Genomic DNA, 56,277 nt, shown 5'->3' with positions numbered 1-56,277 from the left:
CGCTATGGTGCTCTGCCGGGGGCATCCCTGTCGGGCTATTGGGCGAAGACGGCGAGGTGTACATGGTCCTCAAGATCAACGGCGATGACCAGAACGCGTCGGGCGACACCAACCTGAATCTCGCGTCACACGAGATTACCGCTGACGGGATGCTCTACAAGCGAGACGGACTGAACTATCTGGTCGTTGAGAACGTGGTCACCGATCACGGCATCACCAACCAGAACCACGAAGACTACGGCGTCGTGCCGGGCTTCGCTATTCCTGATCCCAAGAAATGAGGGCCGCGTGATGAAACGGTTTTTTGCTCTGGCACTCCTTGCCGCCACCCCCGCCGCCGCCGCTGACTTCTCCGAAGGGTCCAACGCGAAAAGCTGGAACCTTTATGCTGAAGCGCCCGCCTTCTTCGAAGCCAAAGTGGTCGACATCACCTGTGAGATCACCGGCGACTGCGCAGAAAACTGCGGCAATGGCACCCGCCAGATTGGCCTGTTGCGCGCAGCTGATGGGGTTCTGGTTTTCCCCAACAAGAATTCCCAAAGCGGATTTCAGGGCGCTTCGGTAGATTTGCTACCCTTCTGCGGCAAGCAGGTTGAAGTGGACGGCCTGTTGATTGAAGACACCGACATTCCGGGAGCGACGAACATCTTTCAAGTTCAAACCATCCGCGAGGCTGGCACCGAGGAATGGACCAAAGCCAACATGTGGACCAAAGCCTGGGATGCAAAACACCCCGAGGCCAAGGGCAAGGGGCCTTGGTTCCGACGTGATCCACGGGTGAATGCGCATCTGGCAGAGACCGGCCATTTCGGCTTGGGGCTGGAGAAAGACGCGGAGTTGATCAAGGAACTATTCGAGTGAAGAGACTTGCGATCACCCTGCTCGCGCTGTCGGCTCCCGCCTTGGCGGATCAGTCCCCCCTGCCGTTCAACCTAGGGGGCGCGTTCGAGCTGACGGATCAAACGGGCGCTTTGCGCACGCAGATCGATCCGGCAGGACATCCGCAACTGCTTTTCTTCGGCTATGCCAATTGCCGCGAGATATGCTCCGCCGCGTTGCCGATGATGGCGCAGGTGGCGGACGCGGTGGCTGAACAAGGCATCACAGTGACGCCGGTCATGATCACTGTTGATCCGGCGCGCGACACTGTCGACACGCTTGGCCCTGCGCTGATCCAACACCATACCGGATTTGTCGGCCTGACCGGCACGCCGGAGCAATTGCAAGTCGCCTATGACGCGTTCCAGATCGAAACCGAAGAAGTGTTTTTCGACCCGGAGTTCGGCCCCGTCTACGCCCATGGGAGCTTTCTTTATTTGCTCGACGCGCAGGGCAAATTGCTGACCTTGGTGCCGCCCGTCGTCACGCCCGAAGCGGCGGCGGGGATCGTGGTGAAATATACGCAAGGGCAAAGCTGATGGCTGGTCTTTCGCGGCGCGCGCTGCTGACGGGCGGCGCAGTTGTTTTGGCGGGTGGCGCGATTTATGCTGCCGGCGGGCGCAACCTGTTCTATTCGGCGATTACTGAAGCCTCGGCTGCCACTCATATCGACCCGCCCACCGCACACCGGCAAGCCGCTGCGGGGGAGATTTTGTTGATCGACATCCGCCGGCCTGAAGAGTGGGAACTCACGGGGTCTGGCGAAGGGGCCAGCAGGCTTGACATGCGGCGCAAGGATTTCGTGGACGCCTTGTTGCAGATCACAGGCGGGTCCACAGATATGCCTGTCGCCTTGATCTGTGCCCGTGGCGTGCGGTCGGCGCGGCTTAGCAACCAGCTGGCAAATGCGGGCTTTACCAACATCATCGACGTGCCTGAAGGCATGATGGGCTCACGCGCTGGTCCCGGGTGGCTGAAGCGCGGCCTTCCGGTGGTCCGGTGAGAAGTCTTGCCGCTGCGTTGGCGTTTCTCGCGTCACCTGCGGTCGCAGAGTGTGGCGCGGCGGACATGCCATGCGAGCTGGTTTCAGGAAGCTATCACATCGAGACGCCCGAAGGCGCGGCTGGTCCCGTCCCTGCCATTGTGTTTCTGCACGGCGCAGGGGGCAAGGGCACCGGCATCCTGCGGATGGGCGGCCCTATTCTTGAACGCGGTTACGCCGTGATCGGCCCGAATGGTTTGGACCGCCCCAATTCGCGTTTTGGCACAGGCTGGTCCTTTCATCCGCAGCGCGAAAAGCGGCGAGATGAGCTGGCATTCATGCGCGCCGTGATCGACGACGCTGTGGCCAACCACGGCATCGACCGCGACCGCATCCTGTTGGCAGGTTTTTCCATCGGCGGCTCCATGACCTCTTATCTGGCTTGCGACGCGCCGGACCTAGCGCGAGCCTATGCACCTGTGGCGGGCAGCTTCTGGCGGCCACATCCGGCAATGGATGCCTGCCAAGGCCCTGTAGATTTGCTGCATACCCACGGCTGGCGCGACACAACCGTGCCGCTAGAAGGTCGTCCCTTGCGCAGTGGCGTGATCTACCAAGGGGACGTGTTTCAGGCCATGCAAATCTGGCGCACAACCAATGGCTGCAAGAATATGCGTGCTGACGCGTTCGACACATCGGGCGAATTCTGGCGGCGGTCATGGGACAGCTGTGATGCGGGATCGCTTGAGTTTGTGATGCATCCTGGCGCACATGGCATCCCCAAAGGATGGTCGACCATCGCGCTGGACTGGTTCGAGACGCTGGACTGACCGCTCGGCGCCTCGAAGAAGCAATGACTATTCGGCGGGCAGACTGTCAGAAGCTTCCAGCACGGCCCGCAAGCGGGTGCGTTCGCGCTTGGCGCTTTGAATGATCTTCGGCGCGTTGAACACCTCAGCCGTACCCAGCTGACGCGACGTCCATTTGAACCGCGTCAGTTTGGCCCCGCTGAGCATCGACAGCGGCACCGCCAGCGCAAGTGACACCGCAATCGGCAGCAGCCACAATGTGATGATCCCTTCAACCATACCTGCAACCAAAAGCGTGCCGGTTATTGTTTCGACGGCATGGAATTTGAGGACAGTTACCAAGCCATAACGCCCGCCTTGACGGGCTTGCGGGGTCCAGCTTTCGGTGTAGCCGACCCATGTGCGGCCGACGGCTATGGTCTGTTGTACCATGAGGATCGGCGCATAAAGAACCGACACCACGATCTCTGTCAGGAAGGACAGCAGGAATTGCCCTGCCCCGCCCAAATCCTTCAAAGACGGGCCGGATCGCAAAAGCGCAGCGGCGCCCAAAAACTTCGGAGCCAGCAACATCCCATACATGAACACCAGTATGGCAAGGTTGCTGACATGGCCCATGTCAGGCCAAGCCACTTGCGGGTTCTCCCCGGTGAAGTAGCGGATGACGTTGGCCTCTTCCCCCTTACCGATCAACGCCCATACGGTCAGCAGCGCAAACCACGCTGGCGACAACAGGTAGCCCATTGCGCCGTGAAACAGGTGAAAGCGTGTGACGGGGTGGAAGCCTTTGGAGCCCAGAATGTTAAGGTGTTGCAGGTTGCCCTGACACCAGCGCCGGTCGCGCAGCACGTAGTCGATCAGGGTCGCTGGGACTTCTTCGTAGCTGCCTTTGACCTGCGGGACGAAACGCACACCCCAGCCCGCGCGGCGCAGAAGTCCTGCCTCGACGAAATCATGGCTCAATATCAGCGCGCCTTTGGAGCGGAACGTATCTAGCCGAGGCAGCCCCGCGCAGGAGGCGAACGCCGCCGTGCGGATGATCGCATTGTGACCCCAGTAATTGCCTTCATGATCCGCCCAACGGGCCAAACCCTCGGCCAAGGCCGCGCCATAGATGGTGTTCGAGAACTGCTGCACACGGCCAAACAGGGTCTCTGCTCCGAAGAGCTGCGGGAAGCTTTGAATCAAGCCTGCGGACGGGTCGCGGGCCATTTCGTCGGTCAGGTCCATAATGGCCTGTCCGGACATCAGACTGTCCGCGTCGAGCACCAGCATCGCGTCGTAGCCGCCGCCCCAACGCGCGACCCAATCGGCCAGATTACCTACCTTGCGGTCCACGTTCTCGGACCGTCGGCGGTAGTGCAACGCCACATGGGCAGGCAGGTTGACGCGCAGACTGGCGAAGGCGCGGAGTTCCTGCTCTGCGATTTCGTCGTCGCGTGTATCGGACAGGATAAACAGCGTGTAACTATGCACCGATGCCGCGTTTTCCAACTCTTCCAGCATAGCGCAGGCATTTCCGAACACATCCCACGGCACCTCGTTATACACCGGCACCAGCAGCGCTACGTTTTGAGCAGGTGCCGGAACGCCGTCGCCAGGTGTGCGCGGGCGCATCATGTTGACCAGCCCGACCGTGACGGTGGAGACCGACAGGGAAATCCAGAAAAAGGTGCACGCGATCAGGGCGATGAGCATCGCCTCGAATACTGACAGGCCGCCCATTGCGAACCAGTCGGTGAAGGCCGCGATCAGGCCACCTGTGGTGATAAGCGCGGGCAAGAAGGTCGCCAAACGCCAGATTAGCGTCGCGGGTTTGTGCTTTAATTCAGGTGCCGCACCGTCGTGATATTTCGCGGACAGGTCTTGGACCGGAAACGCCAACGGCTGCTCCGGTGGCATCATCGGTGCGCGGGTTATGGGGCCCTGTGCGGTCACGCTGTCCACCTGTATAACCAAACCTCGGTCAGTGATTTTCCGTCTTTCACCAGCTGCACCCTGAGTTCTGCCGAGGCGACATCGCCCGGTTCGAACTTGAACGCGAGGCGCACGCCGCCAGTTCCCGCATTGCGCTGCAAAATGCCTTCACTGACGCTGCCACGGTTGGAACTGATGAAGCGAGTGATGTCTTCTAGGTCGACTTCATCGGTTCCGAACGCTTCGTGATCTGCGAAATCCACGGCCATGATGATGTAGGTCTTATCCTTGTCGTAGCCTTTTCCGATGCGGGTGTTCAGCACGCGGGACACAGGGCGCGTTTCCTCCGGCTCCCCGCCCCATGCCATTTCATAGGCGAAGCTATACGCCCCCCCTGCTGCAAGCGGATCGCGTGGGCGCCAATAGGCGACGATGTTGTCGTAAATTTCCTTGTCGGACGGGATTTCCACCAAGGTCACTGCGCCCTGCCCCCATTCGCCCTGCGGGGATATCCATAAAGACGGCCGGTTGTGATACAGCGCTTCGAGATCGGCGTAATCCTCGGAGTCGCGCGCACGCTGCATCAGCCCGAAGCCGCGTGGATTGGTGTCGACGAAGCTGGAAACCTGCAAGCTGGACGGGTTCGCCAGCGGTCGCCAAAGCATCTCGCCCGCGCCGTTCCAGACCAGCAGCCCTTCGCTGTCATGCACCGCCTCGCGAAAATCATCAAAACGCGACCGGTTGGTCTGGTCGAACAGAAACATGGAGGTGAGTGGCGCGAGGCCCACGTGTTCCAACTCTGTGCGTGGGTAAAGATGCGCCTCTACCTGCACATGCGCGGGCTGGCTCGGCGTGATGCGGAACGTGTAGGCCCCCGTCGTGGACGGGCTGTCGAGCAGCGCGTGGACTGTGATTGTGGTGGCGTCGTTTGTCGGAGCCTCGACCCAGAAGCGGGTAAACTCGGGGAACTCCTCACCCTGCACATCGCCGGTGTTCAGCGCGAGCCCGCGCGCGGACAGGCCGTAAGTCTGGCCAGTGCCGATGGCACGGAAATAGCTCGCGCCTTGGAACACCATAAATTCTTCGAACCGGCCGGGTTTGGTCAGCTCATGGCGCAAGCGCAGGCCGGAATACCCCAAAGCTGGGTTGCCCGCATCTTCTACCAACTCGGCGGGGAACTGGTCATAGCGTTTGAACAGCGACAGATCGAAGCCCAACATCCGGGCGCTGTCGCCTTCGACGATGTTGATTTCGATCGGGCGCGGGAAGTAAAGACCGGGGTGGAAGAAATCCATCTGAAAGGCGCGGTCTGTATCTGACCAAAGAGCCTTTTTGGTGTCGAAGACCAGCGCCTTGTATTGGTCATAGGTCAGGTTCTTCCAAGCCTCAGGCACTTCCGGCATCGGGGCATACTCTTCGCCTGCAAGGCGTTGTGCCTCGGCCTTCAACCAGTCGAGCGAGAATGGCACGGCCTCCCCCTTGAACATTGGCAAGGCGCTGGCGGGCCCTGCCATCGAAGCGGCCCCTAGCATGGTCAGGAAAGAGCGTCGGGAGAGGCTCATGCGGCGGACCCTTTCGCGAGTTTCCACGGCGCCCCTTTGATCCATGCGACGAAGTAAGCGACAATAATCAGGGCGCACACGCCAACCAAATTGACCAAAACCACGGTCGCGGTTTCTCGTCCGACTTGGTCCATGACAAAGCCCGAGATGCGCGCGAACACCATGGAAAATACAAATACTGCAAGGCTTTGCTGGCCGATCTTCATGACGATTTTGACCAGTTTCCCCCAAGCATCAGACGCAGCGGAACTGCCCGTCGCAATCAAGCGGTGCCCGCCCACGCCTGCCGCAACCCAAGCCAAATAAGCTAAGGCGAGAAAGTGCACATAGCGCAGGATGGCGAAGGAGGACTTGTCGATCAAAGGTTTGTTGGCCACGCGCCAGTCGATCACAGGGTTACCGTCGAAAGCCCCGAACCATTCCTGGTTTACCGCCCGCACACCGATATTGGACAACGGGATATTTGCGACCACGACACCTGCTGCAAGGGCGATCAGCCATGTTTTTACCGGTGGCGCAGGGATCCAGCCGCGCATAAAGGCGAACCCGGTAAAGAAGATTAACTGCCAGCCGAACGGATTGAAGAACCAGTGGCGGTCCGACCAAGGCTCTGCCGGAAGGCTCAACCACAAATGCTCCGCCCCGAGCCATTCCAGCAGCCCTTGCTGGGCGAACAGCCAGACGGTGGCGACCACAGCAGCCGTAAGCCAGAGATTGACGCGGCTGAGCGCCATGACGACGGGCATCATCACAAGGATCGCCATATACATCGGCAAGATGTCGAAATAATTCGGCACATAAGTCAACGTGAACAGGCCTACCAGATTGTCGGCAGTGGTCGTCACAATGCCGGTGGTGCTGCCGGTGCGGCCCTCGAAGATCGGCGGCAGATTGAGCGAATTGATATAGTTGGTCTCGAAAATGCCGAAGCTGTCCCACCATGCGACCAACATGGCGATGGTGAAAAACATACAGATATGCGCCCAGTAGACTTGCCAGACCCGATAGGCGACTCGCGCAGTGCCGAGCAACCACCCTGCCCGATCAAACGTCCGACCGAAGGCAATGGCAGAGGCCATACCCGAGCAGAAAACGAAAATTTCGGTCGCGTCGGAAAAGCCCCAACGGGCCGGAATCCAGCTGGTGAAAAAGTTCCCCGGCGTGTGAGCGAACAAAATGATGATCATCGCGATGCCACGATAGAAATCGAGTCGCGGATCACGGGTGGTGACACCCGACGTGCCAGAGGCCGTGGGGCTTGCTGCAAAGGCATTTGCAGCGGTCGACAAGGGGGAGGTAGAGGCCATGGTCATCTTCTTTGAACCAGTTCTTTTTTCGCGCTTATTCAGCAGGGACACTTCCCGCACAAGAGCTAGCGTCACGGCCTTGCGAAATGAGCGAAAAACGCGCAGCGGCGTAGCCGTCTTCCCGACCTGCCCGCCTGCCCATCCGTTCCCGGAGAATAGCTTCGGCTTCGTCGAGGAACCCTGCGCGGATACCTGCATCAATGGTCAAACGCTCGAAGACGTCGCGTTGGGCATGCGATCCACCGGCCCGTTGCATGGTCTGACGTGCCCGGGCCAGATTTAGAAAGGCGGTTCTGAAGTCAGCCTCGCCAAAGGCTTCGAGCCCTGCCGCAGCGCTTAGGCCGGGTTTGGCCATTAGGCGATCCATCTCCAGCCGGTTCGATTTGGCATCTCGGTGCATCCGGCCCATCAGTTTCGTGATCGCCTGCTTGCGCGACCCGCCAATCAGGGCAAGCAGGTAATGCAGGTCAGCGAAGATCAGGCAGCCGTCTTCGGTCCGGTTGGCAGAGAGATCGGCCAGCTCTTCCCAACGGTCGCCGACGTCTACGCCATTCAGCTCCAACCGCGACAGAAGTGACGTAGCATTGGAGATATCACGGTAGTCGTCGGTCTTATCCGCACGAATCTGAGTGTCATATAGCGCCATCACCACCTCCGTTTGCCCGAGGTCGAGGTGCATCAGCGCCTTGTGCCACCAAACATGGTAGCGAAAATTGTTGCAATGCGACCAAGCCGCCTCGCGCCCTTCAAGCCATTTCAGCCCACCTTCAGCGTCGCACGTCATATCAAAGACATGGGCGATGGCGTGCAGCCCCCATGCATCATCAGCACTGACTGACAGCCCCATCCTGCCGACTGTTGCGGCGCGCGCATACTCGCCGGTTTCTTCCAAAGTGAACGCGTGGCACCCCATCAGGTAACCGCGTCCGGCGTGGTCAGGCCCGTAAGCACCCATGACGGCCTCAACCGATTTGCGCATACCAACGCCGTCGCCAAGCACGAAGCGGATGGCATGGCTGAGCTTCATGGCAAGTGTGTCAGCGGGATGCACCGCAAGTACGTCTTCGAGATGCTGGATCGACTGGCTTGGAGCGCCCTCATAAAAGGCTTTCAACGCCTTGACGAAAGACGTTTCGCGCGCTGCAATCGGGGAGACGAGCGCGGCGGCTTCGGCCAGTCCAAGGGCCTCGCGGGCCGTCTCGTTTAATTCTCGGCGGCCCAGCAGCAGGTAGAACATTCCCTTGACCGCGTGCCCTAGTGCAAAGTTCGGATCCAGCGTCAGAGTAGCGCCCAAATGGGTCGGAGTGGACGCCCCATGCGCCATGAAGGCCAGCAAGGTTTTGTTCCACGCCTCAAGCGCGTCGCGGGAATTGATCGTGGTGTCTTGCCCGAATACGTCTTGATACATGCTGTGGTCTCACGGTTGATTCTGGTGCGGAGCAAAGCCCGCATCCTCTGTGATAGCGATTAGTCGGCACCGGTAAACGGCTGGGCCCATTGAATAACGCATACGTGAGGCCGCGTGGGGGATAGGTGATCGAAAACAAGGCATGTGCGCGGCAATGCGCCGATTTACCAAGGGGTTAACGCCAGCGTCATTGCGGAATTGCGGGGGCCAAGCTGTGTTTTGACCCTGCGACCGCCGCCCCAAAACCGCTACCCCACGGCCTCAGATGCTCCATTCTTGATGGGTAGAAGCGCCGTGCAGGAGAACGCAGGATGCAACATCTTATCCAAATTCTGATCCATGCGATCGCGGGCTACACCGCCGCTTACATGGTGTTGCGCCCTAAGACGCTGATTGACGCGCTCTCGACCGGTCCCGGTATGGACGCGGCCGGATGGGCCTTTCACCGCGAACACTACAAGCTCACCTATCCGGTTCTGGCGATGCTGCTGGTCGTGTTGGCACTCGCCATCGCGCAAATCCCTAGCGCACCGGCCTAAGACGTCCCCAAATCAAAATCTCGTCCGCACGAGGCTGCCTGCTATGGTTGCGGAGCGGCCTTTGCCACCTGCTCCAGCCACTCCAACACCGCATCCGTGTCCTCGCCGAAATGCGGCGGCGGGCGGCGATAGGTGACAGGGGTCTTCGAGAACTTCAGCGGGTTGCCGATCAACGACACCGCCCCGTCGCGCACATCGTCGCGTGGCATGTCGATTTTCATCTCACGTGCGGCCACCTGATCCGAGGCGAACACCTGCCCCAACGTGTTCACGGGACCAACCGGCACTTTGCGTGCCTCCAGCCCGTCAATAATGTCCGCCATCGTCCGTTCGACCAGCACGCCTTCGATGATTTTCAGCAGTGTGGTGCGGTTCTCGATCCGTGCCGGATTGGTTGCATAGGCCGGATCTTCGGCCAGATCGGGGCGGCCGAGGTAGTCACAGAACCGTGCGTACTGACTGTCATTGCCCACGGCGACAAGCACATGCCCGTCGGATGCCTCGAATGTTTGATAGGGCACGATTGTCGCGTGCTCATTGCCTTGGCGCTGGCGTTCCTTACCCGTGGTCAGGTGGGCGACACCCTCGTTGATCAGCCACGCGATCTGGCTGTCCACAAGGGCGATATCCACATGCTGCCCCTCGCCCGTCACATCGCGGTGGCGCAAGGCCGCCAGAATCCCGACGGTCGCATACAAACCGCACACCACATCCGCGATGCCGACGCCGACCTTCATCGGTCGCCCTTCCGGCTCTCCGGTCAGGGACATGATGCCGCCAAAACCTTGCGCCATGAGGTCATATCCCGGCTTGCTCCGGTTCGGGCCGGTCTGGCCGTAGCCGGAAATCGAGCAGTAGACCAACTTCGGATGCGCCTCCAACAGGCTGGCATGATCCAGCCCGTATTTCTTCAGCCCGTCGGGTTTGAAGTTCTCGATCACCACATCCGCCTCAGCCGCAAGCGCATGAATGGTTGCCTGCCCCTCTGGCGTAGCGATGTCGACGCCCACAGACAGTTTGTTGCGATTGGCGCACATGAAGTAGGCCGACAGATCCGTGCGCTGCCCGTCCAGACCATCCACGAAAGGAGGGCCCCATTTGCGGGTATCGTCGCCCTCAGATCCGGGGTTTTCGATCTTCCAGACTTCCGCCCCCAGATCGCCCAAAAGCTGCGTACAAGTCGGCCCTGCCAGAATCCGGCTGAGGTCCAGCACTCTAATTCCACTCAAAGCGCCAGCCATCTGCTCATCCTTCATTCTTACGTTTTCCGAATGCCAAAGGACTTAAATCCTTCCGTCATAAGCCTTTCGGTCTATCACGGCGGCGATCACTGTGAAGGTGTCCGCGTCTTGCGCCGCCGTCAAGGCGTCACGCAGCTCCGCTCGGGACGTAACGGTATGCCCCTGCCCGCCAAAGGCCTTCCCGATGGCCGCAAAGTCATGATCGGCAAAATCGACACCTGCGTTTTTCATTTGGCGTTGCCGTTGCTTCAATTCGATTAACGCGAGGGAGCGGTCAACGAAAACAACGAAAATCGTGTTCAACCCATGCTCTTTCGCGGTGGACCATTCGCCTGCGACCATCAAGGCCCCTGCATCGCCGGAAAAGCTGACAACGCAACGCTCTGGCGCCGCATATTTTGCGCCCATCGCCAACGGCACCGCGCACCCCATGGTGCACAGCGCTGAGGATTGGAGCAATGTCCGCGGGCTGTGGCAAGTCCACATCTGGGACAACAAAATTCGGTGCGCCCCGCTATCCACCGTGGCGATGGTGTCTTTGGGGAGCATGTCGCGGCATTCAGCAATAACTGCGCCGGGCCCCCAGTCGTCATTTGTCGGGAAGGCCTGAGACAACGCAGTTTTGGTCGCCGCGATCTGACCATCCGGCCAGCTGTCACGCGTGACGCCCTGCCCCGACAGCGCCTGCAGCGCCGCCCCGGTGTCGCACAAAAAGCTCAGCCCCGCCTGATGCATGTAGTGATGGTTCGGCTCTGCCGTGATGTCGATCACCCGCACCTGATCTGGATCCCACACCTCGCGCCAGCCGGGACGCATTTCGATGGGGTCATAGCCCACGCAAATCACCAGATCAGCGGCCCGCACAAGCGGCAGCAAATGACTATCCGCCAAAGGTGACAGGCCCGCGCCGCCAAGAGCCAGGGGATGCGACTCAGGAATGACGCCTTTGGCTTTGTAGCTGGTAATCACTGGTGCGCCGTAGGCTTCGGCGAAGTTCAAAAGCTCCGCATGGCTGTTGTCATAAAGCACATCAAGTCCGGCTATGATCACCGGTCGCTCAGCACCGTCGAGCCATGTTTGCGCCAAAGCCAAATCGCACCCAGACGGCGCGGTTCTGCCCGCAGGTGCCCGCCTGCGCAGCTTCGGCGACGCCTTCGCATCGGCAACTGAAATCGGCACGTCGATATGAACCGGCCCGTTCCGCCCTTCGGTGGCAATACCGACTGCTTTATCCGCGACAATGTCCGCGCCGTCGGCTGTCAGGGAAAACGTCGCTTTGGTGATCTCGTCAAACACGTGGCGATGGTCAAGCACCTGATGCGTGTAAGTCAGCGCCTCGTCCGGATCAACGCAGCCTGTGAGCACGATCATCGGCACACGGTCTTGATGGGCGTTGGCCACCACGTTGACCCCGTTCATAGCACCCGGCCCCACTGTGGCCACCAGAATGGCGGGCGCGCCATTTACGTGGTGTACCCCTTCGGCCATGAAACCGCCCGCGTTCTCATGCTTGCACAGAACGAACTCGATCCCCGCCTGTTCCAGCGCGTCGATCAATGTCAGAACCTCTCCGCCCGGCATCCCGAAGGCGTGGCGACACCCCGCCTCGTAGAGCCGTTCGGCAAGCAAATCCGCGGCGCGTTTTGGGCTGGTCATAGCAAACTCCTTCAGAGGCTTGATCGCTGATATCAACCCGCGGCAGCCTCAGCAATGGCCCTGAAAATGGCATCCAGCTCCGAGGCTGCAAGGCCAAGATCGGGGCCTGCCTCTGCCATGTAAGGTGCAAAGACCAGGGACGGGGTCTTGTAGCTCAGTGTCGCACCATCATCGGTCTCGGTGACATAGAGACGGATCGGCGCTTCAATCATCGCGGCTGTGGACAGCGCCAGAATCCGCACCGCATACACGTTGTTGAATACTCCAATGACCCTGTTTCCTGGAAGGATGATCCCGCGCGCCTTGGCAGCGCCCGTTGGTCCCGCTTGGGTGACAACGCCCATTTTGTTGGCGCTCACCGCCGCCTTCACGTCGTCGACGAGCTGGTCGAAAGGCTTGCGGGTTTCTATAACGACCCAGCCCTCGCGCGCGGTCACATCCGCAAGCGACAAGCTGGCCCAAAGGCTCAGAACCACACTCAGAATAATGCGCACGCTTTGTCTCCATTTGGTCAGAAATACTCATTTACACCTGCCAGAGAGACGCGCTTGGCGCCAATCACGTCTGCGCCAACAGACGCAAAAGCGACGACAGGCCCCCAAGCGTCAGCAAGGGGGCCTGTCCAAATAAAGTCGTGCGCAGGCATGGCCTGCGCGCCGTCAGATCACATGCGGGAGGCGACGTTTTCCCAGTTCACCAGATTGTCCATAAAGTTGGACAGGTATTTCGGACGCGCATTGCGGAAGTCGATATAGTAAGAATGCTCCCAGACGTCGCAGCCCAAAAGAGCTGTCTGGCCGAAGCAGAGCGGGTTCACGCCGTTTTCGGTTTTAGTCACTTTCAGCCCGCCATCGGCGTCTTTCACCAACCAGCACCAGCCCGAACCGAACTGGCCCGCGCCCGCCGCGGCGAACTCTTCTTTGAATTTGTCGACGGACCCGAAGCTGTCTTTCAGCGCGGCTTCCAGCTCGGACGGCATGGCGGATTTACCTGGACCCATCATTTCCCAGAACTGGTTGTGGTTCCAAAGCTGGGAGATGTTGTTGAAGATGCCGTTCTGGGCGACCGCATTCTTGTCGTACGTGCCGACGATGATTTCCTCGAGCGATTTACCGTCCCATTTGGTGCCCTCAATCGCCTTGTTGCCATTGGTCACATAGGCGTTGTGGTGCAGGTCGTGGTGGTATTCCAGCGTCTCCTTGGACATGCCGGCATCAGCCAGCGCATCGTGGGCATAGGGAAGATCGGGAAGTGTAAAAGCCATTGTCTGGGCCCCCTTTTGGACGTGAAAATTTCTATGCGCCATAACTGAGCGCCCGAAGGCGCGGGGTCAAGGCTCGTTTACCCAACACACAGAGAACCCGACGGTTCCATCGACGCAAAACGAATGCCCCGCACGGATCTAAGATAAGACAGATATGACCCTAACCGCGTCGGCAGGTCCCGAAACCTTGCATGTTGACCCCGCCATTGGCGCTTGAGACGCGCGTCACGAAACTGCCACGCATGGAAAACTTGCCGGTCTTTGTATCAAGTCGCGCACGATAGTTCACCGTCGGTTCGTAAAACTTGGTCTCGGTCGGCGGGAGCATGGATCGCGGGACCGGTGACAACTTCCATGAGAAGATTTGCACCTTCCCGATCTTGCGCCCCAAGGTTCCGTCGACTGACTGACGTCCCGCCTTTTTGATCACATTGTCAGAGACAACGACCCGCCCCCCGCTGGATATGGTTACCCGCAAGCGCGTCGGCGTGACACCGGTATAAAGGCCCACCCCCTTTTTGGGAGAAATCTTGCAGTTATATGTTGCTGCGATGGCTGGTGCGGAAACCGACATCAGAGCTGCGGCGGCCGCAGCAAAAAGAAAACGCTTCATTATCAAAACCCCTAACTGACAAAACAATTCTGGAATGAAAGCGGACTCCTCTTTGGCTGGCAAGCTCGTTTACAAATAATTCACTTCTGAGCCTGTTTTCGCTGACATGCTCAAAACGTCGAAAACATATTGCGCCTCTGAACGGAAACAGACCAACTCGAACGTAGTTTCATCACGCGCCCAGAAGGCGACCGGCGCCTGTGCCAGACGCGTGCGGCGGAACATGCCCGGTCGAAACACGTCACGGGACAGATCAACGGGGCAGAGTTTGGCAAGAACCTCACGCGCTCCCGCACCCTCGATGATGAATACCGCGCGTGCATCGGATACATTGACGACCAATGCATGCTCTTCCTTGAGCGCCTCGGCGATGCGCGCGGTGGCGTCGACGACCTCCGCATACGGCGTCATCACCAACAATTCGTCGGGTGACATCCACGCGATGCCCATTTCACCGACACAGTTGCACTCCCGCGTCCCCGGGAAATCGACGCCTGCGACATCGGTCGAGGCGTCCTTAACACGACGCGACGACTGGTCTCCGCGCAAGGTGATCATCCCGCGCAACCCGGCCTCGGTGACCTTGGCGAAGCCTTCTGAAACGACGCCTTGCAACGCGCTGACAGGATTAGACATTTTGCTTCTCCCCTTCGGGGTCATAGAATACTGGGCTGACGATCCTCGCTTGGATGACCGCGCCGTCAAGATTTGGGAAGTCGATGACTTCCCCCATGCGATCTGGCCCGTTCAGCACCAGTCCCATTGCAATCCCCTTGCTCAGAGTTGGCGAATAATACGTCGAGGTGACGCGCCCTTGAGTGTTACGCTGGCCGTTGGCGTTGTGGCCTTCCGCGACCGCATAGGCCCCATCCGGCAGAACCGTTCCATCCACCGTTTCCAGCCCAACGAGCTTCCAACGGGTTGGGTCGGTCATGTGCGCGCGTTCTTGTGCGCGTTTGCCCAGATAGTCGTCTTTCTTCTTCGACAGCGCCCAGTTCAAGCCAAGATCTTGCGGAATGATCGTGCCATCGGTCTCGTCGCCGATCATGATGAAGCCCTTCTCGGCCCGCATGATGTGAAGCGCTTCCGTGCCGTAGGCGGTTGCGTTGAATTCGCCTCCGGCCTCCATCAACGCGTCCCAGAAGGCGCGGGTCTGGCTTGCGGGCACGGCAATCTCGTAGGACAGCTCGCCCGAGAACGAGATGCGGAAGACGCGCGCGTCGAAACTACCGATCTTGCCCTCTTTCCAGTCCATGAAGCCTAGCGCTTCTTTGGAGACATCCATGCCGCCCAACTTCTCCAACACATCGCGCGAATGCGGGCCGACCACTGCGATCTGGCCGTATTGCTCGGTCGCGTTCACGGTGTAGACCCTCCAGTCCCACCATTCGGTTTGCAGCCATTCTTCCATATGCCCATGGATGCGGGACGCGCCGCCGGTGGTGGTGTGGCACAGCCACGTGTCATCATCGATCCGAGCGACAACGCCGTCATCAATCAAGAACCCGTTTTCCGAGCACATCAGGCCATAGCGGCATTTTCCCGGCTTCAGATTTGACATCATGTTGGTGTACATCATGTCGAGGAATTTGCCGGCATCCGGTCCCTTGACGATAATCTTACCAAGGGTCGAAGCGTCGAGCAGGCCAAGGCTGTCACGGGTTGCATTGACCTCTCGGCGGACTGACTGCGCGACTGTCTCGCCGGGACGCTGGAAGCAATAAGGCCTGCGCCAGTGACCAACGGGCTCGAAGTAAGCACCGTTCGCTCCATGCCAGTCATGCAACGGAGTGCGGTTAAGTGGCTGGAATATCTCGCCACGCGCTTCGCCGCCGATCGCCCCCATCGAAATGGGCGTATAGGGAGGTCGGAACGTGGTCGTGCCGACCGAGGGAATCGGGCTGTTGAGACTGTCAGCAAGAATTGCCAAGCCGTTGATGTTGCTAAGTTTACCCTGATCTGTGGCCATGCCCAAAGTGGTGTATCGCTTGGTATGTTCGACGCTCTCAAACCCTTCTTGGGCGGCAAGCTGCACGTCGGACACCTTCACGTCGTTCTGGAAATCGAGCCACATTTTGGAGCGCAGCTTATAGCCCGCCCCTTGTGGCATTTTCCAAACAGGTAGCATCGGGGCCTCTTCCAGCGCGCTCGCTTTCGGGGGGTGCGCGCGGCTGGGTTTATGACCCGTCCGCAAGGCGGCGTTCTTCCCCGCCTTATCGGCGTCAGCCAGGACCGAAGCCGTATCCATCACACCGTTGGCGATGCCAGCGGTGATTACGAACGCTTCGCCCTGCGCGCCTTTGGGGGCGGCGTCGGGGTCGGGCCGGAAATGAGCCTGTGCCTCGTCCCAGACCAGCTTGCCACCGCAATGCGACCATAGATGCACCACTGGCGACCAACCACCAGACATTGCGACAGCTTCGCACTCAATGGGCTCCAACGCGTTACCTTCGCCGGCATGGGCGCAAATCTCGACGCCTGTGACCCGTTTGGTGCCTTTGACCTTGGCGATCGCTTTGCCGTTCTCGATACGGATCCCCAAAGCGCGGGCCTCGTCGGCAAGCGCGCCGCCGCCATGCGGGCGAGCGTCTATAATTGCGGGGACTTCCAGCCCTGCCGCCTTCAGAGTGATCGCAGTCCGGTAAGCGTCGTCATTGTTGGTGACGACCACCGTGCGGTCGCCCGGGCTGACGGCCCAATTGGTCGCGTAATCACGCACCGCAGACGCGAGCATGACTCCCGGCACATCGTTGCCTGCAAAGGCAAGCGGGCGCTCAATCGCCCCTGTCGCGGTGATGATCTGCGCCGCACGAATACGCCACAGCCGGTGGCGTGGCACGTCTTGGCTGGGTGCATGATCGGTCAAACGCTCATAGGCCAACGCATAGCCGTGGTCGTAGATGCCAGCGCCCATCGTGCGAATGCGGAGTGCGACGTTGTCCATCTTTTCAAGGAGTTGGACAGTGTCGTTGATCCAAACTTCAGCGGGTTTTCCGTCGATTTCGACCCCATCCACAGGTGCACGGCCGCCCCAATGGGCGGTTTGCTCGACCAGTAAAACCTTGGCACCCGCCTCGCCCGCGGCCTTCGCCGCTTGCAAGCCAGCGATACCGCCACCGACGATCAGCACGTCGACGAAGGCGTAAAAATGCTCGTAGCGATCTGCATCGCGGTCTTTGGGGGCCTTGCCCAATCCTGCGGCGCGACGGATGAACGGCTCGAACACATGCTTCCAAGCTGGCGCAGGGGCCATGAAAGTCTTGTAGTAGAAGCCCGCAGGCATCATCCGCGCGGCGTAGTTGTTGATCACGCCCACATCGAATTCCAGCGACGGCCAGTGGTTCTGGCTTTCGGCGGTCAGCCCGTCGTACAGCTCGGTGGTGGTCACACGGGCGTTGGGTTCGAAACAGCCACCCTTACCGAGGTTTACGAGGCCATTCGGCTCCTCGGTGCCTGACGCCACAACGCCGCGCGGGCGGTGGTATTTGAAGGACCGCCCCATCAGCATTTGGTCATTGGCCAGCAAGGCCGAGGCGAGCGTGTCGCCTTCAAACCCGCGCATGGATCTGCCGTTGAACTGGAACGTGACCTGTTTGGACTTGTTCAGCAGGCGGCCACCGGTGGACAATCTGGTGCTCATATTACTTGGCCTTTGTCTGGGTGTAGCTGCGGCGGATCATGACAGGCCCCTCCACTGATCGAAGGACCAGTCGGGGTTCTTGGCGGTGATCACATCTACGATGTCTTTGGGCGGCTCTGTGGTTTGGGCGGAATAGGTGCCGAACACCTCTAGCGTCGTCGTGCTGCGGGCCGCGTGGAACCACTTTCCGCACCCATTGGCATGGCGCCACCGTTCCAGATGTACGCCGCGCGGGTTGGCGCGGGTGAACAGATAATGCTCGAACGAATCGTCGTCAGAGCCGACGGTTTCGCGTTTGATATGGGCCTGCCCACCGGCATGAAGCTCAGTCTCTTCGGCTTTAACGCCGCAATAAGGGCATTCAAGGATCAGCATGGGGCGCTCCTTCGGGCAGACGCAGAAAAGGCGGACACTGCGAAGCGCCCGCCCAGTTCGGGGAGGAAAATTGATTGGTTGGTGTTACGAGCCGTCGGCAGCGGGCGCCGTGATGACAGGCGCGTCAAGCGCCTCTGGCGTTGCCATTGTGTCGCCTTCGGTGACAGAGCCGGAGCCCAGCATGGCAAGCACGATAATGAAGAGGCCGATGAGAACTCCGGCGACCACAAAGCCAGTCTTGCCGAGACTTTCATTTGGGGTGGTGTAGTCAGACATGGAAGTACCTCCTTTGGTGAGGTCTCCATGATGGCGTTGTGCGCGCCGTGCTCAAGGTGGAGTATCGTAGCGGCGACCTTTGGGCAGTGGGTAGCCGGAATGTGCGTGCGGCGTTGGCAAAGCTTCGCCTGTTGGTCCTGCGCAGAAGCGCAACCGGCCCGACCACGCGAGATCGTGACCGGACCGTTTGAAATCAGCTCTTGGGGTCGCGGATCAGTTGCCAGCTTCGCCGGAAACCGCACCTTCCACAGCATCGGCTGCGCCTTCAATCGCGGAGCCTGCGCCCTCGATCGTGATGTTGACGTCGTCTTGGCCCGATGGGGACGCGCCGGAAAAGACAACATAAGCAATGACGGCGACCACAACGACGAGTGCGCCGACGACGAAGCCCATTCCTGCGCCGCCGCTGGTTGTTGTAGTCGTGGTCGTGGAGTGCGAGCGTTCGGTGTTGTCAGCGTGTGCCATGTCGGGGCTCCTTTGGTTGTGTTGTTTGACATAACAACCCAAAGACCCCGCATCTGGTTCCCGAATGTTTGCGTATTTCCGCAATCCCTCATGCTAGTGCGCCACCCCTGCCGCGACGCTCTCGTCAATGAACCGGCCCTCTTTGAAGCGGTCCAGCCCGAACTCGGCGGTCAGCGGCGAGTGGCCTTTGGCCACCAGTTCCGCCATGGCCCAGCCCGAACCGGGAATGGCCTTGAACCCGCCCGTGCCCCAGCCGCAATTGATGAAGCAGTTGCCAAGCGGGGTTTTCGACAAGATCGGGGAGCGGTCGCCGGTGACGTCCACGATGCCACCCCATTGGCGCAGCATTTTCAAGCGCGACAGCATCGGGAAGGTTTCGATCAAAGCGCGCACGGTCTCCTCGATATGCTGGAAGGAGCCGCGTTGGGTGTAGTTGTTATAGCCGTCGGTGCCGCCGCCGATGACCATCTCACCCTTGTCGGATTGGGACATGTAGCCGTGGACCGTGTTGGCCATGACGACGATGTCCATGCAGGGTTTGATCGGCTCAGAGACCAAGGCTTGAAGGGCGACGGATTCGATCGGCAGACGGAAACCCGCCAGACCCGCCACATGACCGGAATTGCCCGCGACGACGATGCACAGCTTGTCGCAGTCAATCTCGCCCTTGGTGGTGGAGACGCCTTTGACCTCGCCACCCTCGCGCCGCACGGCGGTGACTTCGCATTGCTGGATGATGTCCATGCCCATGTCGGAGCAGGCCCGCGCATAACCCCAAGCCACCGCATCATGGCGCGCCGTGCCGCCGCGTGCCTGCCACAACCCGCCCAGCACCGGATAGCGTGGGCCTTCAATGTTCATGATCGGGCAGATTTCCTTGACCTGTTGCGGGCCGATGAATTCCGTCTTTACGCCTTGCAAAGCGTTCGCATAGGCCGTGCGTTGGTAGCCGCGCACCTCGTGGTGGGTCTGGGCCAGCATCAGCACGCCACGCGGGGAAAACATGACGTTGTAGTTAAGGTCCTGAGACATGGTCTCATAGAGGGAGCGGGCCTTCTCGTAGATCGCCGCCGACGGGTCCTGCAGGTAGTTCGACCGAATGATAGTGGTGTTGCGCCCCGTGTTGCCGCCGCCAAGCCAGCCTTTTTCGATCACCGCCACGTCTTTGATGCCGTGATTTTTGCCAAGGTAATACGCCGTGGCCAGACCGTGGCCGCCCGCCCCGATCACGATAACCTTGTATTTCTTCTTGGGTGTGGGCGAGCGCCAAGCGCGCTCCCACCCGGAATGGAAGCGGGCCGCCTCGCGGGCGATGGCAAAGGCTGAGTAGCGTTTCATACAGATGGTTCCCTAGGGCGGCAGTCTCGCGCCCGTTTTGCGACAGGACGGGGGGGCGCGTCCCATCGGTTTCGGCATATCACGCACTGGTTGCGACACGCCAGCGGATGGCAACGGAAAAAGCGAAGCGGGTGTAGACTTTTTAACGGCCCTGCCCCATTTGTGATCAAACCAGAGGCAAAGGTGATATGGGCGAGATCTTTGATGATATGACGGCGTTCGCGGGCGCCCTCCCCCCCATGCGGCCTATTGTGGGGCTTGATCTGGGCACGGTGACTTTGGGCGTTGCGGTGTCTGACAGCTTTCTGTCCGTGGCCACGCCCTTGGAAACCATCAAACGCAAGAAGTTCGGGCTGGATGCAGCCGCCCTGCTGGAGATTATGACCAAGCGTGAAGTCGCGGGCATTGTGCTGGGCCTGCCATTGAACATGGACGGCTCTGAAGGGCCACGGGTTCAATCGACCCGTGCATTTGCCCGCAATCTGTCCCGCCTCACGGATGTGCCGATCACGTTTTGGGACGAACGACTATCTACTGTCGCCGCCGAGCGTGCCCTTTTAGAGGCGGATACGTCGCGAAAACGTCGCGCGGAGGTCATAGATCATGTCGCTGCGGGGTTTATCCTGCAAGGGGCGCTGGATCGGCTCCGGCATATAAGGGCAAACACATGAGTGACGAAATTTGGCAACGCAAAGAGGTGGAAAGCCCCTGCATCAAGGTGTGCGTTGTCCACCCTGCCGAACGCATATGCACGGGTTGCCTGCGCACGATTGACGAAATCGGCGCGTGGTCCCGCATGTCCAACGATGCCCGTACCGCGTTGCTAGACGAGCTTCCTGCGCGCGCAGCCCGCCTGAAGGTGCGACGTGGTGGGCGCAAGGCCCGTATAGGCTAGCGCATCGCGCCATGTGGCCCTATGGACGGTGCCATGACTGACACATCGCTCGAAATCTTCGCCGTTGCCCCACCGGGTTTGGAAGTCGCCTTGCTGCCGGAGTTCCGCGCGCTTGGCTACAAGGACGCGCGATACGGCCCCGGTGGCGTGACACTGCATGGGGGCTGGTCGGATGTCTGGCGGCTTAACTTGGAACTGCGCGGGGCCACCAAAGTGCTTGCGAGGATCGGCTCGTTCCGCGCCATGAGCCTTGCCGGTCTTGACCACCGCGCCGAAGAATTTCCGTGGACCGACACCCTTTATTCCGGCACCACGGTGCGGGTCGAAGCAACCTGTAAGCGGTCCAAGATCTACCACGCGGGCGCTGCGATCGAGCGGATCGAGCGCGCCCTGCGTAAAGCGGGGATGGAGCCGTCTGCCGAAGGCGACGTAACGCTAAAGGTGCGTATCGAGCAGAATATCGTCACTCTGAGCGTCGACACGTCGGGAGAGAGCCTTCACAAGCGTGAGCACAAGGAAGCTATCGGCAAGGCACCCCTCCGTGAAAACTTGGCGGCGCTGTTCCTGCGGCAAGCAGGCTACACCGGCACGGAGCCGGTGCTGGACCCGATGTGCGGCTCTGGCACCTTTGTCATCGAGGCCGCCGAAATTGCCGAAGGGCTTCAAGCAGGCCGCTCGCGCAGCTTTGCGTTTGAGCATTTGGCGAGTTTCGACGAGATGGACTACAAGGCCCTGCGCCGCGCGGTCAGCGTGATGAAGGGCCCTGCGCGGTTCTATGGCTCGGACCGCGACGCGGGCACGATCAAGGGCGCAAAGGCCAATGCAGACCGTGCGGGCATCTCGGCTTTGTGCGACTTTCAATGTATGCCAGTGTCAGAATTGCAGCGTCCCGAGGGCCATGCTGGTCTGGTCATCGTGAACCCGCCCTATGGGGGTCGTATTGGCGACAAAAAGCAGCTCTTCGCGCTATACGGGACGCTCGGAAAAACCCTCAAAGAGCGGTTTGCAGGGTGGCGGGTGGCGCTGGTCACATCCGAGCCGGGGCTGGCCAAAGCGACCGGACTGCCACTCACCCAAGGACCCGCTGTCCCCCACGGTGGCTTGAAAGTGTGGCTGTTCCAAACGCCACCATTGAAATAACGCGCCAAATAAAAAATTGAGTGCGCCAACAGGCGCGCCTTTAGGTCAGGCCAACCACGCTGCGATGTCGTCGAGTTCCGGGCGGAAATAGGCGATGATGCGCCCCTCTGGCGGGGCTGTTTCACCGTCTTCCCATGGCGCGACCCCGTGCAGAGTCAGGCGATCAATCACATAAGCCTCGCCCGGTAATGCCTTGATCTTTATTCGTTTACACAGCTTGAAACATTGTTTTCTTGCGGCTTGATAAGTATCGGTTAAGTCCTCGGCAGCCCAGTGTTCAGGTGGAACCCCGTCAAGGCGCTCGCGGAACGCGGCTCGCATAATCAGATGACTGCCCTCCCAAACAACCATCGGGCTGGCGGTCGCATCTGTGAGAGGCAAGCCCAAGACGAAGCCGTGCGGCTCGTGCAAATGACGACGTTTGTCAGGGCCAATGGCCAGCAACCCGTCCACATGGGCCGCATCGCGGTCGCGGCGAAAACGGAACGCCGCAGCGCTTTCGGCCAGTGACGGCTGTGGGTAGCCTGGATAAATGGCGGAAATCTGGGCGCGGTCCAGTGGGGAAAGCAGATTCTGTCCGCGCAAGAAATCCAATGCTGGCCCTGCGAGAACCGGTCCATCAGGCAACTGGCCCTGCCCGTCATTCGGCAACAAATTGACCCCGACGAACCACGTCCCGCCACAGCGGAGCCAATCATCGAAATACTGAGGATTTTGTGTCAGTGGTATCGCCACCTCACGGGCATGGGCCGCCCAAGCGGCGGTGGCACCGTCATAGGCAAACTTGGCCCAACCGGTCTCCGCAAAGCTCACGCGGCTTGCGCAAGCTGCACGGTTTCAAGCGCCTGCAAAACCAAGGCCCTGCCCGCTTCGGGCTTATAAGCACCCTCTGACAAAACGCGCCTCCAACTGCGCGCGCCTGGCTGACCGGCGAACAGCCCCAACATATGGCGCGTGACCTGCGCAAGTTTGCCGCCAGCGTCCACATGCGCGTCGATATAGGGCAACATGTTGTGAACCACGTCAGCGCGGGTTCTGATTTGGGGTTTCGCGCCAAACACGCGCTCGTCAGCATCGGCAAGGATGTCCCATGGTTGGTGATAGGCCGCACGCCCATACATCAACCCGTCGAGATCTTGCAGGTGCGGCAGGCCAGCCTCCAACGTCTCCAGCCCGCCATTGAGCGAGATGTGAAGGTCCGGGAATGCCGCCTTCATGCGATGAACCAGATCGTAATCCAGCGGGGGCACGTCGCGGTTTTCCTTGGGGCTGAGCCCTTGCAACCACGCCTTGCGGGCATGGATCGTGACGCGGCGGACACCTGCATCACGGACACGCGCCAGAAAGTCTGGCAACACTGTTTCCGGGTCCTGATCGTCGACCCCGATGCGGCATTTCACTGTGACCTCAACCGGTTGCGCCTTGATCATCGCGGCGACGCACTCTGCCACCAACGCGGGGCGCTCCATCAACACCGCACCAAAGAAGCCGGACTGCACGCGGTCTGACGGGCATCCTACGTTCAGGTTGATTTCATCATAACCCCGTTCGGCGCAAAGGCGCGAGGCCTCGGCGAGTTCATGCGGGTCGGAACCGCCGAGCTGAACCGCAACCGGATGCTCATCCGACGAAAACTCCAACAGGTGCACCGCACCGCCCCGCACCAATGCGGGGGCCGTGACCATCTCGGTATAGAGCAATGCCTGCTCCGAGATCAGCCGATGGAAATAGCGGCAATGGCGATCCGTCCACTCCATCATAGGCGCAACCGACAAACGCGCTGCTGCTGAAGCTGCGTTGTTGGGCAATCCTTGCTTTGCCATGCTTTGCGATCTGTTTATCGAGTCCATGGTGCACACATACTGCAGGCCAATTGCTGCGGTCCAGCCCTTGGAGCTCAAAGACAATTGGATCGAAGTATTCCGTCGTGCCTCATCCGGCAACGGGATCACGAGCACCATAGCCCTTTCAGCAAGAATTGGTTTCTTGGACAACGGGTCAGAGTGTCAGAGACCGTTTGGCAGTCCCGAGCATTCTCAAGAAGGCCCGCGGGACTTTGGCCTGCTATCAGTTCAGCGTTTTGCGGCGTAGTAGGCGACGCGTCGCTCCAGATAAGCCAGAAACTCCGAGATCGAAAACGCCAACGCGAACAGAACGATCAGCACTGCCCAGAAATGGGACATCAGGAAATTGGCCGAATACAGCTCGAACAAGGCACCAAATCCAACGATGGAAATCAGCAATTGGCCGATGATCACCCCCTTCACTGCACGGATGATACCGATGCGGACACCGCCCAGAATTTCTGGCAAAGCCGCCCAAAAATAGATCTTGAAGAACGCATCGACGGGCGAGGCCCCGAAGCTATGAGCCATCTCGACCAAAGATCTGTTGATTTGCTTCACGCCAGCGCGCGAGTTCAGAATTATAATCCAGATCGCAAATAGCGTGGTGGTTATGATGATCGACTTCATACCAAAGCCAAACAGAACCATCAGGACCGGCACCAAAGCCGTCAGTGGCGCACTGAGAAAGACATTGACCCAAGGCAAAAGCAATTCGTCGAGCAGGCGGTTTTTTCCCATCAAAATTCCGACCGGTATCCCGATGACAATCGCAAAAAATACCCCTGCGCCGAAGGCGTAGGCTGTCTCTGCCAGAGCTTTTTGGAACGCAGAGGTGGCAATGACTTCGAACAGGGTCGCCATCACTTTGGTCAGCGGCGGCACGAAGAAGGTCAGCTTCATCTGGCCGATGATCTCCCACAACAGCCCCCAGACCAAGAGGGATGACATGCCGGGTAAACGATAGCCAAAAACAATCATTGCGCGCCCCTACTCCACATATGTCCGCAGCGACGCCCAGATGTCATCGACGATGTCGAGGTATTCGGAGTCGCGGCGGATGTTGTCGACGCCCTTGTCGCGGAAATTGCTGGGCCTGATGATTTCATGCACCCGGCTTGGTCGTGGCAACAAAATAGCGATCTGGTCAGAGACGTAGACCGCCTCCTCGATCGAGTGAGTCACGAAAATAAAAGTCTTGTTCTCGTTTTGCACGAGCGACAGCAAATCTTCCTGAAACTTGCGGCGCGTTTGTTCGTCGACCGCCGAGAACGGCTCGTCCATGAGCAGCACCTGCGCGTCAACGGAGAGCGCCCGCGCAAGGCCGACGCGCTGGCGCATTCCACCTGAAAGTTCATGCGGATAGCTTTGCTCGAACCCTGCAAGACCAACCTCTTTAATATATTTCTCGGCAATGGCTTCGCGCTCGGATTTCGCGACGCCCCGCATCTCGAGGCCGAAGGCCACGTTGCGCATCACTGTGGCCCAAGGCAACAACGCGAAGTCCTGAAACACAAAGGCACGGTCCGGACCGGGGCCGGTCACTTTCTTGCCGTTCACCTCAACCTCGCCGGAAGTCGGCTCAAGAAGCCCCGCAATGATCTTCAGCAAGGTCGTCTTGCCGCAACCAGATGGCCCCAGCAGAGAGGTGAGTTGACCGCGAGGGAACTCAAGAGACAGATCTCTGAGCGCTTCTACTTCTCCATAGTTCTTGGAGATATTCCGCGTCGAGACCGCGCTTTCGAATTCAGAAGTTGCGGCGCCCGCGGCCGCCAATTTAGTCGGAGACATAACCACGTTGATTTCCTTTGAATAGAACGGTCTCAAGTCTTTCGAGCAGATTCAGAAACAAAACTGCGAGCAAGATGATCGAAAAGATTGCAGCGTACATGCTGGGATAATCCGCAATAGAGCGGCTGTAAGTGATGATGTCGCCGACCCCCGTCGGGGTGATTTTCAGCTCGGCAAGGATCGCACCGATGAAACCGGCAGAGACGCCCAGACGCAGGCCGGCGAAGATAACCGGCGATGCAGCGGGAATGATGATCTTGAGCATGATCGACGTGTCGGAGGCGAGAAAAGACTTGCCCATTTCTTTGATCGATTCTGGCGTATTCCGAACAGCACTGCTGGTGTTCAGGACAATGACGGGCATCGCCATGATGCAAACAACCAGAACCTTTGACGTCAGGCCAATCCCATAGGCAAGCACCAACAATGGGATGAGCGCGGCCAGCGGGGCCGCCTGCATCACGATAAATATCGGCGAGAACAGCCAGTCAAAGAAGCTGTTCAGTCCAACCCAAAGACCGATCCCAATCCCGAGCACCGCCGAAATGGCGACACCGACGACAAGCGGTTGCAGGGTTTCGGCATAGGCCTCGAAAATCGTGCCATCGCGCGTCATTCGGATAAGAGCATCCATCGATTCCAGAAAAGTCGGGAACGCAAAGCTCACCGGAATTCGGCCTGCTATTTCCCAAGCGGCAAACAAGATGACGGCGGAAAGAAGCTTTAGCGAAAGGGATCGGTTCAGCATCGGGTGAATCCAGTTTTCATAGCAGTCTAAAAGGTGCCACTGCGCCCTCATGTGAGCGCAGTGGCTAGAGGCATTGGATTACTTCGAAGCTGCATCCAGCGGCGCGAGATACCAGAAGTCTTCGATGTTCAACGTGCTTGCATCGCCATCGAGTTGCCCGGCTGCGGAATACCATTCCATATCAGCCATCGCCGCCTTGCGACCGCCGCCGTTCGGATCATAAAGACCGCCAGCAACAGCATCGGCGTAGAAGCCATCTAGCTCGTCCAAGATCTCTTTTGGCAACTGCCCGATGGGTCCGTCCGGATTGGTCTCACGACGGACGATGGTCGGATCTTTGTGCATATCCTGCCAGACGCTCACCAACGCTTTTACGAAGATGTCGACCTGCGCTTCATTTTCCTGAATCCATGTCAGGTTCCCGAACAGAGCTTCGTCGCTGGCCTCAACGTCGAACATCTCCAGGACGTTGAAACGGTCTGCGGCTTCGCTGCGCATCAACTTGTTCTTGTTGGACAAATCAATGATCGTGGCGTCCGCGCGTCCACCCAGAAGCGCCGCGACGCGGTTTGAGGAACCGGGCACGTAGGATCTGTCGCCAAACTTCATGCCAACACGCTCTTCGATCACATTCGCGATCGAATCCGTTCCGCCACCGCGTGAGTGCAACAGAATTGGTTCCCCATTCAGGTCTTCAAGGCTGCTGTATTTTTTGGTTGTTACCGGAAAAAACTTGAGCTTCGAGAGCTGGAACACGATCCGCAGCGGCGCTTTGGAACGCTGCATCGCCGAATACGGCGTGCCGAACCCGATATCCATTTGACCGCTCAGAACAGCCTGAATGGCCAGTTCTTCGTCCGAGAACGCGGTCCATTCATAGTCGAGGCCGTTGGCCTTGGCCCGATCCAAAGCAACGAAGAATGCCGCTAATTCATCCGAGGGCGTTTCGGCCAGTGCAATTCGAATAGGCTCTGCTTGCACCGACGCAACCATCATCGTGAGTGCGACCGGCACAGCTGTCGCGAATGCGGCCACCTTACCAAACAATGTCATCATATTTCTCCTCCCTGAGAACGATTTATTATTTATTTTCAGTGGGTTTTGCGTTTTCGCCTTATAACCCGTTCTTCTGCCCTATTGTCACGCCTCTCCAAATAACCGGTCAGAGACCGAGCCGATATGTCGACGCATCGCCATATGCGCCGCATGAGGATCACGCGCTTCGATTGCTGCGGCGATCCTGTCATGTTCATCAAAACTTCTGTGCTCCGCTGTCGGACGTTCGGTTGCGCGAATGACCGCCCCGCCCGACACCGCGCGCCGCACGGCGTTGAGATGATCAAAGAGCGTGAGCAGCAGAATATTATCCGACGCCTGCGCAACCCTGCGGTGGAACAGGTCGTCCTGCGCTTCATATTCCGCCCAAGTGGTTGCAGCGCGAGCTGCGTCCTTGGCTTGATTAATGTTGGCAATCGCACTGCGAGATGCATGGATGGCTGCTTCGCGTGCCAGAGGCGGCTCGATGCAAAGCCGCGCTTGAACCATTCTGACGGGTGTCATTTGGCCGCCGAGTTGCTCAATCGCTCCGGCACCCTTTTGCCCATCGTCTGCTGCAACGAAGGTCCCTTTGCCAACATGACGCCAAATCGTGCCGTCATGATCTAGCGCGTCGAGCGCCTTGCGCAGCGCGTTGCGGCTCATTCCCAGCTCTACGATCAGATCGCGCTCGGACGGCAAACGATCTCCGGCAGAATAGCCGCCATCTACAATAAACGACCGTAACGCAGCGATGTCCTTTGCACGTTCAGAGGGCTCACGCCGTGCAGGCGCAGCGAACCTATCCGCCAATTGATCGACCAAATCATCCATATTGATTCAAATAACACCGATCAATCAACTCGTTCAACGTAATTATTCCGCATTACGCATATTGGTTGCAATTGATCTTCCAATTGAGCCGATCTAAGCTCGGCTAGAATCTGCCTGCACATTGGGAGCAACACATGACTGAATACGTGATCGAAACACCGCCGGTTGTCGCCATTCCGGTGACGGGAACTGATGCTAAATTTCCGGTTCGCCGGGTTTACTGCATTGGTCGCAACTATGCGGCACACGCTGTGGAAATGGGTCACGACCCGGACCGCGAAGATCCGTTTTTCTTTCAGAAGAACCCGAACAATCTGGATGTATCGGGGGAGTTCCCCTACCCGCCCCATACCAGCGACGTCCACCACGAAGCCGAACTTCTTGTTGCGCTGAAAACGGGTGGCACGAACATTCCCTTGGACAAAGCGCTTGATCACGTTTTCGGATATGGCTTGTCCCTCGACATGACCCGCCGCGACTTGCAGGGAATCCAGAAAAAGATGGGTCGACCTTGGGAGATTGGCAAAGCATTCGAGCGCTCTGGTCCCTGCGGCCCGCTGCACCCTGTCTCGGAAGTTGGGCATCCTGATCACGGACGCCTTGAGTTCAAGGTCAATGGTGAACTGCGCCAAGAAGCAGACCTGAACCAGATGATATGGAAGGTTCCGGAGATGATTTCCTACCTGTCAGAATATTTCGAACTCGCGCCGGGCGACGTCATCATGTCAGGCACGCCCTCCGGCGTGGCCGCTGTCGAAAAAGGGGACGTCATGGTCATGACCATCGAAGGGCTAGGGAGCTTGGAAGTCAAAGTCACGTAAAGGAAACGGGCTTTCTGCTGGGAGGACAGGATGCTAGAATTATCGCTTGGGACTTGGGATCATGATCGCGTCATGGCGCTCCATGATGGACGCGTGACGGTGCCCGATCTCAAACTCGCAGGCGAAATTCATCCCACCTCCAAGCTGTTCCCTTGGGCAGTCAAGGAAGCCCGGTTCGACATCACGGAGATGTCTGTTTCCAGCTACATCCTACAGCTCTCGCGCGGCGGGTCAGACTATACTGCGATCCCAGCCTTCGTCAGCCGCGCATTTCGGCACAACGGGTTCTTCGCACGCGCTGGCGCTGGAATTAAAAGCCCTGCTGACTTTTCTGGGCGCAAGATCGGCGTGCCTGAATATCAAATGACAGCCGCTGTTTGGATGCGCGGCATTCTAGCGGACGAATATGGCGTTGATTGCGACGCAATCCATTGGCGCACCGGCGCGCTAGACTCAGGTGTGCGGCGCGAACGGTTGGAACTTAAACTGCCCGATGGCATGCGGGTCGAGCCAATCGCGGAAGGCGACACCCTGCAAGACATGCTCCTGCGCGGCGAGATTGACGGGCTACTTGCGCCGAAGCCTCCACAAGCTTTTCTGGACGGCAATCCCGATCTGATCCGGCTTATCCCCGATTTCGAGGCGGCCGAGCAGGCCTATTTCCAGAAGACCGGATTCTTTCCGATCATGCATTTGATTGGCATCCGGAAATCAGTGGCAGATGCACACCCTGCCCTTGTTCGCGACCTTTATGACGGATTCGTCGCGGCGCGAGACTTGGCCGTGGATCGGCTGCGATCGGTTTGGCTGGGCAATGCAAACCGACTGTCTCTACCGTGGCTTGGAGCGTCCATGGAGCGGACACTCGCCACGCTGGGCCCTGATTACTGGAGCTATGGCTTTAACGCCAACCGCGCCGAGATCGACGCGATCTGCCGGTATTCGGTTCAACAGCATCTGGCCGAATTCCGCGTTCAGCCCGAAGCGCTTTTTCATCCCTCAGTGTTGGACACGTAGCGCCATGTTGGACACACTTCATGCAGGGCTAGGTTGGCCGGTTGCGGGAACGCTTCTGGCGTTCAGCTTCGCCGGCTCCTTCATCACCGTAGCATTTGGGATTGGCGGCGGCGCGATCATGCTGGCAGTGCTCGCGACGCTTCTTCCGGCGGCTGCGATCATTCCGGTGCATGGTTTGGTGCAACTGGGCAGTAACGTCGGACGCGCGGCAATCATGGTGAAGCACATGCGGCTGGATTTGTTGGGCAGCTTCACGGTCGGCGCGTTGATCGGGATCATATTGGGCGGCTCGTTCGTCGTTCAACTTCAAGCCGGTTGGATACAGATTGGTGTGGGCCTGTTTATTTTGTGGTCGATACTTGCACGCCCGCCAGCATTCTTGCGTCGCTCTGGACTGGTGACAGGCGCCTTCTCAAGCTTTCTTACGATGTTTTTCGGTGGCACGGGACCTTTCGTGGCCACCTATGTCAAAGCTCAAAACCTAGAGCGTCACGCGCATGTGGCCAGCCACGCCATGCTGATGACAATGCAGCATTTGCTCAAAACTCTGGCCTTTGGCTTTCTTGGATTTGCGTTCTCAACATGGGCCGGACTGATCGCACTGCTGATTGCCTTCGGCGTGCTGGGGACGCTCACAGGCCGGCTGGTTCTGGCTCGGATCGACGAACAGCGTTTCAAGTTCGCACTGAATGCCATTCTCGCCGTTCTTGCCATTCGCCTCATCTACGCAGGCGGAAGCGAGCTGATTTTCGGAGGGCCAACACCCTCTGGATGACTACGAAACGCGCGCGGTTCCGAGTGCGCCGCACGTGAAACAGATAATGAGCTGCACTCAAAGTGAATCTGGGAGGATACTATGACCAAACTGCTGAACTTAAGCCGTCGCAGGTTTTTAGGAACCAGTGCTGCAGCAACCGGGGCCTTGATTGCCAGCCCGCATATTGCGCGCGCTGCCGACTATCCTGAAGGAAACATCAACGTCTATGTGCCAACTGCCGAGGGCGGAGGAGCGGACCGCAACTTCCGAGCGTTCTCCAGCGTGTGGAAAACCAAACTTGGGACCGATTTCGAGCCAGGGTTCTACCCCGGTGCCTCTGGGCGCGTCGGATATGAAATCTACATGGGGAAGGCAGAGCCTGATTGCTACAATCTGATTTTCGGCAATATGGGGCCGGAAGTGCTGAATTGGGCGATGCAAAAACCCAGCTTTGACGTCAATGACTACTTCTACTTTGGGCAGGTCGACAAAGACCCTTGTTGCCTGTTCGTTGGTGCAGAAAGCCCACTGCAAACAATGGACGACATCATTGCTGCAGCGAAGACACGAAAACTCAATGTCGGGACAAGCCGTATGGCGCACCCGGCCTCCATTGGGCTGCTGGCGCTTGGCGACAAGCTGGGCATCGACTTCAACCTGATCCCGCTTCAGGGCGGCAAGGGCACGGTCGCCGGTGCGGTGACCGGAGAGGTTGATTTCTCCGTCCTGACCTCAGGGTCAGTGATTGCGGCAGGAGACAGTGTGAAGACGCTGCTGGTCTTCGGCAAAAACATAGTTGGCGAGGCGTTAGACAACGCGCCCGACATTAACGACGCCTACGGGATGGATCTGCCTGAAATGCTCTCGGCTCGGGCCTTCGGCATCCACAAAAAAGCGGCTGACGATTATCCTGACAGGTTCGAAAAGCTGACATCGACCTTCAAGGCCACTTTCGACGATCCCGCGCTCATGGAGGCTTATATCGCCAGCAAGGGTCAACCTGAATACCTGATCTATGCAGGGGTAGAAGAATGCGCCGCCTTCAAGCAATCGATGCTGGAGCTCGGTGAACGCTACAAGTCGCTCCTGAGCGGCGCGTAAGGCGATACGGATCGGCGGCTGAATGCGCCGCCGGTCCTCGACCCCTTCAAACCGTATACAGGACATCTGCCACATGCCTACGGACACCCCAAAGTCGCCTCGCCAGATCGGGGGCGAGCTGGTTATCCCCCTCATCGCAGTGGGATTCACCTTGTATTTCTTTTCAACCATCTGGAATTCGCCTTGGACGGCGCGGGTGAGCGCGTTCCTTGTGGGCGGTATTTTGCTCTTCGTGTGCGCGATCTTTTTCGTGCGTTGCGTGGTCTGGCTACGACGGGGTGAAGGGACGTTGGGGGTCGGCAACCTCGTCACTATGAACGACCTTCACTGCGGACGGCTTGGGCTGTTGGCCACCACTGTTGCCTACGTTGTGCTCATTGACCGGCTTGGGTTTACGCTGACGACATTTCTGTTCTTGGCCAGTAGCATGATGATCCTCGCAAAGGGCAAGAATTCCGCGTTCATTGTGACGGTGTCTGCGGCAATGGCGCTGACAGGATGGGCCGTCTTTATCTGGGCCTTCGATACGCGCTTTCCGCGTGGCTGGTTCGAGACCGCGATGAAGGCGCTTTTGACCAATGGATAGCAACACCGCGTCAATTCTGGCCGAGGTCTTGGTCGAGACCATCGGCTATTGGTACATTATCATCCCCACGATTTTCTTGGGTCTGATCGTCGGTGGCATTCCCGGCTTCTCGGCCGCCAATACGATCATTATCTTGATGCCGCTCACACTGGCCATGGACCTTCAAACAGGTCTGGTCTTCATGATCTCGCTTTACTGCTCGGCGCGTATGGGGGCTGGCATTCCTGCCATTCTGGTCAATATTCCCGGTACCGCCGGTGCGGCGGCAACGCCGCTTGACGGCTACCCGATGGCCAAGCAGGGAAAAGGCCAGCAAGCACTGGCCATCTCATTCGTCGCCTCTTGTATTGGCGGCCTCCTCACCACGCTCATTGCGCTAGCCACCATGCCGATATTGGCACGCGTGGGATTTTACATGCACTCGGTCGAAATGATCGTTGTCATGCTGTTTGGAATCTCGCTCATCGCCTCGATCGCGGCGCAAGACATGGTTAAGGGGCTGATCGCAGGCTTTCTTGGCCTCATGATCGGCTCCATCGGCACAGATGTCGTTTACGCCACCCCCCGCGGGACTTTCGGATTTCTTGAGCTTTACGACGGGGTTCCGCTTATTCCTGCGTTGGTCGGGCTGTTTGCGGTGTCTGAAGCTTTCGTCATTATCGAGAAACGCGTGATCATCAACCATGAGGCCGAGGTCAAAAAAGCCAGCTGGCACGCCACGTTCGAAGGCGTTTCGATTGCCCTAAGCCGGTGGTGGCATATTGTCTGGACCTCGATTATCGGACTTGTCATCGGCGTCATCCCCGGCGCGGGCGCCTCTATCGCCAGCTTTGTGGCCTATCAGCAATCACGCAGCTTCTCCAAAACCCCTGAGCTGTACGGAACAGGCCATCCAGAAGGGCTGATCGCCCCGGAATCTGCGAATAACGGCGTGACATCAGGCACCTTGGTCCCGTTGCTGGTCCTTGGCATTCCGGGCGGCGCGACAGCCGCGATCATGCTAGTGGTGATGCAGTTCCACGGTGTGAGCTTCGGCCCGTCCCTTTTCGAGAACCAGCCCAAAGTCGGCTATGGCATGTTCATGGCCATGGCGGTGAGCTACGTCGTGATGATTTTCACGATCCTGCCGCTCAGCCGCTACATGAGTCATGTAACCACAATCCCCACCATCTACTTAGCACCGATGATTATCAGCTTCACGCTGGTCGGCGGATTTGTTCCGCGCGAGTATATGTTCGACATGTATCTGGCGCTTGGCTTCGGGGTGCTGGGCTATATCGCGCGGCGTACCGGCTATCATGTTGCAGCCATTCTGATCGGTGTCATCCTCGGCCCGCTGCTAGAGAAGTATTTTCTCTGGTCCCTCAAGAAGTCTGATGGCGACATCATGGTTCTTTTCTCCTCGACGCTGGGCAACATTCTTTGGGTAGCCTTCGCGGCGTCGATTATCTTGCCCATCATTCTTGGGATGCGGCGCAAACGCAAAATGGAGGTGCCTATCCAATGAAACGTGAACTGGAATGGGAACTGGAGCGGAATATCCGCCGCTTGGGGCATCTGGATATCGCGGGCGGAGGACAAGTCGTCGTGCAGAATGGCTATGCCTATATCGGCCATATGGACCCGCCCATGGGCACCTCGATCATCGACGTGCGCGATCCGGCGAACCCGACTGTTGTGTCGCATGTCGCGCCGCCGGACAATTGGTCCCACACCCACAAGGTACGAGTTGCAGGCGACGTCATGATCACCAATGTCGAGCAGGCCAAGCGCCATTTTCTAAGGAAGGGTGACAAGATCGCGGGTTTGCGTAACGAGGGGCTGACAGATGCAGAGATCGCAGAAAAGCTAAGCGTCAAGCTTTCTGATATCCCCGAGCTTGAAGAGGCTTTGGTGCGCGGCTACCACGACGGGGGCTTTCGCGTCTGGGACATTTCGGACAAGACCGCGCCAAAACTGCTGTCCTACGTCAAAACACACGGGTTCGGCGTTCACAGGTTCGATATGGACAAGAACTACGCGTATATCTCGACCGAGATGAAGGGGTATGTCGGAAATATCCTAGTCGTTTACGATCTCTCAGACCCGACGAATCCGACTGAAGTGTCCCGCTGGCACATACCGGGGCAACATCTGGCGGGCGGGGAAACTCCGACATGGACAGGCTACGGCACACGCTTGCACCACGCCATGCGCTGCGGCGACGAGCTGTGGGCCGCCGTCTGGAATGCGGGTTTCCGCGTCCTTGATGCCAGCGATATTACCAACCTGACCGTTAAAGGCAGCTATCGCTTTCCCGAGGCGATCCCGGAGCCCACCCACACGGTAATGCCGCTTGAACACACAATCGACGGCAAGCGCTTTGCCATCGCAATTGACGAGGAACATTCCCACCAACCGGGACGCCTGCATGGTTTCATCTGGGTGATGGATGTGACTGATCTCAGCAAAATGGAACCTATCGCGGCGTGGGATCTGTCAGAACGCGCTTGCCCATGGATAGGCGATCCCGGCGCGCGATTTGGCGGGCATCAGTTTCGCGAAAAACTGGACAGCACTTTGATATATGCGACGTGGTTCGCAGGCGGGTTACGTGTGCTGGACGTGGCCGATCCATACCTCCCCAAAGAGGTGGCGCATTACATGGTGCCCGGCGCCGATGGCACCCCGCCGCAATCTAACGACGTCGACGTTGATGACGCCGGACTGATCTATTTGCTCGACAGAAATCACGGCTTAGAAATCTTGGAGATGACATTATGAACGATCCCGACCTACTTGCCCCTAGCGTGGACCCCAACAAACAAGCGCTTGGCATCCGCCGCGTTATTGCGCGCAATGAGGCCTCGACCCGTTCGGTGATGATGGTGCGCGACCACGTGGTGATTACCGATGAGAAAGAATCCAACACCGGCCCGACACCCCTTGAAATGACGCTGTCCTCCCTGCTGGGTTGCGAAGGAGTCATCATCAACCGCTGCGCTGAAGCCATGAAGTTTTCCTACACCGCTGTCGACATGGAAGGGGACGGAGAAGTTGACCAGCGTGGCAGTCGCGGTGTTCAAGGCGTCCGACCTTACTTTAACTGGGTAAAGCTAAAAATCCGCGTGCATACAGATGAGACGCAAGAGCGCTTTGATCGGCTGACCAAGAACGTCGAGTACCGGTGTCCCGTAATGAACCTTTTCAAATCGGCTGATGTCGATGTCATGATTCAGTGGGAGCGTGTCGCGCCGTGACAGTGTCACTGACGATAAACGGGAAATTGTATGAGATCAGCTCGGAGCCCGATACGCCGCTGATCTATGTGCTGCGGGACGAGCTGGGTCTGAAGGGAACAAAGCTCGGCTGCGGGCTAGAGCAATGCGGCGCCTGCGCCGTGCTCATCGATGGGCAAGCGGTCCTGTCTTGCGTCAGTGCTGTTGAGGCCTTCAAGGGCAAAGAGGTCACGACCATCGAAGCCATCGGGGATACCGAGCTTGGCCGCCGTGTCCAAGAGGCCTTCGTTGAGACATCGGCGGCTCAATGCGGCTATTGCACCGCTGGTCTGGTGGTTGCGACAACCGCCCTGCTCTACCGTTCCCCCAAGCCGGACGACGCTGGCATTGCACTCGCACTGAGCCCGCATTTGTGTCGCTGCGGCTCACACCCGCGCGTTCTGCGCGCGGTCAAACAGGCAGCTGATCGGTGAGCTTGCAAAACCATCCCTTGATTGCCGACTGGATCACGGCGCGAAACGGGCGGCTGGTGATCCATACGGGAAAGGTCGATATCGGCCAGCGCATCTCGACCGCGCTGATCCAGATTGCCCATGAGGAGTTGACTGTCCCATTGGACCTGATCGACGTTGCACCCGTTTGCACGGGCCACGCCCCGGACGAAGGGATCACATCCGGCAGCAATTCTATAGAGCAATCGGGCCATGCGCTGCGGTGTGCAGCCCTCACCTTGCGCGAATGTTTGATCCAACTCGCGCAAGATCGAGCCGGTGGCGCCATCGCCGACTGGCAGCTTGAAAGCGGCGTCCTGCGGTTGGGCGATACCAATCACCGAATTGACCTGATTGACTTGATGCCAGATGTTGCGCGCGACATCCCTGTGAAACAAGGCACTCCAGTCGCGCCCCGCACCGACCGCATCCTACCCCGCCCTGAAATGCGTGGTCTCAGGGACATGGTGCGCGGCACGTTCACGTATATCCACGACCTTGACCGTCCCGGCATGTTGCACGCTCGCGTTATCCGGCCACCCCATGCGGGCGCGGTCCTGCGCAAAATTGACGCCAAAAAACTGCGCACCCTAGAAGAGCAGGGTTTCTCAATCATCCGCGATGGGAGTTTCCTTGCGCTCGCAGGGCGGAAGGAATGGCCGGTCATAAAGGCCACAACACTTTTGCACGCTGCGTGCGACTGGGACCGGCGCGGCGGATTACCCGAAATCGACGTGTTTCAGGAGCTGTCCGCTGCGAACGCTCAGCGGTTTCTGGTGGTTGACGGCACGCCGACCACCGTCACGATCCCTCAGTCAAGTTTAAAACCCGATTACTCAGCCCGCTACGAGCGCCCCTACCAGTTGCACGGATCACTCGCCCCCTCCGCCGCACTAGCGCACTGGTCTGGCAAAAAGTTGGACTTGCTGAGCCACAGCCAAGGGATATACCCGCTGCGTGAGAGCATCTGTGACAGCCTTGGCCTGCCACAAGACAAGGTCGAGATCACCCATGTGCCGGGGTCAGGTTGTTACGGCCACACCGGCGCAGATGACGCGGCATTCGAAGCATGCCTGATTGCCATGGCTCTGCCGGACACGCCCATCCTGTTAAAATGGACCCGTGAGGAAGAGCATGCATGGGAGCCCTATGCCCCTGCCATGGCTGTGGATCTTGCCGCAAATATCGTGGACGGCAAGGTCGCGTCATATTCGGCTGATGTCTTCAGCGACACCCATCGCGGCAGGCCCCGACCCGGCCCGAACCGCACCGGTCCCGCGCGTCTTCTTGCCAACCATTACCGCGAAGACCCAATCGGGCCAATTCCAGCGGTGCCCAACCTTGGGCGACATGCGGGAATGCATCGCAATCTGGACCCGATTTACACCTTTCCAGAAAGGCGTCTGGTCAAAAATCTGGTATCCGGTTTGCCGCTTCGAACATCGGCCATGCGGTGCCTTGGCGCTGCTGCCAACGTCTTTGCGCTTGAGAGTTTCATGGATGAGCTTGCGCATCGCCAGTCCGTCCCGCCCCTTGCGTTTCGCCGCGCGCACATTGAAGAACCGCGCGCGCTGGCTGTCTTGGCGGAGTTGGAGCGGCAGCTCAGCGCACGCCCCGACATGGCTGACGGCTGCGGGCGCGGGGTCGCCTTTGCGCAGTACAAAAACACGATGACCCGAGTGGGTATTTCGGTGGACCTCGAAGTCAATGATCGCGCTGAAATCCGTCTGCTGGATGCTCTTATCGTGGCTGATGCGGGTCGGGTCATTGATGCAGACGGGCTGACGGCCCAGCTTGAGGGCGGATTTCTTCAGGCCGCGAGCTGGGCGCTTTACGAGCAAGTCACATGGGACCGCGACGGCATCGGCTCGCGTGATTGGGCCAGCTATCCCGTTATCCGGTTCGACAATGTTCCGAATATTGAGGTGACATTGCTGGATGACCCGAACGCGGCTTCCGTGGGTGCAGGCGAAGCCTCGCCCGGACCAGCAATCGCGGCAATTGCCAACGCCATCTTTGACGCGACGAACATCCGAATGCGACGGATGCCTTTCACACCAGAGGCAATCCAGCAAATGGCAGCTGCGGAATGATTGCTTGGCCCCGCCATTCGCTCCGCGTATTTCACTAGCATCAGGCAAAAGGAATTCTTCAATGGAAACCACCCTCAAAGCGCTTATTGCCACCCATTCCGGTGATCTCCCTGCGATCGGTGCGCCCGGTCGCAGCTGGCTTAGCTATGACGGCCTGCGCGCCCTTGGTGTCGAAGTTGCGCAGGCGTTGAACGGGATGGGTATTGATGCGTCCGACCGTGTGGCGATCGTGCTGCCCAATGGCCCTGAAATGGCGTCCGCCTTTGTGACTGTCGCCCAAGCCGCAACGACCGCCCCGCTCAACCCTGCCTATAAGGAAGAGGAATACGCATTTTATCTAGAGGATTTGAAAGCCAAGGCGCTGATCTTGCAGGACGGCGATGACGGACCTGCATTTGCTGCGGCCAGCAAGCTTGGCATGAACATCATTCGCCTGTCCGTCCCCGAGGGGGCTGCCGCGGGTCACTTCATGCTGACCTCCGACATTTCTGCCGACGCCGCCGACAAGGCACCTCTAGCGGATGATGTCGCCTTGATCCTCCACACGTCCGGCACCACGTCGCGCCCCAAAATCGTGCCCCTCCTGCAATCCAATGTCGCGGCCTCGGCCCAACATGTCCGAGAGTCGTTGAAGTTGACCCAAGCGGATCGTTGCATGAACGTCATGCCCCTTTTCCACATCCATGGTTTGATTGCTGCCGTCTCTGCATCGCTGGCCTCTGGTGCCTCCATTTGGTGTGCTCCGGGCTTCGATGCGCTTAAGTTCTTCGGCTGGATGAAGGAAGCGCAGCCCACGTGGTACACAGCCGTGCCAACCATGCATCAGGCCATCCTGTCGCGTGCGGCGCGCAATTCGGATGTCATCGCCGACACACCACTGCGCTTCTTGAGGTCATCATCTGCGTCGCTGCCCGCACAGGTCATGCGCGCTCTGAACGAAACTTTCAACGCGCCCGTCGTCGAGGCTTACGGGATGACGGAAGCCGCGCATCAGATGGCCTGCAATCCACTGGAATCCGGCACGCAAAAGCCAGGCGCGGTTGGCATCCCGGCAGGCCCCAGAATGGGCATCGCACATGAGGCCGAAAATCACCTGATCGAGGGAACCGGCGAAGTGGTCATCTCTGGCCCCAACGTCACGCCGGGTTATGAAAGCAACCCTGATGCCAACGAAAAGAACTTCTTTGAGGCAGATGGCGCGCGCTGGTTCCGCACTGGTGATCAGGGGGCCTTTGACGCGGATGGATATTTGCATCTGACGGGTCGCCTCAAAGAGATCATCAACCGCGGCGGAGAAAAGATCAGCCCTCTTGAAGTCGACGGCGTGCTTCTGGATCACCCGGATGTGGCACAGGTCGTTACCTTTGCACTGCCCCACCCCAAACTGGGAGAGGAAGTCGCTGCAGCTGTGGTCCTCAAAGACGGTGCGAGTTCGACCGAACAGGACATCCGCAGCTTTGCCGCCGAGCATATCGCCGATTTCAAGGTGCCTCGCAAAGTCATCATCATGGACGAAATCCCGAAGGGTGCGACGGGTAAAATGCAGCGCATCGGGTTGGCTGAAAAGCTTGGTCTGGTTGCGGAGTCCGGCCAATGAAAATCTGCATATTCGGTGCCGGAGCCATCGGCGGCTACATGGGGGTAAAGCTGGCACAGGCTGGCGCTGACGTGAGCCTTGTTGCGCGCGGCCCGCATCTTGCGGCCATGCAGGAGAAGGGCCTAACGCTGATCGAAGAGGATGGCGCCCCACAGACAGTCAAGGTTAACGCCAGCGACAACCCCGCCGATCTTGGGCCGCAAGACTACGTGATAATCACGCTCAAAGCGCACTCGGTGCCTCCAATCGTGCCGAAGGTGCAGCCGCTGATCGGGCCAGATACGACCATTGTCAGCGGCGTTAATGGTGTCCCTTGGTGGTATTTCCACAAAATCGGGACCGAACTGGAGGGGACGCGGCTGGAAACCGTTGACCCGGGCAACGCACAATGGAACGGCTTTGGGCCAGACCGTGTTTTGGGCTGTGTCGTCTACCCTGCCGCGGAAGTATCCGAACCGGGAACGGTCAAGCATATCGAGGGCAACCGTTTCAGTCTGGGCGAACCTGACGGCAGCAAGTCGGAGCGCGCAATGGCTTTGTCCAAGGCGCTTGGCGCTGCTGGTTTGAAAGCCCCGGTGCGCCCGCATTTGCGCGACGAGATCTGGGTAAAGCTTTGGGGAAATCTGTCGTTCAATCCGATCTCGGCCCTCACTCACGCGACGTTGGACGTGCTGTGCACGGACGAAGGGACACGCGCTGTTGCACGCAACATGATGATCGAAGCGCAGCAGATCGCCGAGAAGATGGGTGTCAAATTTCCGATTGACGTTGACCGGCGGATCAATGGCGGTGCCGCCGTCGGGGCGCACCGCACTTCAATGTTGCAGGACCTCGATCAGGGTCGCCCGATGGAGATCGACGCGCTCGTGGGCTCGGTGCAAGAATTGGGCCGCATTACGAATACGCCGACACCGACGATCGACACAGTTCTAGCGCTGACCAAACTGCGTGCGCGCAGCGCAGGGCTGTATGGTAGTTAATGCACTCTGAATGCGGGGCAGCTGACCATCTTGCTGGGCTAATCGCGATCTGAACGAACACCTAGCTGTCGTCGCGAGAGCTCCGGCTACGCCTATGTGATCAGAAGGCGCCTTTTGCATTGCTTCAACATCACCTCGAACGCGGCAATCAAAGGAGCCAAGCTCAAGTGCCTTCCCGCAGGGCGTGCTATCAGGCTCTGCCCAGCAAATCCCGCGCAATGCGCTCGAAGATCGCGCAGCCGACTGGGATCAGATCGTCGGGAAAGTCGTAATCTGGATTGTGCAGCGCTGCGTAGTTTTCCCCCGGCCCCAAACACAGCATTGCTGCTTTGGCCCCCCAACCGAAAACTCCGAAATCCTCAGATGCGCGCATCGGCACGCCTACATCACCATGTGCCACGCCTATCGCGTCCATCGCTTCCGTCGCGACTTTGAAGGCGTCTGGATCGTTGATCGACGCGGCGAAGTGATCCGAGATGCTAAATTCCACCGCTAGCCCGAACTCTTGCGCGACGTGTGCAGAGACGCTTCGGGCATCTGCCTCGATCTGCGCCATTCCGTCATCCATTGCCGAGCGCAACGTGGCGTAAATCACCGCCTCGCCCGGCGCCACGCCAAAGGTCGGTTCCCCAATCTGAGCATGGGTGAGCGTGACGAGCCGGAAGTTCTCGTCAAGGGCGCCCCCTTCCCCCAAGGCGTTCAACGCAGGGATCAGTTTTGCCACAGCCAGTGCCGGAGATACTCCGTCTTCTGGGTCTGCCGCATGAGCCGTCTTTCCCGTCAATTTGATCTGCAAGCCCAAAGAGGCGCAGTTTACCAGCCCCGGACACGTCGCGACATAACCGAAAGGCCGTCCGGGCTCCACATGAATGGCAAAAGCCCAGTCCGCTTGGATATCTTGAAAGGCCGGATCAGACACCACAGCACGTGCGCCGCTGCCATCTTCCTCGGCGGGTTGAAACATCAAAACGACGCGGCCTTTTGCGACGGGCTGGCGGGACAGCAACCGCCCCAGAGCAAGCAGCATAGTCATATGGCCGTCATGCCCGCAGACATGGCTCTTGCCGGAAACCCGTGACGCCCATGCGATGTCATTGCGCTCTTCTATAGGCAGTGCGTCAAGCTCCGCGCGGAAAAGCACAGTCGGCCCAGCCACGCCACTGTCGAACACCGCCGCGACCCCGTGACCGCCTAACCCTGTTATGATCCGGGTTGGCGCCATCGCCTTCAGGGCAGACACAACTGTACGAGCGGTTTCGACTTCTTCGCCCGACAACTCAGGGTGACGGTGAAGCTCACGACGAAACTCGGTCAGTTCAGTCAGGTCAGAATTTGTCAGCATCGGTTCACTTGGGTTAGCTCCAGCCATATCGATCAACCCAACGCCTAAATCAGATTGAATGACAGTGCCAGATGGCTAGGTTTCCAAAACCGTTTTGATCTGCGATCGAAGCGCTGGCAACAACTCTGTCTCAAACCACGGGTTTTTGCGGATAAAAGCATTGTTGCGCCAAGACGGATGCGGAATGACGAACCTATCCGGCGCGTGGTCACGCCAGTTCCGAACAGTCGCCGTCACGCCCTGCCGCTTGGCCTCTTCCCCCAAATACCAGCGTTGCGCATAACCGCCGATGATAATGGTCGTAGTCACATTTGGGAGCACAGCATGGGCCGCCTGCCGCCACGTTTTGGCGCATCGAGGCGGCGGTGGCAGATCCGCCCCTTTGTCGTCATAGCCGGGAAAGCAAAACGCCATTGGAACGATAGCAATCTGTGATTGATCGTAGAACACGTCGCGCGACACCCCAAGCCAGTCGCGCAGCCTGTCGCCCGATCTGTCATCGAATGGAACGCCTGACTGATGTACTCGCATGCCCGGCGCCTGCCCCGCGATAAGGACTTTCGAAGAACTTTTGAACCACGCAACAGGCCGCGGCGAGTGGGCGCTCTTGGTGTTTGCGAACTGCTCGGCGCATAGGCGGCAGGCCTGAATTTTCGCCGTCAACTCCGATGCCGTTTCAGACACTCTCAACCCCTTGCGCCGACAACAATCTCACCAACATCTGAGATATCAGAGGGATCGGCAAGGGCGCGGCGCAATATCACCGAAGCCGCGCACAAACTTGTTCTCGGCAAAGCCCGAAATGCGGCCCCACTTTGACAATGCGCGTTTCGCCGCGCGCACCGTTTTTCGCTTGCTTGCCCTTTGCTTGCCTGACACGTTACCGCCCGATCCATTTTGTTAAGCGACGCCCTTGAATTGAGCGTCACCGATAGAAAACTGACACGGGAAAAGATGCATGAAACAACCGGTGGACAAGTCTGGCACCCACGACATCCCGGGAACCGTCGAGGAGAGCCTTCGCCATGCGATCTCGCCCATCGAGGACATCATCGAAGACGCCCGCCAAGGCCGGATGGTCATTCTCGTAGACCACGAGGACCGCGAAAACGAAGGCGACTTATACATTCCCGCTGAAAAATGCACACCAGAAGCCGTGAACTTCATGGCGACCCATGGACGGGGGCTAATCTGCCTTACGCTTACGTCAGACAGGGTAAACGCACTTGGTCTGCCGCAGATGGCGCGGGCGAACTCCATGCGCCATGAGACTGCCTTTACCGTATCGATTGAGGCGCGTGAGGGGGTAACAACAGGCATCTCTGCATATGACCGTGCGCAAACCATTGCCGTTGCAATAGACCCCGACAAGGGGGCGCAGGATTTGGCCTCCCCCGGGCACGTATTCCCGCTGCGCGCTCGCGACGGCGGGGTATTGGTGCGCGCCGGCCATACCGAAGCCGCAGTCGATGTGTCCCGCCTTGCAGGTTTCGGCCCGTCCGGCGTGATTTGCGAGATCATGAACGATGACGGCCACATGGCTCATCTGCCGGATTTGATTGAATTCGGCAAACGGCACGGCCTGAAGATCGGAGCTATTTCCGATCTCATTGCCTATCGCCGCCGCCACGACAATCTGGTGCGCGAAACCATGTCCCAGACCGTGACCTCGGTCTATGGTGGCGAATGGATGATGCGCGTGTTTACGGATCAGGCCGAAGGCGTCGAGCATATCGTGCTGACCAAAGGCGACATCACCACACCCGAGCCCGTTCTGGTGCGCACCCATTCCTTGAGCCTACTCGAAGATGTTCTTGGCATCGGCAACGCGTCGTCAGGCGAGTTGAACCGCGCCATGGAGCTTGTCGCCCAAGAAGGGCGCGGTGCGGTTTGCCTGTTCCGTGATCCGCATGTGAAGCTCATCCGTGAAGACGACACCGGCCCGCGCACGATCAAGCAGATCGGTCTTGGCTCGCAAATTCTGTCCTCCATGGGGCTGCACAAGCTGATCTTGCTCACCGACAAACCACTGACTCGCTATGTCGGGTTGGAGGCATATGATTTGGAGATCGTCGGCACCCGTCCGATCACCGGCACCTAAGCTGGTTTAACGCGGGTTTCCGCCCCAAGGGCCGCGGACAGATCGGCAGCGGCGGTTGTGACGGCCTTGGCCAGTTCTCGCGTCTGTTCAATCGACATGCGGCTCAGAGGGCCGGATACCGAAATTCCCGCGACCGCCTCTCCGTGCCAGTCGAACACGGCGGCGGCAATGCAGCGCATCCCTAGGTTCTTCTCCTCGTCATCGACGGAATATCCGCGTGCGTGGATCTCGGTTAGGTCAGCGCGCAAGGCTCCAGCGTCGGTGTGCGTCTTGTCGGTAAACCGCTCCAAGGGCGCCGCAGCCAACACACGCGAAAGTCGGTCTGCCGGCATCTCGGCCAACAACGCCTTGCCAATCCCCGACGCATGCATCGGCGACAGTGTCCCAGGCGGGAAGAAGGCCCGGATCGACGCGTGGCTTTCCACCTGACTGACGAAAAGCACATGTGCGTTGCGTGCGATACCAAGGTTGGCGGTCTCTCCGGTTATCTCCATCAGGCGTCGCAAAATCGGTCTGGCGCGATCCACCAAAGATGTCCGCCGCAGATACCGTGTGCCAATCAAGAAAGCGCGCGGGCCAACATGCCAGAGCTGCCCGTCTGCATCAAATTCCACCAGCTCCCTGCTCTGCAGCGTTACCAAAATACGGTAAACGGTGGCGGCCGATTCACCAAGGTCACTTGCCAGTTCAGACAGGGTCGCGCCTTGGAGCGTGGACAGGTAGTCGAGCACGCCCATCGCCCGATCGAGAGACTTGATCGTGTTCTGGCTTGTCTTGTCGTCCCACGCTCTGGGACGACCGCGATTGCGGTGTGTTTGGGCTTCATCGAAAAAGTCTGACACAGGATATCCGTTTTATGAAAATTGATTTCGCCATATGAAAAATTACAACCATCTGTAATTTATCAATATTTCTGACACATACCATTTTTGAAAGCATTTTACAAAAAAATTGTGAGACGCGCCCCCTCGTCCTAGAACCGTTGAAACCAAGAGGAGATGGTCAGATGAGTTTCCAGAATCCAGTTTTCATTCCTGGGCCCACAAATATGCCCGAATGCCTGCGCCGCGCTTGTGACATGCCAACGCTCGACCACCGCTCGAGCCTGTTTGCGGAAATCCTGCATCCCGCTCGCGATGGTGTTCGGCAGGTCATGAAGGCCAGCGACGCAGAGATATTTATCTTTCCGTCGACCGGAACAGGCGGCTGGGAAACAGCGATCACGAACACACTCAGCCGAGGGGACACAGTTTTGGCGGCGCGCAACGGAATGTTCAGCCAGAAATGGATCGACATGTGCCAACGCCACGGGTTGAACGTGAAGATCGTCGAGGCGGCATGGGGCGAAGGCATTCCGACCGACCAGTTTGAGGAAATCCTGACCGCAGACAAAAACCATCAGATCAAAGCCGTTCTGGCCACTCATAACGAAACAGCGACGGGCGTCCTTTCTGACATTGCAGGCGTCCGAGCCGCCATGTCAGCAGCACAGCATCCTGCCTTGCTTTTCGTGGACGGGGTCAGCTCCATCGGATCTATGGATTTTCGCTTTGACGATTGGGGCGTTGATGTTGCCGTGACTGGATCACAAAAGGGGTTCATGTTGCCTGCCGGTTTGGGAATTGCCGGTTTTTCACGCAAGGCGATGGACGCCGCAAAAACCGCAGGCCTTCCGCGCACCTATTTCGACATCCGCGACATGTCAAAGGGCTACGCGGCAAATGCCTACCCCTATACACCAGCCGTCGGATTGCTGAATGGCTTGAAGCTCGCGTGCGGGATGTTGCTGGACGAAGGTCTGGACGCGGTGTTCGCTCGTCATGCCCGCATCGCAAACGGTGTGCGCGGCGCGGTGGAGGCTTGGGGGTTGGAGCTTTGCGCCGTTCGCCCAGAGCTCTATTCCGATACGGTCAGCGCTATCCGCACGCCCGAAGGCTTCGACGCAGGGCGGATTGTCAGTCACGCCTCCCAAAACTACAGGGTCGCCTTTGGCGTTGGTCTGGGACTGGTTGCGGGTAAGGTGTTTCGCATCGGGCATCTTGGTAGCCTGACGGATGTGATGACCCTGAGCGGCATCGCGACGGCCGAGATGGTTATGGCCGACCTTGGGCTGGACATAACTCTTGGCTCCGGCGTCGCCGCCGCTCAGGAAATCTACCGCAGCACTGCCGCACCGATGGTCTTGGCCGCAGAATGATGGAGTGCGTGATGACAGACAGATCTGAGGCGATACTTCCAACATTTGATGATGTGATCGTGGCCCATGAACGGATCAAACCCTACATTCACCGCACTCCAGTCCTGACCTCCCGATTTATGAACGAGTTGACGGGGGCAAAGCTGTTCTTCAAATGCGAGAACTTTCAGAAGGCCGGCGCGTTTAAAGTGCGTGGTGCATCTAATGCTGTATTCGGCTTGAGCGAAGCGGAGGCCGCAAAGGGCGTGGCAACGCATTCTTCGGGCAATCACGCGCTGTCGCTGAGCTACGCCGCAGGACAGCGCGGCATCCCATGCCATGTGGTGATGCCGAACACTGCGCCAGAGGCGAAGAAAGCAGCGGTGCGCGGCTATGGCGGTCTCATCACGGAATGCGAGCCGTCCACGAGTTCGCGCGAGGCTGTTTTTGCGGAGGTGCAAAGCCGAACGGGCGCGAATTTCGTACACCCTTACAACGACCCGCGGGTGATCGCCGGTCAGGCAACCTGTTCGCGCGAGTTGCTGGAACAGGTCGAGGGTCTGGAGGCAATCATTGCCCCTATCGGCGGCGGCGGCATGATCTCTGGCTGTTGCCTAACGCTGTCGCGCCTCGCTCCGAAGATGGAAATTTACGCCGCCGAACCGGAACAAGCTGACGACGCCTACCGGTCCTTCAAAGCAGGCCGCATCATCGCAGACGATGCGCCGGTGACGGTCGCCGACGGACTGAAAGTCCCCCTTAAGGAAAACACGTGGCACTTCGTTTCGCGCTACGTCACCGACATTCTTACCGCCTCTGAAGAGGAAATCATCGAGGCAATGAAGTTGACGTGGCAGCGCATGAAGATTGTCATGGAGCCAAGTTGTGCTGTTCCTTTGGCCACCATCCTGAAGAACCCCGCCACCTTCCGCGGGAAGCGAGTCGGCGTGATTATTACCGGCGGCAATGTCGACCTTGATAAACTGCCATGGATGAACGGTTGACCACATACTGAACGCGCCTGCCCTAACACATATCGGAGAGTTACAATGAAAGACGCGATGAACCTGAGCGAGATGGAAGTCGGCTATGACATCCCCGCGCTGCCCGGCATGGATGAGGCTGACATTCAGACCCCCTGCCTTTTGCTGGACCTTGATGCGCTGGAACGGAACGTCAAGAAGATGGGCGATTATGCGGCCGTTCACGGAATGCGCCACCGCGTGCATGGCAAGATGCACAAGTCGGTCGATGTGGCATTGATGCAGGTCGCACTTGGCGGCGCGTGCGGTGTGTGCTGCCAGAAAGTCAGCGAGGCTGAAGTATTTGCCCGCGGGGGGATCACCGATGTGTTGGTTTCCAACCAAGTGCGCGACCCCGCCAAAATCGACCGCCTCGCCCGAATGCCGAAGCTGGGCGCCCGCACGATCTGCTGTGTGGACGACATTGCGAATGTCGCCGATCTCAGTGCGGCCGCGCAGAAGCACGGCACGCAAATCGAATGCCTGGTCGAAATCGACTGCGGCGCGGGACGCTGCGGCGTAACCACCACGGGTGGCGTTGTCGCAATTGCCAAGGCAATCGAAGCCGCGAGCGGCCTGAAATTCGCAGGCCTCCAAGCCTATCAGGGCGCAATGCAGCATCTCGACAGCTACGACGACCGCAAAGCCAAAATCGATGTCGCCGTGGCGATGGTGAAAGACGCTGTGGACAGCCTGAAGTCCGAGGATTTGGACTGCGATATTGTCGGCGGCGGCGGTACCGGCTCCTACTATTTCGAGTCAAATTCCGGCGTTTTCAATGAGCTCCAATGCGGCTCCTATGCGTTCATGGATGCCGATTACGGGCGCATTCTGGACAAGGATGGCAAGCGCATTGACCAAGGCGAGTGGGAGAACGCGCTGTTCATCCTGACCAGCGTGATGAGCCACGTCAAAGCCGACAAAGCCATCGTCGACGCAGGTCTCAAAGCGCAGTCCATCGACAGCGGCCTGCCCGTCGTGTTTGGCCGTGACGATGTCGAGTACATCAAATGCTCGGACGAGCACGGGGTCGTCTCTGACCTGAACGGCGCGCTCAAGGTGAATGACAAACTCAAACTGGTTCCGGGTCACTGCGACCCCACCTGCAACGTACACGATTGGTATGTCGGCGTCCGCAATGGCAAGGTCGAGACGCTGTGGCCTGTGTCTGCGCGTGGGAAGGCCTACTGATGGGCGGGATGCAGACCGATGCGCACAAGCTGACCATTGTCCCCGAGGGTATGATTGCCGATCTTCTTACCAGACAAGCAGCCTTTGACGCCGTCGAAAAGGTCTTCGCCTCCATGGCATCCGGCGAGGCCAGAAATTTTCCAGTGGTCCGCGCGGCACTTGGTCATGAGGACGCACTTTACGGCTTTAAAGGTGGGTTTGACCGAGCGGGCGGCGTGCTGGGGCTGAAGGCTGGCGGCTACTGGCCCCATAATCTGGAGCGTCGCGGGCTGATCAACCACCAGTCGACCGTCTTGTTGTTTGATCCCGACAGCGGTCGTGTCAACGCAATGGTCGGCGGCAACCTCCTGACGGCCTTGCGCACCGCGGCTGCATCTTCGGTGTCGATCAAACATCTGGCGCGGGATGATGCTAAAACTCTGGGGATGATCGGAGCCGGTCATCAGTCGGCATTCCAACTGCGCGCGGCGCTTGAGATCCGTGATTTCGAGAAAGTCATCGGTTGGAACCTGCACCCCGACAAACTGGGAAGTCTGGCGCAAGTGGCCAAAAGCATGGGCGTCCCGTTCGAGGCTGTTCCGTTGGAGCGCATGACCGAGGCCGATGTGATCATTTCCATTACCTCGAGCTTTAACGCCGTTTTGATGGCAGATCACGTCAGTCCCGGAACTCATGTGGCCTGCATGGGTACAGACACAATTGGCAAGCAAGAGGTCGAAGTCGCCCTTCTGGCAAAGGCGTCAGTGTTCACCGATGAGGTCGCTCAGTCGGTCTCTATTGGTGAGGCACAGCACGCCATTTCTATGGGCTTGATCACTGAGACTGATGTGAAGCAAATCGGTGCTGTCATCAGTGGCAGTCACGTTGGTCGGCAGTCGGATGACGAGATCACCCTGTTCGATGGCACGGGCGTCGGGTTGCAAGACCTGGCAGTTGCAGACTCCATTGTGAAAGCCGCCGTAGCGCAAGGATTGGCGACAGTGGTGCAGCTTTAGCGAAGCGCTTCATTGTCACGTAACTCACAAGCTTGCCGCAAGACACCAAATAACGGCGTGAAACCGGTTGCAAAAATGGAGACCTAGCCAGTAGTATCGACTGCAATCCGCCGCGCCTCGCGGCGCAGAGGCAACCGCGAGTATTGCGATCCATGGTCCCGACATTGAAAGATGTGGCAGAGCGCGCAGGCGTGTCCCGCTCCGCCGTGTCGCGCACCTTCACCGAAGGCGCGTCGGTGTCAGACAAGATGCGCCGCCGCGTTGAGAAGGCGGCGGGCGAGCTTGGCTATAGCCCGAATGCCTTGGCCTCCAGTCTGACAACAGGCCGCACAAAGCTGATCGGGCTGGTCTCGAACAACTTTCATAATCCGATCTTTCTGCAAGTATTCGACCTGTTCACCCGTGGGCTTCAGGCACAGGGGTTACGCCCGCTGCTGGTGAACTTGACGGATGAGACAGATCCCGCGAATTCGGTCCGGATGCTCAAGCAATACTCGGTGGATGGGGTGGTAGTCGCATCCTCCACCCTGCCCCCCGGTTTCGCCAAAGCATTTCGCGACGCAGGCATGCCCGCCGTTCATTCCTTCGGGCGTCATAGCAGCGCGCCAGAGGTGCACGTTGTCGGAATTGATAACGTCGCCTCAGGACGAATGGCCGCCCAAACGCTGATCGCGCGCGGGTATCGTAACGTTGGATTTCTGGGCGGCCCAGAGATGGCAAGTTCAACCCAAGACCGGCTGAACGGCTTTATGGATCAAGCTGCGAAACAGCATGACCTGTCCGCAAGTTACTCTTTCGCGGAAGCTTACACCTTCGAGGCCGGTCGCCGCGAAATGCTAAGACTTCTGGAAACGCAACGCGCGGAGGCGTATTTCTGTGGCGACGATGTTCTGTCCATTGGGGCGTTGTCTGCAATTGCGGACCAGGGCTTGTCGGTGCCTGGAGATATCGGCATTCTTGGCCTCAATGATATGGAGATGGCAGGCTGGGAGAATATCAATCTGACGACCATCCGGCAGCCGATCCAACAGATCGTGGCCTCGTCAATCGAACTGATGGTGGCGATGCTCGACGAGCCGGACCGCTATCCTGAGGCCCGTCTCTTTGCCACTGAGATCATCGAGCGCGGGACGCTGCGCCCGATCTTGCCCTAGCCGCCCGTCGCCGCAACCGAAGCCCGTTAACGGAACATCGGAGGGCGGGCATCCATCCAAACGCCGCCGTCCTTGGCCGAAGCCACAGCGGTGTGCACCGCCGCCATGGACCGCACGCCGTCCGAGGCGTTGGGCAAGCCCTCACGCACTTCGCCCCGGATCGCGTCCGCAAGGTCGCAATAGATGTTCGCCACGGCCAAAGGGAAGCCCTCGGGGTGCGCGATCGACACGCGGGACAAGCGTTGGGCGTCTTCATGCAGCCCCCCTTCGCCCTTTTCTATGATTTGGGTACGGCCACCAACTGGTGTGTAGATCAGCTGGTTCGGCTGCTCGGACGCCCAGCGGAGCCCGCCAGTTTCGCCAAACACCTGAATGTCGAACCCGTGCTGACGGCCGATGGCTACGGACGAGGTCCAAAGCCGCCCAACAGTGCCGCCCTCCATACGGAAGTTGAGCATGGCATCATCTTCCAACTCGCGGCTTGAAATGGTGGACGCGAAATCGGCAGATAAGGTGCGCACCTCGTCGCGGCAGATAAAGCTTGCCATGTGTAAGGCGTGGATGCCGCAATCGGCAAACTGACCCGACACGCCTGCCATTTTGGGGTCATAGCGCCAACGAACGCGTGGATTTTCGGCGTCTGTCGCGTCGCCATGATGGCCGTGGCTGAAGTTCGTGACAACCAGACGCACCTTGCCGATCTCTCCGGCGCCAACCATCGCGCGGGCTTGCCGCACCATCGGATAGGCCGAGTAGCAATAGTTCACCGCGCAGATTTTGCCGCTTGCCTCGGCCACGCGAACGATCTCTTCGCCCTCTTCCACTGTCATAGTCATCGGCTTTTCGCACAGCACGTTGAACCCGGCTTCGAGGAAGGCTTTGGTGATTTCGAAATGCGTCGAATTCGGCGTCGCGACAGTGACCAAGTCCACGCGGTCAGCGCGGTTCTTTTCACCGGCGAGCATCTCTTGCCAATCGCCATAGGCGCGATCTGCGGCGATGCCCAGCCGCTGAGCGTAATCGCGACCTAGATCGGCCCTGTGATCCAAAGCCCCTGCAGCGAACTCGAACAGACCGTCCGCTTGCGCACCCAAACGGTGCGCTGGTCCGATCTGGCTTCCTTCGCCGCCACCGATCATCCCCCATTTCAGCTTTGCCATGTTCTTCTTCCTTCAGATTTCAAAAAAGGTTGCAGATGGTCATCTAAAAATCAGCGACGTCCTGCCAGGATTTTGTTTCAGATGACGCCAGTGCTGCGGCAATGATCTGGTTGACCTCCATCCCGTCTTGGAATGTCGGCCAGATGGATTTGCCTTGGTCAATCGCTGTCAGAAAGTCTTTCGCTTCGATGATGATCTGATCCTGATAGCCAGTGCCATGCCCCGGCCCTTGGCAAAACGGCTCGTAATCCGGATGCGCGGGACCTGTCAGGATCTTCGTGAAACCGCGGGTCGCATCGGGGCCATCCATCCGGTAGAGCCACAGCGCGTTCTGGTCTTCCTGATCAAAGCGGATCGCACCCTTTGTGCCTGTGATCTCGTAGGCGTAACCCATTTTGCGGCCCGTCGCGACGCGGCTGAAGAACATCTGCCCCATAACGCCGCTCTCGAACCGGCACATCATCTGCGCCTGATCGTCGTTGGTGACTGTGCCACCGGGTCGTTCGCTGTGGACGGTCTCCACTTCGGCAATCAAACGGGTGATCGGCCCGATCAGCGCGAGCGCGCCGTTGATCATATGAGGCGCCAGATCACCCATAGTGCCATTGCCCATACCCGTCGTGCGCCATGTCGCAGGGGATTGCGGGTCGGCAAGGAAATCTTCCGTATGCTCCCCACGGAACCACGTCACCTCCCCGATCTCGCCAGACGCGATGAGCTGGCGCGCGTATTGGCTGGCGGGTGTCCGGATATAGTTAAAGCCAACCATGTTAACGCAGCCACTGGCTTGCGCTGCGGCCACCATCGCGCGACTGTCCTCCAACGTTGCGCCAAGGGGTTTTTCGCAGAACACCGGCTTGCCCAAGGCGAACGCGGCTTCCGCGGCGGCGCGGTGGGTGGTTTGGGGCGATGCGATGATGACAGCTTCCACCTTGGGATCGTTCACCAACCTGTTCCAATCATCCGTTCCCCGAGCGAAGCCGAAATTCTGGCGGTACTTTTCAGCGGTTTCAGCGCTGCTTGCGCAGACCATTTCCAGCCTTGGGCGTAACGCGGTGTTGAAGACAGCCCCGACGGCCGCCATGGCCACAGCATGTGCTTTACCCATGTAACCACCACCGATGATTCCGATGCCGATTTCGGTCATAACGCCCTCCCCGTTCAATTTGAATTTGCAACCGGTTGCAAATTTCGTATCCTAGGATTCGAGTTATCACAAGTCGGAATTGACAGGACATGCAGAGCTTGGCGCGCCTCAGGTGTAGCGGCAAGCTTCATGAGCTTGGTCACCTCCTCAACCAGCGAAAGCGCACCTGATGGTTTTAGATGGCATCGCTAAAAAGAACTTCGTCATTGTTGGCCGTGTCGGGATGGATTTAATGCCGGACCCGCCCGGAACCCGTACCCAAGACGCACAAACAATGATGGTTGCGATGGGAGGCTCCTCGGCCAATATTGCGGCGGGGCTGGGACGGCTTGGATGCAAGGCCGCGCTGGTCACATCCGTGTCGGATGATGCCGTCGGGCGGTATTGCCTGAACCAATTGGCGCAGTACGGTATCAACAGCACATATGTGAAGAAGATCACTGGCGAGAGTAGAACCTCGCTGGCAGTCTCCGAGACCCGCCTCGAAGAGCACCAGACCGTTATCTACCGCAACAACGCCGCCGATTTTCAGATGACCACCGAAGATGCGGAGGCTGTGGATTACTCCCAGTTCGGTGCCTTGATCACCGCAGGAACCGTCTTTGCCGCCGAGCCGTCTCGCTCCGCCACTTTCCGCGCGTTTGAGCTGGCCCGTGAAGCGGGCTTACCCATCATCTTCGACGTGGATTACCGCCCCTACAGCTGGCCTTCGCCAGAAGTGGCACAAGACGTGCTGTCGCGTGCCGGAGCCATGTCCGACGTCATTGTCGGGAACGACGAGGAGTTTGGATTCATGGCCGGCGACATCAGCAAAGGGCTGGATAAGGCACGTGAGCTAGCCCGATCCGGCGCAGCTATCGTGGTTTACAAAAAAGGCCCCGAGGGGGCGACAACATTCGCAAATGGCGATGAAATCCACACGGGAATCTACCCTGTCGAGGCGGTCAAACCCACTGGTGCGGGTGACAGCTTCATGGCGGGTATCATGGCGTCCCTTGCCGAGGGTCTCCCTATTCGGGACGCCGTTCTACGCGGTTCTGCCTGCGCCTCAATCGTCGTATCCAGACCCGGATGCGCCCCAGCCATGCCCACGCCTGCCGAGCTTGAGGCCTTTCTGGCCACGCATCCCGGCCCCACACAACCCTGAGAGGATCTTCCATGCACATCCCCCCCTTTGACAACCAGAACAAGCCAATCGTCGATGCCGGTGACGCGCTGGTTCCACTGAACTACTTCAACATCGTCAAACTCAGGAAAGGTGAGGCGTTCGAGTATCAAGTGCCGGGCTTCGAGACATGCATCGTGCCCGCCACGGGGACCGTGGATGTCGAGATCGAGGGCGTTCACTTCAACGGTTTGGGCAATCGCGGCGAAGATGTATGGGACGGCGAGCCAGAGGGCGTCTACGTGCCCGTCGGCTCCAAGGTAACGATTGTTTGCACATCTGACGCGACCGAAACCTTCATCGCTGGCGCCAAATTTGACAAGGTTCTCGAGCCGTTCGACGTGCGGGGCGACGGGATTGATCTTGTGCAATACGGCTCTGATGACACCAAAACCCATCGCAAGATCAAACATATTCTGGGTGCGCGCCACCATGACAAGGTGGGCCGTCTCTTGGTCAGCGAGCTGTTTACCGTCGGTCAAGGCGGCTGGTCTGGCTTCCCGAGCCATAAGCATGACACCGACCGCCTGCCAGACGAGACCCGCCACGACGAGACCTACAACTTCCGGTTCAAGCCGAATTACGGCTCTGGGGTGCAAATGCTCCAGCGCGAGGACAACAAGCCGGGGGATGCGTATCATATCATGGATGGCTCCACGATCTGTCTGGATAAGGGCTACCACCCCTGCGCTGTTCTGCCGGGCTACGAGATGTATTACTTCACCATTTTGGGCGGGCTAAGCCAGCGCTCTCTTGTTCAATATTTCCAACCGACCCACGCCTCCCAGATTGAAACGATCCCGGGCATCAAGGACATGATCGCGAAGTTCAAATGACACTCGCGACGCTTTCTGAAGTCCTTCAACCCGCATTGAAGGGCGGGTATGCCGTCGCGGGTCTGGTCACCTTGGGTTGGGAAGATATGCGCGCCTATGTGGCAGCCGCAGAGGCGGAAAACGTGCCGTTGATCTTGCAGGCTGGCCCCTCTTGCAGGGGACACACGCCGCTGCCGGTTTTGGGGGCGATGTTCCGCTATCTTGCGGAGACTGCGAGCGTGCCGGTCGTGACCCATCTCGACCATGGCTACACCATGGACGAGTGCAAACAGGCGTTGGACGCTGGTTTTACCTCACTCATGTTCGACGGTTCACGCCATCCGCTTGCGCAGAATATCGACGAGACGGCTGCCATCGCCGAAATGGCACATGCGGCAGGGATGTCCTGCGAGGGCGAGATCGGCTTTGTAGGATATGCGGGTGGTGCGGCGTCTGCCGGAACCGACCCTGCCGAGGCCGCCAAATTCGCCCGTGAGACAGGTGTGGACGCCATGGCGATCTCGGTCGGGAACGTCCACCTTCAGCAAGACAAGGCGGGCGGTTTGGACGAGCCTCGCATCCGCGCCATTGAAGCCGTCACCGATGTGCCGCTGGTCATCCATGGCGGCTCTGGCGTTCCAATGGCGCAGCGCACGACGCTCGCTCGCGGCTCCAACATATGCAAATTCAACATCGGGACAGAGTTGCGCATGGTCTTCGGCCAAGCGCTGCGCGAGGCCGTTGCGAAAGACCCCGCCAGATTTGACCGTGTGTCGATCCTGCAAGAAAC

At 58.8% G+C, this 56,277-nt stretch carries 57 protein-coding genes (2 of these 57 running past the window's edge); 30 read left to right on the top strand and 27 right to left on the bottom strand.

Annotated features, from left to right (window positions below; translation table 11 throughout):
* The 5 genes in view from BM352_RS10610 to BM352_RS10590 are tightly spaced (at most 10 nt apart) and all read left to right on the top strand, a layout consistent with a single transcriptional unit that may run on beyond the window.
* A protein-coding gene (locus BM352_RS10610; RefSeq protein ID WP_090216545.1) for a hypothetical protein crosses the window boundary here: on the top strand, positions 1-281 show its 3' portion. The gene continues 178 nt to the left of window position 1, outside the view; only the last 281 of its 459 coding nucleotides appear in the window; its start codon lies beyond the left edge, outside the window; its stop codon occupies positions 279-281.
* A gap of 10 nt (positions 282-291) precedes the next feature.
* Positions 292-861: a hypothetical protein gene (locus tag BM352_RS10605; RefSeq protein ID WP_090216543.1), complete on the top strand. Its 570-nt coding sequence runs from the start codon at positions 292-294 to the stop codon at positions 859-861.
* Positions 858-1,418: an SCO family protein gene (locus tag BM352_RS10600; RefSeq protein WP_245780968.1), complete on the top strand. Its 561-nt coding sequence runs from the start codon at positions 858-860 to the stop codon at positions 1,416-1,418. Before BM352_RS10605 ends, BM352_RS10600 begins: the two co-directional genes overlap by 4 nt.
* Positions 1,418-1,882, top strand: coding sequence for a rhodanese-like domain-containing protein (locus BM352_RS10595; protein ID WP_090216538.1), 465 nt, complete (start codon positions 1,418-1,420; stop codon positions 1,880-1,882). Before BM352_RS10600 ends, BM352_RS10595 begins: the two co-directional genes overlap by 1 nt.
* The gene (locus tag BM352_RS10590; RefSeq protein ID WP_245780967.1) at positions 1,879-2,691 is read left to right on the top strand and encodes a CE1 family esterase; all 813 of its coding nucleotides are present in this window, start codon (positions 1,879-1,881) and stop codon (positions 2,689-2,691) included. The genes BM352_RS10595 and BM352_RS10590 overlap by 4 nt, the downstream gene beginning before the upstream one ends.
* A gap of 27 nt (positions 2,692-2,718) precedes the next feature.
* Here BM352_RS10590 and mdoH read toward each other — a convergent pair whose 3' ends face one another.
* The 4 genes from mdoH to BM352_RS10570 are packed head-to-tail and all read right to left on the bottom strand — an operon-like array spanning position 2,719 to position 8,864.
* Positions 2,719-4,575 (bottom strand): glucans biosynthesis glucosyltransferase MdoH, encoded by a 1,857-nt coding sequence (gene mdoH / locus BM352_RS10585; protein WP_175500731.1) that lies wholly within the window; start codon positions 4,573-4,575, stop codon positions 2,719-2,721.
* Positions 4,576-4,604: 29 nt separating this feature from the next.
* Positions 4,605-6,149 carry an OpgD/OpgG family glucan biosynthesis protein gene (locus BM352_RS10580; protein WP_245780966.1) on the bottom strand — a complete coding sequence of 515 codons (1,545 nt, stop codon included), beginning with the start codon at positions 6,147-6,149 and terminating at the stop codon, positions 4,605-4,607.
* Entirely contained in the window at positions 6,146-7,456 is a 1,311-nt protein-coding gene (locus BM352_RS10575) for an OpgC family protein (RefSeq protein WP_090216533.1), read from the bottom strand. Before BM352_RS10575 ends, BM352_RS10580 begins: the two co-directional genes overlap by 4 nt.
* Positions 7,457-7,490: 34 nt before the next feature.
* Positions 7,491-8,864, bottom strand: coding sequence for a tetratricopeptide repeat protein (locus BM352_RS10570; protein ID WP_090216531.1), 1,374 nt, complete (start codon positions 8,862-8,864; stop codon positions 7,491-7,493).
* Positions 8,865-9,175: 311 nt separating this feature from the next.
* Between BM352_RS10570 and BM352_RS10565 the strand changes: the two genes are divergently transcribed.
* Positions 9,176-9,403, top strand: coding sequence for a hypothetical protein (locus BM352_RS10565; RefSeq protein ID WP_090216529.1), 228 nt, complete (start codon positions 9,176-9,178; stop codon positions 9,401-9,403).
* 41 nt (positions 9,404-9,444) lie between these two features.
* On the opposite strand, the gene BM352_RS10560 is transcribed toward BM352_RS10565, so the two are convergent.
* From BM352_RS10560 to BM352_RS10510, 11 genes are all read right to left on the bottom strand, one after another.
* Positions 9,445-10,659, bottom strand: a complete 1,215-nt coding sequence (locus BM352_RS10560) for a CaiB/BaiF CoA transferase family protein (protein ID WP_425434525.1) — start codon at positions 10,657-10,659, stop codon at positions 9,445-9,447.
* 27 nt (positions 10,660-10,686) lie between these two features.
* The gene (locus BM352_RS10555) at positions 10,687-12,300 is read right to left on the bottom strand and encodes a thiamine pyrophosphate-binding protein (protein ID WP_090216527.1); all 1,614 of its coding nucleotides are present in this window, start codon (positions 12,298-12,300) and stop codon (positions 10,687-10,689) included.
* A 32-nt stretch (positions 12,301-12,332) separates the two neighbouring features.
* A complete protein-coding gene (locus BM352_RS10550) occupies positions 12,333-12,788 on the bottom strand; it encodes a DUF302 domain-containing protein (protein WP_245781035.1) in 456 nt (151 codons plus the stop codon).
* Between the two features lie 176 nt (positions 12,789-12,964).
* Complete coding sequence (locus BM352_RS10545; protein ID WP_090216525.1) at positions 12,965-13,564, bottom strand: superoxide dismutase; 600 nt, start codon at positions 13,562-13,564, stop codon at positions 12,965-12,967.
* A 160-nt stretch (positions 13,565-13,724) separates the two neighbouring features.
* Entirely contained in the window at positions 13,725-14,177 is a 453-nt protein-coding gene (locus tag BM352_RS10540; protein WP_090216522.1) for a hypothetical protein, read from the bottom strand.
* Positions 14,178-14,246: 69 nt separating this feature from the next.
* Positions 14,247-14,813: a sarcosine oxidase subunit gamma gene (locus BM352_RS10535; RefSeq protein WP_090216520.1), complete on the bottom strand. Its 567-nt coding sequence runs from the start codon at positions 14,811-14,813 to the stop codon at positions 14,247-14,249.
* Positions 14,806-17,817 carry a sarcosine oxidase subunit alpha family protein gene (locus BM352_RS10530; RefSeq protein WP_090216515.1) on the bottom strand — a complete coding sequence of 1,004 codons (3,012 nt, stop codon included), beginning with the start codon at positions 17,815-17,817 and terminating at the stop codon, positions 14,806-14,808. Before BM352_RS10530 ends, BM352_RS10535 begins: the two co-directional genes overlap by 8 nt.
* Positions 17,818-17,853: 36 nt before the next feature.
* A complete protein-coding gene (locus tag BM352_RS10525; protein WP_090216512.1) occupies positions 17,854-18,192 on the bottom strand; it encodes a sarcosine oxidase subunit delta in 339 nt (112 codons plus the stop codon).
* A gap of 84 nt (positions 18,193-18,276) precedes the next feature.
* Entirely contained in the window at positions 18,277-18,468 is a 192-nt protein-coding gene (locus BM352_RS10520; protein WP_090216508.1) for a hypothetical protein, read from the bottom strand.
* 213 nt (positions 18,469-18,681) lie between these two features.
* Positions 18,682-18,933 (bottom strand): hypothetical protein, encoded by a 252-nt coding sequence (locus BM352_RS10515; RefSeq protein ID WP_090216505.1) that lies wholly within the window; start codon positions 18,931-18,933, stop codon positions 18,682-18,684.
* Positions 18,934-19,026: 93 nt separating this feature from the next.
* Positions 19,027-20,271, bottom strand: coding sequence for a sarcosine oxidase subunit beta family protein (locus tag BM352_RS10510; RefSeq protein WP_090216500.1), 1,245 nt, complete (start codon positions 20,269-20,271; stop codon positions 19,027-19,029).
* 188 nt (positions 20,272-20,459) lie between these two features.
* Between BM352_RS10510 and ruvX the strand changes: the two genes are divergently transcribed.
* From ruvX to BM352_RS10495, 3 genes are read left to right on the top strand one after another with little or no spacing between them, the layout of a single operon-like run.
* Positions 20,460-20,942 (top strand): Holliday junction resolvase RuvX, encoded by a 483-nt coding sequence (ruvX, locus tag BM352_RS10505; protein ID WP_175500661.1) that lies wholly within the window; start codon positions 20,460-20,462, stop codon positions 20,940-20,942.
* Positions 20,939-21,166: a DUF1289 domain-containing protein gene (locus BM352_RS10500; RefSeq protein WP_090216496.1), complete on the top strand. Its 228-nt coding sequence runs from the start codon at positions 20,939-20,941 to the stop codon at positions 21,164-21,166. Before ruvX ends, BM352_RS10500 begins: the two co-directional genes overlap by 4 nt.
* Before the next feature lie 33 nt (positions 21,167-21,199).
* Positions 21,200-22,306, top strand: coding sequence for a THUMP domain-containing class I SAM-dependent RNA methyltransferase (locus tag BM352_RS10495; RefSeq protein ID WP_090220119.1), 1,107 nt, complete (start codon positions 21,200-21,202; stop codon positions 22,304-22,306).
* A 45-nt stretch (positions 22,307-22,351) separates the two neighbouring features.
* Here BM352_RS10495 and BM352_RS10490 read toward each other — a convergent pair whose 3' ends face one another.
* The 7 genes from BM352_RS10490 to BM352_RS10460 form a co-directional block, all read right to left on the bottom strand.
* Positions 22,352-23,119 carry a hypothetical protein gene (locus BM352_RS10490; RefSeq protein ID WP_090216492.1) on the bottom strand — a complete coding sequence of 256 codons (768 nt, stop codon included), beginning with the start codon at positions 23,117-23,119 and terminating at the stop codon, positions 22,352-22,354.
* A complete protein-coding gene (gene dusA / locus BM352_RS10485) occupies positions 23,116-24,129 on the bottom strand; it encodes a tRNA dihydrouridine(20/20a) synthase DusA (RefSeq protein ID WP_090220117.1) in 1,014 nt (337 codons plus the stop codon). Before dusA ends, BM352_RS10490 begins: the two co-directional genes overlap by 4 nt.
* 249 nt (positions 24,130-24,378) lie before the next feature.
* Positions 24,379-25,131 (bottom strand): ABC transporter permease, encoded by a 753-nt coding sequence (locus BM352_RS10480; RefSeq protein WP_090216489.1) that lies wholly within the window; start codon positions 25,129-25,131, stop codon positions 24,379-24,381.
* A gap of 9 nt (positions 25,132-25,140) precedes the next feature.
* On the bottom strand, positions 25,141-25,941 hold the full coding sequence (locus tag BM352_RS10475) for an ABC transporter ATP-binding protein (RefSeq protein ID WP_090216485.1): 801 nt from the start codon (positions 25,939-25,941) through the stop codon (positions 25,141-25,143).
* Complete coding sequence (locus BM352_RS10470) at positions 25,928-26,689, bottom strand: ABC transporter permease (RefSeq protein WP_090216481.1); 762 nt, start codon at positions 26,687-26,689, stop codon at positions 25,928-25,930. The genes BM352_RS10475 and BM352_RS10470 overlap by 14 nt, the downstream gene beginning before the upstream one ends.
* A gap of 78 nt (positions 26,690-26,767) precedes the next feature.
* Positions 26,768-27,745: an ABC transporter substrate-binding protein gene (locus BM352_RS10465; protein ID WP_217643007.1), complete on the bottom strand. Its 978-nt coding sequence runs from the start codon at positions 27,743-27,745 to the stop codon at positions 26,768-26,770.
* Between the two features lie 84 nt (positions 27,746-27,829).
* Positions 27,830-28,558: a FadR/GntR family transcriptional regulator gene (locus BM352_RS10460; protein ID WP_090216478.1), complete on the bottom strand. Its 729-nt coding sequence runs from the start codon at positions 28,556-28,558 to the stop codon at positions 27,830-27,832.
* Between the two features lie 134 nt (positions 28,559-28,692).
* Here BM352_RS10460 and BM352_RS10455 point away from each other — a divergent pair, with 134 nt between their 5' ends.
* From BM352_RS10455 to BM352_RS10400, 12 genes are all read left to right on the top strand, one after another.
* The gene (locus tag BM352_RS10455; protein WP_090216474.1) at positions 28,693-29,379 is read left to right on the top strand and encodes a fumarylacetoacetate hydrolase family protein; all 687 of its coding nucleotides are present in this window, start codon (positions 28,693-28,695) and stop codon (positions 29,377-29,379) included.
* Positions 29,380-29,409: 30 nt separating this feature from the next.
* Positions 29,410-30,396 carry a substrate-binding domain-containing protein gene (locus tag BM352_RS10450; RefSeq protein ID WP_090216471.1) on the top strand — a complete coding sequence of 329 codons (987 nt, stop codon included), beginning with the start codon at positions 29,410-29,412 and terminating at the stop codon, positions 30,394-30,396.
* A gap of 4 nt (positions 30,397-30,400) precedes the next feature.
* A complete protein-coding gene (locus tag BM352_RS10445; protein ID WP_090216467.1) occupies positions 30,401-31,171 on the top strand; it encodes a sulfite exporter TauE/SafE family protein in 771 nt (256 codons plus the stop codon).
* A gap of 81 nt (positions 31,172-31,252) precedes the next feature.
* On the top strand, positions 31,253-32,254 hold the full coding sequence (locus tag BM352_RS10440; RefSeq protein WP_090216464.1) for a Bug family tripartite tricarboxylate transporter substrate binding protein: 1,002 nt from the start codon (positions 31,253-31,255) through the stop codon (positions 32,252-32,254).
* Positions 32,255-32,327: 73 nt separating this feature from the next.
* The gene (locus BM352_RS10435) at positions 32,328-32,840 is read left to right on the top strand and encodes a tripartite tricarboxylate transporter TctB family protein (RefSeq protein WP_090216459.1); all 513 of its coding nucleotides are present in this window, start codon (positions 32,328-32,330) and stop codon (positions 32,838-32,840) included.
* Positions 32,833-34,347 carry a tripartite tricarboxylate transporter permease gene (locus tag BM352_RS10430; RefSeq protein WP_090216456.1) on the top strand — a complete coding sequence of 505 codons (1,515 nt, stop codon included), beginning with the start codon at positions 32,833-32,835 and terminating at the stop codon, positions 34,345-34,347. Before BM352_RS10435 ends, BM352_RS10430 begins: the two co-directional genes overlap by 8 nt.
* On the top strand, positions 34,344-35,603 hold the full coding sequence (locus BM352_RS10425) for an LVIVD repeat-containing protein (RefSeq protein ID WP_090216452.1): 1,260 nt from the start codon (positions 34,344-34,346) through the stop codon (positions 35,601-35,603). The genes BM352_RS10430 and BM352_RS10425 overlap by 4 nt, the downstream gene beginning before the upstream one ends.
* Entirely contained in the window at positions 35,600-36,079 is a 480-nt protein-coding gene (locus tag BM352_RS10420; protein WP_090216449.1) for an OsmC family protein, read from the top strand. Before BM352_RS10425 ends, BM352_RS10420 begins: the two co-directional genes overlap by 4 nt.
* Entirely contained in the window at positions 36,076-36,531 is a 456-nt protein-coding gene (locus BM352_RS10415) for a (2Fe-2S)-binding protein (protein WP_245780965.1), read from the top strand. Before BM352_RS10420 ends, BM352_RS10415 begins: the two co-directional genes overlap by 4 nt.
* Positions 36,528-38,642, top strand: a complete 2,115-nt coding sequence (locus tag BM352_RS10410) for a molybdopterin cofactor-binding domain-containing protein (RefSeq protein WP_090216446.1) — start codon at positions 36,528-36,530, stop codon at positions 38,640-38,642. The genes BM352_RS10415 and BM352_RS10410 overlap by 4 nt, the downstream gene beginning before the upstream one ends.
* 61 nt (positions 38,643-38,703) lie before the next feature.
* A complete protein-coding gene (locus BM352_RS10405; RefSeq protein ID WP_090216443.1) occupies positions 38,704-40,239 on the top strand; it encodes an acyl--CoA ligase in 1,536 nt (511 codons plus the stop codon).
* Positions 40,236-41,219 (top strand): 2-dehydropantoate 2-reductase, encoded by a 984-nt coding sequence (locus BM352_RS10400; protein WP_090216439.1) that lies wholly within the window; start codon positions 40,236-40,238, stop codon positions 41,217-41,219. The genes BM352_RS10405 and BM352_RS10400 overlap by 4 nt, the downstream gene beginning before the upstream one ends.
* A 190-nt stretch (positions 41,220-41,409) precedes the next feature.
* Here the strand turns inward: BM352_RS10400 and BM352_RS10395 are convergent, their stop codons facing one another.
* Positions 41,410-42,561, bottom strand: a complete 1,152-nt coding sequence (locus BM352_RS10395; RefSeq protein WP_090216436.1) for an amidohydrolase — start codon at positions 42,559-42,561, stop codon at positions 41,410-41,412.
* Between the two features lie 75 nt (positions 42,562-42,636).
* On the bottom strand, positions 42,637-43,245 hold the full coding sequence (locus tag BM352_RS10390; RefSeq protein ID WP_090216433.1) for a uracil-DNA glycosylase family protein: 609 nt from the start codon (positions 43,243-43,245) through the stop codon (positions 42,637-42,639).
* A gap of 274 nt (positions 43,246-43,519) precedes the next feature.
* Between BM352_RS10390 and ribB the strand changes: the two genes are divergently transcribed.
* The gene (ribB, locus tag BM352_RS10385) at positions 43,520-44,662 is read left to right on the top strand and encodes a 3,4-dihydroxy-2-butanone-4-phosphate synthase (protein ID WP_090216430.1); all 1,143 of its coding nucleotides are present in this window, start codon (positions 43,520-43,522) and stop codon (positions 44,660-44,662) included.
* Here the strand turns inward: ribB and bhcR are convergent.
* On the bottom strand, positions 44,659-45,504 hold the full coding sequence (bhcR, locus tag BM352_RS10380; protein WP_245780964.1) for an HTH-type transcriptional regulator BhcR: 846 nt from the start codon (positions 45,502-45,504) through the stop codon (positions 44,659-44,661). The two genes, ribB and bhcR, sit on opposite strands and share 4 nt — an antisense overlap.
* 164 nt (positions 45,505-45,668) lie before the next feature.
* Between bhcR and bhcA the strand changes: the two genes are divergently transcribed.
* From bhcA to BM352_RS10355, 5 genes are all read left to right on the top strand, one after another.
* A complete protein-coding gene (gene bhcA, locus BM352_RS10375; RefSeq protein WP_090216427.1) occupies positions 45,669-46,859 on the top strand; it encodes an L-aspartate--glyoxylate aminotransferase BhcA in 1,191 nt (396 codons plus the stop codon).
* An 11-nt stretch (positions 46,860-46,870) separates the two neighbouring features.
* Entirely contained in the window at positions 46,871-47,842 is a 972-nt protein-coding gene (gene bhcB / locus BM352_RS10370; protein ID WP_090216424.1) for a beta-hydroxyaspartate dehydratase BhcB, read from the top strand.
* A gap of 45 nt (positions 47,843-47,887) precedes the next feature.
* Complete coding sequence (gene bhcC / locus BM352_RS10365; protein WP_090216421.1) at positions 47,888-49,051, top strand: 3-hydroxy-D-aspartate aldolase BhcC; 1,164 nt, start codon at positions 47,888-47,890, stop codon at positions 49,049-49,051.
* A 29-nt stretch (positions 49,052-49,080) separates the two neighbouring features.
* The gene (gene bhcD / locus BM352_RS10360) at positions 49,081-50,046 is read left to right on the top strand and encodes an iminosuccinate reductase BhcD (RefSeq protein WP_090220103.1); all 966 of its coding nucleotides are present in this window, start codon (positions 49,081-49,083) and stop codon (positions 50,044-50,046) included.
* A 152-nt stretch (positions 50,047-50,198) separates the two neighbouring features.
* Positions 50,199-51,200 carry a LacI family DNA-binding transcriptional regulator gene (locus tag BM352_RS10355; RefSeq protein ID WP_090216419.1) on the top strand — a complete coding sequence of 334 codons (1,002 nt, stop codon included), beginning with the start codon at positions 50,199-50,201 and terminating at the stop codon, positions 51,198-51,200.
* Positions 51,201-51,226: 26 nt separating this feature from the next.
* On the opposite strand, the gene BM352_RS10350 is transcribed toward BM352_RS10355, so the two are convergent.
* On the bottom strand, positions 51,227-52,360 hold the full coding sequence (locus tag BM352_RS10350) for a Gfo/Idh/MocA family protein (protein ID WP_090216417.1): 1,134 nt from the start codon (positions 52,358-52,360) through the stop codon (positions 51,227-51,229).
* 43 nt (positions 52,361-52,403) lie between these two features.
* Positions 52,404-53,507, bottom strand: coding sequence for a Gfo/Idh/MocA family protein (locus BM352_RS10345; RefSeq protein WP_090216414.1), 1,104 nt, complete (start codon positions 53,505-53,507; stop codon positions 52,404-52,406).
* 169 nt (positions 53,508-53,676) lie between these two features.
* Here BM352_RS10345 and iolC point away from each other — a divergent pair, with 169 nt between their 5' ends.
* The 3 genes in view from iolC to BM352_RS10330 are tightly spaced (at most 11 nt apart) and all read left to right on the top strand, a layout consistent with a single transcriptional unit that may run on beyond the window.
* Positions 53,677-54,654: a 5-dehydro-2-deoxygluconokinase gene (gene iolC / locus BM352_RS10340; protein WP_175500660.1), complete on the top strand. Its 978-nt coding sequence runs from the start codon at positions 53,677-53,679 to the stop codon at positions 54,652-54,654.
* 11 nt (positions 54,655-54,665) lie between these two features.
* Positions 54,666-55,508 carry a 5-deoxy-glucuronate isomerase gene (locus tag BM352_RS10335; RefSeq protein ID WP_090216408.1) on the top strand — a complete coding sequence of 281 codons (843 nt, stop codon included), beginning with the start codon at positions 54,666-54,668 and terminating at the stop codon, positions 55,506-55,508.
* Positions 55,505-56,277 carry the 5' portion of a class II fructose-bisphosphate aldolase gene (locus BM352_RS10330; RefSeq protein WP_090216405.1) on the top strand. Its footprint extends 64 nt past the window's final position, so only the first 773 of its 837 coding nucleotides appear in the window; the start codon lies at positions 55,505-55,507; the stop codon falls past the right edge of the window. Before BM352_RS10335 ends, BM352_RS10330 begins: the two co-directional genes overlap by 4 nt.

Origin of the sequence: Litoreibacter janthinus, assembly GCF_900111945.1 — a bacterium.
Taxonomy (GTDB): domain Bacteria; phylum Pseudomonadota; class Alphaproteobacteria; order Rhodobacterales; family Rhodobacteraceae; genus Litoreibacter; species Litoreibacter janthinus.
The sequence above is the reverse complement of the archived record's forward strand: the minus strand, read 5'-3'. Positions and strand labels throughout refer to the sequence as shown.

What these genes read in the sequence shown, in the direction of transcription:
- BM352_RS10605 (WP_090216543.1), top strand. Translation starts at nt 292, where the DNA reads ATGAAACGGTTTTTTGCTCTGGCACTCCTTGCCGCCACCCCCGCCGCC.
- BM352_RS10595 (WP_090216538.1), top strand. Translation starts at nt 1,418, where the DNA reads ATGGCTGGTCTTTCGCGGCGCGCGCTGCTGACGGGCGGCGCAGTTGTT.
- mdoH (WP_175500731.1), bottom strand. Translation starts at nt 4,575, where the DNA reads ATGATGCCACCGGAGCAGCCGTTGGCGTTTCCGGTCCAAGACCTGTCC.
- BM352_RS10580 (WP_245780966.1), bottom strand. Translation starts at nt 6,149, where the DNA reads ATGAGCCTCTCCCGACGCTCTTTCCTGACCATGCTAGGGGCCGCTTCG.
- BM352_RS10575 (WP_090216533.1), bottom strand. Translation starts at nt 7,456, where the DNA reads ATGGCCTCTACCTCCCCCTTGTCGACCGCTGCAAATGCCTTTGCAGCA.
- BM352_RS10570 (WP_090216531.1), bottom strand. Translation starts at nt 8,864, where the DNA reads ATGTATCAAGACGTATTCGGGCAAGACACCACGATCAATTCCCGCGAC.
- BM352_RS10565 (WP_090216529.1), top strand. Translation starts at nt 9,176, where the DNA reads ATGCAACATCTTATCCAAATTCTGATCCATGCGATCGCGGGCTACACC.
- BM352_RS10560 (WP_425434525.1), bottom strand. Translation starts at nt 10,659, where the DNA reads ATGAAGGATGAGCAGATGGCTGGCGCTTTGAGTGGAATTAGAGTGCTG.
- BM352_RS10555 (WP_090216527.1), bottom strand. Translation starts at nt 12,300, where the DNA reads ATGACCAGCCCAAAACGCGCCGCGGATTTGCTTGCCGAACGGCTCTAC.
- BM352_RS10545 (WP_090216525.1), bottom strand. Translation starts at nt 13,564, where the DNA reads ATGGCTTTTACACTTCCCGATCTTCCCTATGCCCACGATGCGCTGGCT.
- BM352_RS10540 (WP_090216522.1), bottom strand. Translation starts at nt 14,177, where the DNA reads ATGAAGCGTTTTCTTTTTGCTGCGGCCGCCGCAGCTCTGATGTCGGTT.
- BM352_RS10535 (WP_090216520.1), bottom strand. Translation starts at nt 14,813, where the DNA reads ATGTCTAATCCTGTCAGCGCGTTGCAAGGCGTCGTTTCAGAAGGCTTC.
- BM352_RS10530 (WP_090216515.1), bottom strand. Translation starts at nt 17,817, where the DNA reads ATGAGCACCAGATTGTCCACCGGTGGCCGCCTGCTGAACAAGTCCAAA.
- BM352_RS10525 (WP_090216512.1), bottom strand. Translation starts at nt 18,192, where the DNA reads ATGCTGATCCTTGAATGCCCTTATTGCGGCGTTAAAGCCGAAGAGACT.
- BM352_RS10520 (WP_090216508.1), bottom strand. Translation starts at nt 18,468, where the DNA reads ATGTCTGACTACACCACCCCAAATGAAAGTCTCGGCAAGACTGGCTTT.
- BM352_RS10515 (WP_090216505.1), bottom strand. Translation starts at nt 18,933, where the DNA reads ATGGCACACGCTGACAACACCGAACGCTCGCACTCCACGACCACGACT.
- BM352_RS10510 (WP_090216500.1), bottom strand. Translation starts at nt 20,271, where the DNA reads ATGAAACGCTACTCAGCCTTTGCCATCGCCCGCGAGGCGGCCCGCTTC.
- ruvX (WP_175500661.1), top strand. Translation starts at nt 20,460, where the DNA reads ATGGGCGAGATCTTTGATGATATGACGGCGTTCGCGGGCGCCCTCCCC.
- BM352_RS10500 (WP_090216496.1), top strand. Translation starts at nt 20,939, where the DNA reads ATGAGTGACGAAATTTGGCAACGCAAAGAGGTGGAAAGCCCCTGCATC.
- BM352_RS10495 (WP_090220119.1), top strand. Translation starts at nt 21,200, where the DNA reads ATGACTGACACATCGCTCGAAATCTTCGCCGTTGCCCCACCGGGTTTG.
- dusA (WP_090220117.1), bottom strand. Translation starts at nt 24,129, where the DNA reads ATGGCAAAGCAAGGATTGCCCAACAACGCAGCTTCAGCAGCAGCGCGT.
- BM352_RS10480 (WP_090216489.1), bottom strand. Translation starts at nt 25,131, where the DNA reads ATGATTGTTTTTGGCTATCGTTTACCCGGCATGTCATCCCTCTTGGTC.
- BM352_RS10475 (WP_090216485.1), bottom strand. Translation starts at nt 25,941, where the DNA reads ATGTCTCCGACTAAATTGGCGGCCGCGGGCGCCGCAACTTCTGAATTC.
- BM352_RS10470 (WP_090216481.1), bottom strand. Translation starts at nt 26,689, where the DNA reads ATGCTGAACCGATCCCTTTCGCTAAAGCTTCTTTCCGCCGTCATCTTG.
- BM352_RS10465 (WP_217643007.1), bottom strand. Translation starts at nt 27,745, where the DNA reads ATGATGACATTGTTTGGTAAGGTGGCCGCATTCGCGACAGCTGTGCCG.
- BM352_RS10460 (WP_090216478.1), bottom strand. Translation starts at nt 28,558, where the DNA reads ATGGATGATTTGGTCGATCAATTGGCGGATAGGTTCGCTGCGCCTGCA.
- BM352_RS10455 (WP_090216474.1), top strand. Translation starts at nt 28,693, where the DNA reads ATGACTGAATACGTGATCGAAACACCGCCGGTTGTCGCCATTCCGGTG.
- BM352_RS10450 (WP_090216471.1), top strand. Translation starts at nt 29,410, where the DNA reads ATGCTAGAATTATCGCTTGGGACTTGGGATCATGATCGCGTCATGGCG.
- BM352_RS10445 (WP_090216467.1), top strand. Translation starts at nt 30,401, where the DNA reads ATGTTGGACACACTTCATGCAGGGCTAGGTTGGCCGGTTGCGGGAACG.
- BM352_RS10440 (WP_090216464.1), top strand. Translation starts at nt 31,253, where the DNA reads ATGACCAAACTGCTGAACTTAAGCCGTCGCAGGTTTTTAGGAACCAGT.
- BM352_RS10435 (WP_090216459.1), top strand. Translation starts at nt 32,328, where the DNA reads ATGCCTACGGACACCCCAAAGTCGCCTCGCCAGATCGGGGGCGAGCTG.
- BM352_RS10430 (WP_090216456.1), top strand. Translation starts at nt 32,833, where the DNA reads ATGGATAGCAACACCGCGTCAATTCTGGCCGAGGTCTTGGTCGAGACC.
- BM352_RS10425 (WP_090216452.1), top strand. Translation starts at nt 34,344, where the DNA reads ATGAAACGTGAACTGGAATGGGAACTGGAGCGGAATATCCGCCGCTTG.
- BM352_RS10420 (WP_090216449.1), top strand. Translation starts at nt 35,600, where the DNA reads ATGAACGATCCCGACCTACTTGCCCCTAGCGTGGACCCCAACAAACAA.
- BM352_RS10405 (WP_090216443.1), top strand. Translation starts at nt 38,704, where the DNA reads ATGGAAACCACCCTCAAAGCGCTTATTGCCACCCATTCCGGTGATCTC.
- BM352_RS10400 (WP_090216439.1), top strand. Translation starts at nt 40,236, where the DNA reads ATGAAAATCTGCATATTCGGTGCCGGAGCCATCGGCGGCTACATGGGG.
- BM352_RS10395 (WP_090216436.1), bottom strand. Translation starts at nt 42,561, where the DNA reads ATGCTGACAAATTCTGACCTGACTGAACTGACCGAGTTTCGTCGTGAG.
- ribB (WP_090216430.1), top strand. Translation starts at nt 43,520, where the DNA reads ATGAAACAACCGGTGGACAAGTCTGGCACCCACGACATCCCGGGAACC.
- bhcA (WP_090216427.1), top strand. Translation starts at nt 45,669, where the DNA reads ATGAGTTTCCAGAATCCAGTTTTCATTCCTGGGCCCACAAATATGCCC.
- bhcB (WP_090216424.1), top strand. Translation starts at nt 46,871, where the DNA reads ATGACAGACAGATCTGAGGCGATACTTCCAACATTTGATGATGTGATC.
- bhcC (WP_090216421.1), top strand. Translation starts at nt 47,888, where the DNA reads ATGAAAGACGCGATGAACCTGAGCGAGATGGAAGTCGGCTATGACATC.
- BM352_RS10355 (WP_090216419.1), top strand. Translation starts at nt 50,199, where the DNA reads ATGGTCCCGACATTGAAAGATGTGGCAGAGCGCGCAGGCGTGTCCCGC.
- BM352_RS10350 (WP_090216417.1), bottom strand. Translation starts at nt 52,360, where the DNA reads ATGGCAAAGCTGAAATGGGGGATGATCGGTGGCGGCGAAGGAAGCCAG.
- BM352_RS10345 (WP_090216414.1), bottom strand. Translation starts at nt 53,507, where the DNA reads ATGACCGAAATCGGCATCGGAATCATCGGTGGTGGTTACATGGGTAAA.
- iolC (WP_175500660.1), top strand. Translation starts at nt 53,677, where the DNA reads ATGGTTTTAGATGGCATCGCTAAAAAGAACTTCGTCATTGTTGGCCGT.
- BM352_RS10335 (WP_090216408.1), top strand. Translation starts at nt 54,666, where the DNA reads ATGCACATCCCCCCCTTTGACAACCAGAACAAGCCAATCGTCGATGCC.